Origin of the sequence: Aliarcobacter faecis (assembly GCF_013201705.1) — a bacterium.
Lineage (GTDB): Bacteria > Campylobacterota > Campylobacteria > Campylobacterales > Arcobacteraceae > Aliarcobacter > Aliarcobacter faecis.
On sequence record NZ_CP053838.1, the window covers coordinates 1 to 57,671 of the forward strand.

The 57,671-nt window shown below is 25.1% G+C and carries 54 protein-coding genes and 1 pseudogene (1 of these 55 running past the window's edge); 14 read left to right on the forward strand and 41 right to left on the reverse strand.

Going from position 1 to position 57,671, the window contains the following annotated elements:
- Positions 1–1,533 (forward strand): hypothetical protein, encoded by a 1,533-nt coding sequence (locus AFAEC_RS12190; protein WP_026806288.1) that lies wholly within the window; start codon positions 1–3, stop codon positions 1,531–1,533.
- 307 nt (positions 1,534–1,840) lie between these two features.
- Here the strand turns inward: AFAEC_RS12190 and AFAEC_RS11520 are convergent, their stop codons facing one another.
- Together AFAEC_RS11520 and AFAEC_RS11525 are read right to left on the reverse strand one after the other, a co-directional pair.
- The gene (locus tag AFAEC_RS11520) at positions 1,841–2,947 is read right to left on the reverse strand and encodes an IS1380 family transposase (RefSeq protein WP_051489031.1); all 1,107 of its coding nucleotides are present in this window, start codon (positions 2,945–2,947) and stop codon (positions 1,841–1,843) included.
- Positions 2,948–3,155: 208 nt separating this feature from the next.
- Entirely contained in the window at positions 3,156–4,364 is a 1,209-nt protein-coding gene (locus AFAEC_RS11525; protein WP_162148369.1) for a tyrosine-type recombinase/integrase, read from the reverse strand.
- A 388-nt stretch (positions 4,365–4,752) separates the two neighbouring features.
- Between AFAEC_RS11525 and AFAEC_RS11530 the strand changes: the two are divergent.
- A pseudogene (locus AFAEC_RS11530) lies at positions 4,753–5,100 on the forward strand (alpha-amylase/4-alpha-glucanotransferase domain-containing protein); the annotation flags it as partial.
- A 137-nt stretch (positions 5,101–5,237) separates the two neighbouring features.
- Here the strand turns inward: AFAEC_RS11530 and AFAEC_RS11535 are convergent.
- Together AFAEC_RS11535 and AFAEC_RS12330 are read right to left on the reverse strand one after the other, a co-directional pair.
- The gene (locus AFAEC_RS11535) at positions 5,238–5,984 is read right to left on the reverse strand and encodes a tRNA(His) guanylyltransferase Thg1 family protein (RefSeq protein WP_026806290.1); all 747 of its coding nucleotides are present in this window, start codon (positions 5,982–5,984) and stop codon (positions 5,238–5,240) included.
- A gap of 1 nt (position 5,985) precedes the next feature.
- Complete coding sequence (locus AFAEC_RS12330) at positions 5,986–6,114, reverse strand: hypothetical protein (protein WP_257119354.1); 129 nt, start codon at positions 6,112–6,114, stop codon at positions 5,986–5,988.
- An 81-nt stretch (positions 6,115–6,195) separates the two neighbouring features.
- Between AFAEC_RS12330 and AFAEC_RS11540 the strand changes: the two genes are divergently transcribed.
- Both AFAEC_RS11540 and AFAEC_RS11550 read left to right on the forward strand, forming a co-directional pair.
- Entirely contained in the window at positions 6,196–7,788 is a 1,593-nt protein-coding gene (locus AFAEC_RS11540; protein WP_026806291.1) for a hypothetical protein, read from the forward strand.
- A 661-nt stretch (positions 7,789–8,449) separates the two neighbouring features.
- On the forward strand, positions 8,450–9,061 hold the full coding sequence (locus tag AFAEC_RS11550; protein WP_026806292.1) for a recombinase family protein: 612 nt from the start codon (positions 8,450–8,452) through the stop codon (positions 9,059–9,061).
- A gap of 374 nt (positions 9,062–9,435) precedes the next feature.
- Here the strand turns inward: AFAEC_RS11550 and AFAEC_RS11555 are convergent, their stop codons facing one another.
- The 4 genes from AFAEC_RS11555 to ribA are packed head-to-tail and all read right to left on the reverse strand — an operon-like array spanning position 9,436 to position 11,574.
- Positions 9,436–10,101, reverse strand: coding sequence for a DUF1826 domain-containing protein (locus AFAEC_RS11555; protein ID WP_081754532.1), 666 nt, complete (start codon positions 10,099–10,101; stop codon positions 9,436–9,438).
- A 20-nt stretch (positions 10,102–10,121) separates the two neighbouring features.
- Entirely contained in the window at positions 10,122–10,340 is a 219-nt protein-coding gene (locus AFAEC_RS11560; protein ID WP_172658667.1) for a hypothetical protein, read from the reverse strand.
- Between the two features lie 59 nt (positions 10,341–10,399).
- The gene (locus AFAEC_RS11565) at positions 10,400–10,657 is read right to left on the reverse strand and encodes a DUF2116 family Zn-ribbon domain-containing protein (RefSeq protein WP_026806295.1); all 258 of its coding nucleotides are present in this window, start codon (positions 10,655–10,657) and stop codon (positions 10,400–10,402) included.
- Positions 10,658–10,671: 14 nt separating this feature from the next.
- Positions 10,672–11,574 carry a GTP cyclohydrolase II gene (ribA, locus tag AFAEC_RS12465; RefSeq protein WP_081754533.1) on the reverse strand — a complete coding sequence of 301 codons (903 nt, stop codon included), beginning with the start codon at positions 11,572–11,574 and terminating at the stop codon, positions 10,672–10,674.
- Between the two features lie 131 nt (positions 11,575–11,705).
- On the opposite strand from ribA, the gene pyrC reads away from it, so the two are divergent.
- Genes pyrC through AFAEC_RS11585 form a run of 3 tightly spaced genes read left to right on the forward strand, consistent with a single transcriptional unit; the run spans position 11,706 to position 13,684 of the window.
- Positions 11,706–12,719, forward strand: a complete 1,014-nt coding sequence (gene pyrC, locus AFAEC_RS11575; protein ID WP_026806297.1) for a dihydroorotase — start codon at positions 11,706–11,708, stop codon at positions 12,717–12,719.
- Complete coding sequence (locus AFAEC_RS11580) at positions 12,716–13,267, forward strand: 6-pyruvoyl trahydropterin synthase family protein (RefSeq protein ID WP_026806298.1); 552 nt, start codon at positions 12,716–12,718, stop codon at positions 13,265–13,267. The genes pyrC and AFAEC_RS11580 overlap by 4 nt, the downstream gene beginning before the upstream one ends.
- Before the next feature lie 30 nt (positions 13,268–13,297).
- A complete protein-coding gene (locus AFAEC_RS11585) occupies positions 13,298–13,684 on the forward strand; it encodes a nuclear transport factor 2 family protein (protein WP_026806299.1) in 387 nt (128 codons plus the stop codon).
- 33 nt (positions 13,685–13,717) lie between these two features.
- Here the strand turns inward: AFAEC_RS11585 and AFAEC_RS11590 are convergent, their stop codons facing one another.
- From AFAEC_RS11590 to AFAEC_RS11600, 3 genes are read right to left on the reverse strand one after another with little or no spacing between them, the layout of a single operon-like run.
- Positions 13,718–14,518 carry a metal ABC transporter permease gene (locus AFAEC_RS11590; protein ID WP_051489033.1) on the reverse strand — a complete coding sequence of 267 codons (801 nt, stop codon included), beginning with the start codon at positions 14,516–14,518 and terminating at the stop codon, positions 13,718–13,720.
- Positions 14,518–15,150, reverse strand: coding sequence for a metal ABC transporter ATP-binding protein (locus AFAEC_RS11595; RefSeq protein WP_034216634.1), 633 nt, complete (start codon positions 15,148–15,150; stop codon positions 14,518–14,520). Before AFAEC_RS11595 ends, AFAEC_RS11590 begins: the two co-directional genes overlap by 1 nt.
- A 3-nt stretch (positions 15,151–15,153) precedes the next feature.
- Complete coding sequence (locus AFAEC_RS11600) at positions 15,154–16,095, reverse strand: metal ABC transporter solute-binding protein, Zn/Mn family (protein WP_026806301.1); 942 nt, start codon at positions 16,093–16,095, stop codon at positions 15,154–15,156.
- Positions 16,096–16,251: 156 nt separating this feature from the next.
- Here AFAEC_RS11600 and AFAEC_RS11605 point away from each other — a divergent pair, with 156 nt between their 5' ends.
- The 3 genes from AFAEC_RS11605 to AFAEC_RS12470 all read left to right on the forward strand — a co-directional run bounded on the left by AFAEC_RS11605 (position 16,252) and on the right by AFAEC_RS12470 (position 20,546).
- Complete coding sequence (locus AFAEC_RS11605; protein WP_051489034.1) at positions 16,252–19,308, forward strand: Tn3 family transposase; 3,057 nt, start codon at positions 16,252–16,254, stop codon at positions 19,306–19,308.
- 195 nt (positions 19,309–19,503) lie between these two features.
- Positions 19,504–20,298: a hypothetical protein gene (locus AFAEC_RS12250; protein ID WP_051489035.1), complete on the forward strand. Its 795-nt coding sequence runs from the start codon at positions 19,504–19,506 to the stop codon at positions 20,296–20,298.
- Entirely contained in the window at positions 20,244–20,546 is a 303-nt protein-coding gene (locus AFAEC_RS12470) for a tyrosine-type recombinase/integrase (protein WP_371317635.1), read from the forward strand. The genes AFAEC_RS12250 and AFAEC_RS12470 overlap by 55 nt, the downstream gene beginning before the upstream one ends.
- 146 nt (positions 20,547–20,692) lie before the next feature.
- On the opposite strand, the gene AFAEC_RS11615 is transcribed toward AFAEC_RS12470, so the two are convergent.
- The 12 genes from AFAEC_RS11615 to AFAEC_RS11670 all read right to left on the reverse strand — a co-directional run bounded on the left by AFAEC_RS11615 (position 20,693) and on the right by AFAEC_RS11670 (position 34,862).
- The gene (locus AFAEC_RS11615; protein ID WP_026806302.1) at positions 20,693–21,082 is read right to left on the reverse strand and encodes a hypothetical protein; all 390 of its coding nucleotides are present in this window, start codon (positions 21,080–21,082) and stop codon (positions 20,693–20,695) included.
- 397 nt (positions 21,083–21,479) lie between these two features.
- Positions 21,480–22,265 carry a DUF2971 domain-containing protein gene (locus AFAEC_RS11620; RefSeq protein WP_026806303.1) on the reverse strand — a complete coding sequence of 262 codons (786 nt, stop codon included), beginning with the start codon at positions 22,263–22,265 and terminating at the stop codon, positions 21,480–21,482.
- 145 nt (positions 22,266–22,410) lie between these two features.
- Complete coding sequence (locus AFAEC_RS11625) at positions 22,411–23,163, reverse strand: DUF2971 domain-containing protein (protein ID WP_034216636.1); 753 nt, start codon at positions 23,161–23,163, stop codon at positions 22,411–22,413.
- A 49-nt stretch (positions 23,164–23,212) separates the two neighbouring features.
- Complete coding sequence (locus AFAEC_RS11630) at positions 23,213–24,007, reverse strand: hypothetical protein (RefSeq protein WP_119173167.1); 795 nt, start codon at positions 24,005–24,007, stop codon at positions 23,213–23,215.
- A 492-nt stretch (positions 24,008–24,499) separates the two neighbouring features.
- The gene (locus tag AFAEC_RS11635; protein ID WP_026806305.1) at positions 24,500–25,129 is read right to left on the reverse strand and encodes a hypothetical protein; all 630 of its coding nucleotides are present in this window, start codon (positions 25,127–25,129) and stop codon (positions 24,500–24,502) included.
- A gap of 93 nt (positions 25,130–25,222) precedes the next feature.
- The gene (locus AFAEC_RS11640) at positions 25,223–25,843 is read right to left on the reverse strand and encodes a DUF6988 family protein (RefSeq protein WP_026806306.1); all 621 of its coding nucleotides are present in this window, start codon (positions 25,841–25,843) and stop codon (positions 25,223–25,225) included.
- Between the two features lie 79 nt (positions 25,844–25,922).
- The gene (locus AFAEC_RS11645; protein ID WP_026806307.1) at positions 25,923–27,905 is read right to left on the reverse strand and encodes a DUF262 domain-containing protein; all 1,983 of its coding nucleotides are present in this window, start codon (positions 27,903–27,905) and stop codon (positions 25,923–25,925) included.
- Positions 27,905–29,572 carry a DUF262 domain-containing protein gene (locus AFAEC_RS11650; RefSeq protein ID WP_026806308.1) on the reverse strand — a complete coding sequence of 556 codons (1,668 nt, stop codon included), beginning with the start codon at positions 29,570–29,572 and terminating at the stop codon, positions 27,905–27,907. The genes AFAEC_RS11645 and AFAEC_RS11650 overlap by 1 nt, the downstream gene beginning before the upstream one ends.
- A gap of 500 nt (positions 29,573–30,072) precedes the next feature.
- Positions 30,073–30,834, reverse strand: coding sequence for an HNH endonuclease (locus AFAEC_RS11655; RefSeq protein ID WP_202805375.1), 762 nt, complete (start codon positions 30,832–30,834; stop codon positions 30,073–30,075).
- An 88-nt stretch (positions 30,835–30,922) separates the two neighbouring features.
- Entirely contained in the window at positions 30,923–32,269 is a 1,347-nt protein-coding gene (locus AFAEC_RS11660; protein ID WP_026806309.1) for a hypothetical protein, read from the reverse strand.
- Positions 32,270–32,808: 539 nt separating this feature from the next.
- Positions 32,809–33,651, reverse strand: a complete 843-nt coding sequence (locus AFAEC_RS11665) for a DUF2971 domain-containing protein (protein WP_026806310.1) — start codon at positions 33,649–33,651, stop codon at positions 32,809–32,811.
- Between the two features lie 26 nt (positions 33,652–33,677).
- A complete protein-coding gene (locus AFAEC_RS11670; protein ID WP_026806311.1) occupies positions 33,678–34,862 on the reverse strand; it encodes a hypothetical protein in 1,185 nt (394 codons plus the stop codon).
- A 156-nt stretch (positions 34,863–35,018) separates the two neighbouring features.
- On the opposite strand from AFAEC_RS11670, the gene AFAEC_RS11675 reads away from it, so the two are divergent.
- Complete coding sequence (locus AFAEC_RS11675) at positions 35,019–35,582, forward strand: recombinase family protein (RefSeq protein ID WP_026806312.1); 564 nt, start codon at positions 35,019–35,021, stop codon at positions 35,580–35,582.
- Positions 35,583–35,742: 160 nt separating this feature from the next.
- On the opposite strand, the gene AFAEC_RS11680 is transcribed toward AFAEC_RS11675, so the two are convergent.
- The 16 genes from AFAEC_RS11680 to AFAEC_RS11755 all read right to left on the reverse strand — a co-directional run bounded on the left by AFAEC_RS11680 (position 35,743) and on the right by AFAEC_RS11755 (position 51,744).
- Positions 35,743–36,081 (reverse strand): hypothetical protein, encoded by a 339-nt coding sequence (locus tag AFAEC_RS11680; RefSeq protein ID WP_026806313.1) that lies wholly within the window; start codon positions 36,079–36,081, stop codon positions 35,743–35,745.
- Positions 36,082–36,169: 88 nt separating this feature from the next.
- Positions 36,170–37,381 (reverse strand): phosphorylase family protein, encoded by a 1,212-nt coding sequence (locus AFAEC_RS11685; protein WP_026806314.1) that lies wholly within the window; start codon positions 37,379–37,381, stop codon positions 36,170–36,172.
- Positions 37,378–37,836 (reverse strand): response regulator transcription factor, encoded by a 459-nt coding sequence (locus AFAEC_RS11690; protein ID WP_026806315.1) that lies wholly within the window; start codon positions 37,834–37,836, stop codon positions 37,378–37,380. Before AFAEC_RS11690 ends, AFAEC_RS11685 begins: the two co-directional genes overlap by 4 nt.
- Before the next feature lie 2 nt (positions 37,837–37,838).
- Complete coding sequence (locus AFAEC_RS11695; RefSeq protein ID WP_026806316.1) at positions 37,839–41,237, reverse strand: hypothetical protein; 3,399 nt, start codon at positions 41,235–41,237, stop codon at positions 37,839–37,841.
- A gap of 306 nt (positions 41,238–41,543) precedes the next feature.
- A complete protein-coding gene (locus tag AFAEC_RS11700) occupies positions 41,544–41,960 on the reverse strand; it encodes a DUF6166 domain-containing protein (protein ID WP_051489036.1) in 417 nt (138 codons plus the stop codon).
- Positions 41,961–42,298: 338 nt separating this feature from the next.
- Entirely contained in the window at positions 42,299–42,553 is a 255-nt protein-coding gene (locus AFAEC_RS11705; protein WP_225442421.1) for a helix-turn-helix domain-containing protein, read from the reverse strand.
- A gap of 73 nt (positions 42,554–42,626) precedes the next feature.
- A complete protein-coding gene (locus AFAEC_RS11710; protein WP_026806319.1) occupies positions 42,627–44,213 on the reverse strand; it encodes a type II toxin-antitoxin system HipA family toxin in 1,587 nt (528 codons plus the stop codon).
- A gap of 215 nt (positions 44,214–44,428) precedes the next feature.
- On the reverse strand, positions 44,429–44,605 hold the full coding sequence (locus tag AFAEC_RS11715; RefSeq protein ID WP_154656345.1) for a hypothetical protein: 177 nt from the start codon (positions 44,603–44,605) through the stop codon (positions 44,429–44,431).
- On the reverse strand, positions 44,605–44,964 hold the full coding sequence (locus AFAEC_RS11720) for a hypothetical protein (RefSeq protein WP_026806320.1): 360 nt from the start codon (positions 44,962–44,964) through the stop codon (positions 44,605–44,607). Before AFAEC_RS11720 ends, AFAEC_RS11715 begins: the two co-directional genes overlap by 1 nt.
- Before the next feature lie 13 nt (positions 44,965–44,977).
- Positions 44,978–46,435, reverse strand: a complete 1,458-nt coding sequence (locus AFAEC_RS11725) for an alpha/beta hydrolase family protein (protein ID WP_026806321.1) — start codon at positions 46,433–46,435, stop codon at positions 44,978–44,980.
- A 3-nt stretch (positions 46,436–46,438) separates the two neighbouring features.
- Positions 46,439–47,728 (reverse strand): hypothetical protein, encoded by a 1,290-nt coding sequence (locus AFAEC_RS11730; protein WP_026806322.1) that lies wholly within the window; start codon positions 47,726–47,728, stop codon positions 46,439–46,441.
- A 192-nt stretch (positions 47,729–47,920) separates the two neighbouring features.
- Positions 47,921–48,160, reverse strand: a complete 240-nt coding sequence (locus tag AFAEC_RS11735) for a hypothetical protein (RefSeq protein ID WP_026806324.1) — start codon at positions 48,158–48,160, stop codon at positions 47,921–47,923.
- 14 nt (positions 48,161–48,174) lie between these two features.
- The gene (locus tag AFAEC_RS11740; protein ID WP_026806325.1) at positions 48,175–49,167 is read right to left on the reverse strand and encodes a hypothetical protein; all 993 of its coding nucleotides are present in this window, start codon (positions 49,165–49,167) and stop codon (positions 48,175–48,177) included.
- A gap of 482 nt (positions 49,168–49,649) precedes the next feature.
- Positions 49,650–50,297, reverse strand: coding sequence for a hypothetical protein (locus AFAEC_RS11745; RefSeq protein WP_225442422.1), 648 nt, complete (start codon positions 50,295–50,297; stop codon positions 49,650–49,652).
- A gap of 25 nt (positions 50,298–50,322) precedes the next feature.
- A complete protein-coding gene (locus AFAEC_RS11750; protein WP_026806327.1) occupies positions 50,323–51,027 on the reverse strand; it encodes a hypothetical protein in 705 nt (234 codons plus the stop codon).
- Positions 51,028–51,141: 114 nt separating this feature from the next.
- Positions 51,142–51,744 carry a hypothetical protein gene (locus AFAEC_RS11755; RefSeq protein ID WP_026806328.1) on the reverse strand — a complete coding sequence of 201 codons (603 nt, stop codon included), beginning with the start codon at positions 51,742–51,744 and terminating at the stop codon, positions 51,142–51,144.
- A 248-nt stretch (positions 51,745–51,992) separates the two neighbouring features.
- Here AFAEC_RS11755 and AFAEC_RS11760 point away from each other — a divergent pair, with 248 nt between their 5' ends.
- The 3 genes from AFAEC_RS11760 (at position 51,993) to AFAEC_RS11770 (ending at position 55,549) form a co-directional block, all read left to right on the forward strand.
- Positions 51,993–53,822 (forward strand): 7TM diverse intracellular signaling domain-containing protein, encoded by a 1,830-nt coding sequence (locus tag AFAEC_RS11760; RefSeq protein WP_148294540.1) that lies wholly within the window; start codon positions 51,993–51,995, stop codon positions 53,820–53,822.
- Positions 53,823–53,886: 64 nt separating this feature from the next.
- Positions 53,887–54,570, forward strand: a complete 684-nt coding sequence (locus AFAEC_RS11765) for a response regulator (RefSeq protein ID WP_051489038.1) — start codon at positions 53,887–53,889, stop codon at positions 54,568–54,570.
- 220 nt (positions 54,571–54,790) lie between these two features.
- Positions 54,791–55,549: an N-acyl amino acid synthase FeeM domain-containing protein gene (locus tag AFAEC_RS11770; protein ID WP_026806331.1), complete on the forward strand. Its 759-nt coding sequence runs from the start codon at positions 54,791–54,793 to the stop codon at positions 55,547–55,549.
- 62 nt (positions 55,550–55,611) lie between these two features.
- On the opposite strand, the gene dgt is transcribed toward AFAEC_RS11770, so the two are convergent.
- Positions 55,612–57,057: a dGTPase gene (gene dgt, locus AFAEC_RS11775; protein ID WP_026806332.1), complete on the reverse strand. Its 1,446-nt coding sequence runs from the start codon at positions 57,055–57,057 to the stop codon at positions 55,612–55,614.
- 134 nt (positions 57,058–57,191) lie between these two features.
- A protein-coding gene (locus tag AFAEC_RS11780; RefSeq protein ID WP_051489039.1) for a DEAD/DEAH box helicase family protein crosses the window boundary here: on the reverse strand, positions 57,192–57,671 show its final stretch. The gene runs 3,444 nt beyond the window's last position; 480 of the gene's 3,924 nt are visible here — the last part of the coding sequence; its start codon lies beyond the right edge, outside the window; the stop codon is at positions 57,192–57,194.

Consider the following 57,671-nt stretch of genomic DNA (forward strand, 5'->3'; position numbering starts at 1 on the left):
ATGAAACATCTAATTTCACTTATTAATAATTTATTAGACACTAGTCATAATATTGAAAATAATTATATTAAAAATGTAGTATTTGATTTAATTAAAATTATTCATCTGGTTAAAACTGCTAAATCTAACAATTTAAAAAGAATGCTATTTGAATCATTTTGTATTAAAATTAAGATATTGACTGATAAGTATAATCTAAGAGAAAATATATATTTTATAGAATTAAATAAACTACGAAATATTATTACACATGCTGTTATACATTTTGAAATTAATGAAAATGGAATAATTATTGCAAATAATGTTATGAAAAATGAAATTATTCATAATAAATATATTCATGATAAGGATGGTGTAATAAATTATATACAATTTACAATTTATTATATTTTATTACTTTCTAGGGAAATTAATCCTTATATAAAAGATTATAAAAAAGACATAATTTATCCTAATATGCTGGATAAAGAAACAGCAATAGGATTAGAAGTTATAAAAGAATACAATCTTGAAATCAATCAATTACATGATGAGTATATTAAAATTATACATAAAATACATAAAAGTATTGAGCCTAATATGATTGGTCTTGATAAAGAATATATAGAAGACAATTTAAAAGCTGAGATATGGTTTAAAGAAAATAACATATCAAACTATGCAGTTGACTATATGCATACACAAATTTCTTTAGGAATTAATCTAAATACAATAGATAAAGATAAATCTTTATTATATTTACAAGATTCTTTAAATATAATAGAAAAAATAAAAAAAGACTATCCTTTTGTCACATGTTATCTTTTATATATTTTTAATGGCCTATCATCAAATTATTTTTTAAGAAAAAATGGAAATAAGGCTTTAGAATATGCTGAAAAATCAATTAACATACTTGAGTCAGATTTTCATACTTCTATATCAATTTATACGAAAATAATAATAAATTTAACATTCGCAAATGCATTATCTATAAATGAACCAAAAAGAGAAAAAATACAATTAGAAAAATGTATAAAACTTTTGATTCAAGCTAAAGAAAATAAAATAAAAAATTTAGAAGAATATTCATTTAATATATTTACTAATTATTTAAAAGCTGCCAATCAATCTAATTTCAAAATCAATAATGAAATTATTAAATATATAGACTCATTTAAAGAAGAGAAAATAAAACAAGAAAATAAAAAAACAATCTATAATGAGTTATTTATATATTATGCCAAAAATTTAGATTACAATAAAGCTTATCAGATAGTAAATAGTATATTAAAAAGGAAATTATTCAATAATGAACACCAAGAATATTATAATTATGAAAAAAAAATATTAAATCTTGCAATAGATAAGAAGCTAACAATAAAATATGAAAAAGAAATACTTCAACTTTGTATTGATAACAACGTTATATTAAAAGATCAAGTCAATAATTTAATACTTGAAATTTCAAATAATAAAAAACTCCTGGATAATCACAAAAATATTCTAAAGACTAAACTAATAAATTCTAAAAATATTGAACGATACATATAGATTTATTAGATAGGGACGAAATGACCATACAGTAAATTTCTCATTGAAAGATTTACAAATGGATATTTTTACTTATTCGTTTTCTTGTTTTATTTTATATTTTAAATATTCATTACTTATTTTACAAATAATTTAGCTTAGGCAGTTGGGATTGTTTCACATTTTCAAACAAACCATCCATCCAAGCTCGTCTTTTTTGAGGAAGTGATATTTTTAGCGTCTTTATATTAGCATGTTCTGTAATCCAAGATCCTAATGCAAAGCAGTAGGATCTTAAGGTAGAAAGCATCATATTTGAATTGAGCACTTAGTGTTTGAATAGTGCCATAATGTTATATGCCATTATAATAAATCTAAAAGAGGCTTCCGTAGCATAGAAATCTTTCAAGCAGAAGTTGTCAGCACCAAAATCATACTTCAACTCTTTAATCCTATTCTCACAATCTGCTCTTGTGTTGTAGATATTGTATATTTGATCTACTGGTAATTCAATATTTGTAACAAATGCACTATATCTGTACGTAGGTTCATCAAATAAAAGTTTACCACCTGATTTAGGATATTCACTGATAAGTTTACGAACTATGATGTATCGTCTCTCCTTCCCATTGTCTGGTTTGAATCGTAAACTTGCAACTTCAATTCCTTTGGTGATACTCACCCACTTAGTAACTGAACCAATAGTATATTTGATATTTTCATAGAACTTTACTGCTACTATATAGTTTAGATTTCTATTCTCAAAGTATTCTAAAAACTTTTGAGAGTAAAATCCACTATCAGCTCTTACTAATCCAACTTTATGATCTTTTAAACACACATCAAATGTTTCATCAAGGAAGTTGGAGTAGTTATTCAGATCACTTGTATTACCACTACGCATCCATGCATTAGCCACCATCTTTGTTTGTGATATAAATGCTATTAAAGGGTGATGGGAATTCCTCCCTGGTTTCTTTGGATTATATCCTTTTGAAGCGCCTTCTTGATCTCCGTATCTTGTGATAACTGTTGAATCCAAATCAATAGTGATTGAGCCCACATCTATTTGAGAAAGAAATTTTTGCTGTAACTGTGGAAATATTTCACTATTTTTCTCCATATCAAATTTATGAAAAAATCTACTGTAGGTTGATTGTGACGGTAATCTCTTGATATCAAATATTGATTGTAAAGTTGTATCATATCTAATCCAATCTGCATGAATATATCTACTTGCTCCTGTAAATATAGCTAACCAGAATCCTTGAACTATATCTACTGGATTATAAGCTGCATTTGAATAACCTTGAGGTAGATTCACACTTTGTAGATCATCAATCACTCTTGTTTTATCCATAAAATCTTTGAGCAATTTCATACCACCAAATGGAGTTATTTTTTTATCTGAATATTCTATTTTTAGTTGACCCATTTGGTGATCCTTTGAAATAATGTTTGAACTTAGATTTTATAGTATGTTTGTTTAGATTGAAATTTTCCTATTGCATAATCCAGGTTTAATTTATCTTATTAGTAACAATTTACAGTTTTTTTAATTTTGTATTCAATCTTATTTTTTAATGTGTCATAATGGTGTATTTTAATTTGAGGCATCCACCTTTGAATAATATAAAAATTAATTAGTTTCCAATCTTTTTAAATGATTTAGCCATATCAATAATTTCTTGTTCTGTATAATGAAGATATATCATTGTAGTTCTAATATCTTCATGTCCTAACCATTTTGAGATGGATGCATTATCCATTTTGAGTGTATGCTTTAGATAACTTGCAACACTGTGTCTTAGCATATGAACACTTGATTTTTTTGTTACTTCTATTTGAGCAGCTACTAAAGTATTGTGAACTATAGTATTTATATATCTATCATTTACTTGTTTCCCTTTATTAGTTGTAAAGTAAAATCCATCTGGTGATTCAGTTCTAATCTTTTCATATTTAATCATGTGTTTTTTTATATGACTATAAGTGACATACAGTAATCTTTGTTTATTCCCTTTACCAATAATATTGAACTTAACAATATTTTTATCAATAGTTATATCATCTTTTTTTAAATATACTAATTCAGATACTCTGATACCAAGATACATCAATAATTTTAACATTAATATATTCCTCTCTCTTACTTCATCTTTATATTGTACAAGCTCTATTGCATTAAAGAATTTCTGAAAACCATCTTTTGGAGTTAATACAGATAAAACTCTTTTTTCTTTTTGAATACTTTTTGAAATTTTACTTCTTTCTATATCAAATAAGAATACTTCATTTTCTGATTCTTTATCTATATTTGAGTTCTCTATAAATTTTATAAAATTTAGTAATACAGTTAATCTGTTCACTTTACTAGCATAACTTAATTCCCAAATATTCTTAATATTTTTTGGTATATCAACTTTTATAATTTTTCCTGCAGCTAAATCTTTTTTTTGTTTTTCTTCTGTATTAGAAAAATAATTTGCTAATAGTGTAGTTGTTATATTTTTAATTGAGTAAGCTTTTCTCTCAAGCATATAGTGATAAAATGGATATATATTATTATAATACTGTTTGATAGCTTTAAATTTTAAAACCCCTAGCTCATTTACATATTTTCCTATTGCTTCAATATCTTTGCTATTAAGTATAGCTTCTTTGATACTAGTTATCTTTGGTATATTGTCTTCAGTTACAAATCTTCTTGATTGTTCATCACATTTTTGACTTAAGTACTGTGCAATCCAAAAAGCTATATTTTCTTTCCAGTCATCATAAGGTTCAAGTAAAAAAGCTCCATCATCTATAACTGAATTTTCAATTAATTCATATTGATTCTTTTTTGCCATTTCATGTTTTCTTTCCATTTAAGTTTATTGTTGTAAATTTATTTGCTATTTTACCTTGAAAAAACTTAATTTTAAGATACGGAAAATATATCATTTTCCGTATTTAATAAAATGCCCAAAAGTAGCATAAATAGGACTTTTCTATAAAACTTTAATTTAACTTAAAATGATGTTTTTTTGCTAGATTAGTTAATATTTATATGCTCTAAAAACGTTTTTAGATGATAAATTGTATTACTTCAAACTTATCGTGCGTTTTAGAGAGCGTTATTTTCCGTATTTAGAAATTTAACTTATATTTTTACTTGCTATAGTATTTTTCTTATTGGATATAAAAAAACTTTTTTATCTTTTATGTAATTAGTAAACTTTGAAAAAAACAACTCATAGAATTAAAAATCATAAAGTAATTCTTCATTCAGATCAAGGTAGCCAATATAGCTCTTATGAATACCAAACATTTTTAAAGTATCATAATATTATCCCAAGTATGAGCCGTAGAGGTAATTGTTATGATAATGCAGTAGCAGAGAGTTTTTTTAAGACATTAAAAAAAGAGTTAGTTAGAAAAACTATATTTCATACAAGAGCAGAAGCTAGAGATAAAATATTTGAATATATAGAAATGTTTTATAACTCAAAAAGAAGACATAGTTTTTTAGATTTTATAAGTCCAAATGAATTTGAGAAAAGATACAATGATAGTGTTACTCAACCCAAGGTGTTAACTGAATAAAAAAGTGTCTACTAGCTTGGGGTCATTCCACAGCAATCCACTTAACAAGTATAAAAACTTATTCTTTTTAAACTCTTATTCTCCCCCCCCCCTTATATTTTTATACTTAAACCAACGGTTATCTTTATAATATAGAATTATGTTTTATTAGAATAATTCAAATAATTCATTATTATTGTATGAATATCATTTAATAAGTATTTTTTATTTTTTTTTGGATTTTCACTAAATTTAGGGTCTTCTTTTGCATCTGTAACTAAAAACTTAAATGTACTAAGTATTTTATCAACATCTTCATTTTTATTTATTTCTTCTACTGCTTGAATTGAATTATCTATATTTTTCTTTATTTCATCTTCATATACATTATGATATTTATTCAACCTAAGTACTTTCCAATAAGCATATCTTTTAGATATTAAAAATCTATACCTTATATATTGTGAGATTTCATTTTCTTCAAGAATAAGTGGTCTTGCATCAAAAAATATATTTTTATCTTCATAGCTTTGTGTCATATGACTTCCAAAGAAGCTAGATATTAAAGTGGATACTTTCATAACTCTATTGCCATCATTATCAAGATTTTTATTTAATATTATTGAAACTTCATCATTTACAATAAAACTACAAATAATTGAAGACTGTTTATCTTTTCCAAAGTATTTTTTAAAAGATTGAAAAAATTTCTTATATGAACTATTTAAATTATTATTGAATTCTTCATTTACTAATATATCTTTTAAAAAATTCCTAGTAGCCTTAAATCCATCTATTCTAATACATAAATATTTATTTTCAGGAACTTGTACAATAGATAATGATTTATTTTCTATATCTTTAAAATAAGTGTCTAATTCTGTTAATTCATTTTGCAATAACATTTTATTTTCCTCCTTTAGCATTTGGGTTTAATTGTTTACCTCTGTTACCTTGATTTTTAGAATATGTTTTATTTACTCCATTTGTACCTTTATTTGAATTGCTTTGGTTAGCCTTATGATTATTAGCCATATTGTCTCCTTTTTAATTAATTTATTGAAATTGTGTCACAATATAAAGAATTATTCTAGGAAATGAACTGGACAACTTTTTATGTATAGTAAAATTATAAGTATTGAAGAAATCTTTGATTGGTATTTAAAAACATTAGACATAAAATTAGATAGAAAACCTATTCAAAGATATATAAAAAATGGTAATCAAGATGTTGATAAAGATAAAATTGCTTTTGATGATTTGATTAAATATATATTAAAGTCCATAGAACTTAGTGATGATGGAAAAGTACATTTTGGAAATGTATTAGAAAATTTTATTGAAGTTTATAAATGTTTTACTCTATATATGGAGGTACATAATACTTCTCAAAAACAATTAAATTTTTTATTAGCAAAAGATATGATTATTCCTTTTTTTGCTTTATTTAGTTCATATGTATTTGATAAGCATCTTATAATATTAGAGCAAATAAAACCTGATAAAAATAAAAAGTCCTTTCAAAAGTTTTTGGATTGGGCAGGAAGAAATATTTGTCAGCAAAATATAAAACACTATTTAATAAATAAATATACAGAAGAATACTACAAAGGAGATAATACAAATAATATTACTGATATAGGAAGAAGTATAACTAATTGGTTCAGTTTAGAAAATCAAACTACTCCAAAAAATGAACATTTTAATAGATTGGTTAAATATTTAAATGATTGTAATAAGGCTCCTCATCTTAATTTATATAATCTAGCACTTTTTGCAAAATTGTTTCAAGAAATTCATAAAAAATTAGAAGATTTATTTGATGAAAATCAAATTGAGCTACTTATAGAGCACTATTATCTTTTATTAAAATTTTATCAATTTAAATTAGCAACTAATGATATTGAAAAAACTGAATATAGAATTTATAATGAACTATTAAATCATATAAATCCGAATTTAATAAATAGAAACCACTATTTTGATGATTATTTTGTATGGATTGACAAAGCAGTAACTAGGGAATATTTTACTCTTTATAAATTAATTAAAAAAGTATTCAATAAAAATGGTTTGTTTTATTTATTACCGGAATTAGAATGTATGAAATATATTGAAATAAATTTTCCAGTATTGTATTTTAATAAAACAAAAACTCAAAATGAATATGTTAATTTATTTGAAGCAATGGCTTCTAGAAAAAAAGAATTAAATATATATATTAAAAATGAAAGTATAAATTTTCAAGCTGAGATTTTTTTTATACATTTAGATAATAAGAAAGAAAAAGATTACAATGATAAAATAAAATGTGATGAAATATTTAAAAAACTAGAAATTGAATTTAATAAAAATGATTCTAATCCATATATTTGTTTTTTAAAAACAAAATTCTACATTTTTGACAATAATTTAGAAAAAGGATTAGAATATTGTAAAAAATGTGTTAATTTAGGAATTGGAAAATTAGGTGAACATTTTAAAGAAGCTGTATTGATAGGTATTTTATTATCTGCAAAGCTTAACAGCAAAACAAACTATAACTTTTTTAAAAGAATAGCAATTAAATATGATAGTTTATTTTTTGGAAGATTGAAAATTCCTTCATATGGAATAAATGGAAAAATGGTTGATATTTATGAAGATAAAAGAAATTTTGAAAGATTGTCAATAGAATTTGATGATTATTTTTCTAATAAATTTTCTTAAATCAAGAACTATGTTTGATTTATATTAAACATATAATTTAGGTTAGTTCATCAGCTTTAAAGTCCTTATGTAAGTCATTTGTGATTTTAAAGCACCTAAAATAACCTTATAAAAGATAAATTATGAGGTAACATTATGAAAAGAAAAAATTCACTAAAATTAGAGAAAATATTACAGAAGTTGAGTACCAAAAGCTATTAACCTATTTAAATGAGAAAGAGGATTTAACAACTAACACTAAAAACAATCTAAGGCGAACTTTTATTCTACTATATTTTACAGGTATGAGAGTTAATGAAGTAAAACAATTAAAAATTAAAGATATAAATACAATCTATGAAAAAGAAGAACTAATTATAGTTACTCATAAAAGGGTGTAGACCTACAAAGGGATTTTTTTTCCAACAATATTTAAAAATTGCTTAAAGCTAATACTAATGTAAAATCATCAACTTTTTTTCTCTTTATTCTTTTGTAAGAATTTGAATGAGTATATAAAACTTCTTTTTAGTGTAATTTATTCAAATTCAATAATATATTTAATATGCTTTGAATAATATATTAGTTAATTTACATTTTTACGATAGAATTCATTATGGTTTTTATAATGTAAATTAAACATTCATTTAATATACATATTTTTCAAAAAGGAATTTCTAAAATGTTAATAGGATATGCAAGAGTTTCAAAATCAGATAATTCACAAGTTTTAGATTTACAAATTGATGCACTAGTAAATGCTGGAGTAAAAGAAGAAAATATTTATAGTGATAAAATTTCTGGAAGTAAAGATGAAAGACCTGGATTAGAAAATTGTCTAAAAGCTTTAAGACTAGATGATATTTTAGTTGTATATAAACTTGATAGGCTTGGAAGAAATTTGAAACATCTTATTCAAACTGTTGAAGATTTAACAAAAAGAAAAGTAGGATTTAAAGTATTAAGTGGGCAAGGTGTAAATATAGATACTACAACACCAGCTGGTAAAATGATATTTTCTATATTTGGTGCATTAGCTGAATTTGAAAGAGAACTTATTCGAGAAAGAACAATAGCAGGAATTACTGCAGCTCGTGCAAGAGGAAGAATGGGTGGAAGAAAATTTAATCTTACAAAAGCACAAGTAAGACTTGCCGAAGCTAGTATGAAAAATAGAGATACAAGTGTTACTGAACTTTGTAAAGAGTTAAAAATCACAAGAGCAACTTTATACAAATATATTTCTCCAACTGGAGAATTAAGAGATTATGCAAAAAGGGTGCTTGAAAAATAGTTTTAAGAACCCTATAAATTAAGTTATATTTAAAATTATTTGTCAAATTTTTACAAGAAAAATATGTAAAATAATTTCATTAGAGTTTTATAGGTGCTATTTCAAATAAAATAAATATTGATAATATTAGAAAAAATCGGGACTGTTAGAAATTCCGTGTCAATCTGATAAAATAATATCAAGGATCTATAAATTCTACTTCATGAACATTTTTTGGAACAAATTATATCTCTAAATAAAGGTTATAAAGCCAAAATGTGAGATTTTCTAATTTTGCTCCAAAATCTAGGAGATTGTGAACTTAACGTCTCACATTACTGTCTGAATGCATAGGATATGATTGTTAGCTTCATAAGACAAGCCACAACATTTAGCTACATAAAATCTAAAGTTAATATCAAACGCTTTTCATTGGCTATTAATCCTGGTGAACGGTGGACTAAGCCTGCATTTTCATTACCTTCCCAAAGCGTACCTTTGATTAATGCAACATCGCCACAATCCAGTTGTTGGATATCCCTTTTCCTTTGGTAAAGACCAGATTCACTGTCAGGCAAGCCGTTACAACCCCATCCCAGTTTTGTTTGATCAACCAGCTCATGAGGTAGCCATTCTGTAGCCATACCTTGATAGGTTGTCACAAGACGGCAAGGCACTTTATCCACATGAAACTTGGGGCACATCGCTTTATCTAAAACTTTCAAACGCATACCTGCTTGTTTAAGTTCAAACAAATAACAAAACATCTCCACAAGCAGAGCTATATCTTCGCTAACTTCGGTCATATTGTTATCAAAAGATTCGCTAATACGCGAAAGTGCATCTTGTGGTGTTAAGATCATTTCCTTTTGGAATGTAGGATTCAATGCTAAAAATTCTTTTACCAAAAATTGTTTCTGACGTCGCCAAATGGCTATATTGATCTCTGCCTTATAGATATCGCTCAAAACTGTTGGCTGCTTATCCTGAGCCATATGTCGGGACATATTTTCCGCTTGACCCCATTCACCAGCAAGATTGAGATTCTTTTCATTCATCATTATTTTCTCCTTTAATAGTATTAATGTTCATGTTCATCAATCATATTACTAATTTTTTTATACATATCTTTTGCATCTTTATTTGATAGTTTCTTTTCTTCAATGAGTTTTAAAATTTGACTTAATTCCTCAATAAAAGACACAACATCTTTCTTAGCTTCAATAATCTCTTTTTCTTCATTTCCATTCTTAATCTCTTCATTTAATTCATCTAAAAAAGCTTGCGATTCTGGTAGCATCACATTAAATATTATACTTTCTAATTCTACTTTTATATTTTTCACTTATTTCCTTATTTTTAGTTATTTTCATAGCCAAATTTAATTGATTCTTCCTCAATTTTCTTTTTAACAAGTTCCTGATTCCAATTATGTCTTTTGGCAAAATTCTCAATCTCTATCTCTCTTTGTTCCAAAGTACAAAATATAAATATTCTTTTTAAAAATGGTTGAGGAATTTGTATTGCAACCATTTGAAAATAGTTTTCTTTACAACTTTTAGAACAAAAAGCTTTACTCATAGGGATTTTTTTTCCACAGTAAGGACAATTTGACATTATTTTTCCTTTATTTAAAATAGATGTCCTAGTTCTTCTTTTTTTGTTTTTAAATAGTTTTCATTAAACTTATTTGTTTTTGTAATTGCTGGTATTCTTTCAACTATTTCAATACCACATTTTTCAAAAAAACTAATTTTTTTAGGATTATTGGTAATTAATCTCATTTTTGTTATGCCTAAGTCATCTAATATATAAGCAACTGCACTATAATCTCTTTCATCTTCTTTAAATCCTAGTTTTAAGTTTGCCTCAACAGTATTAAACCCTTGGTCTTGAAGATTATAAGCATTGACTTTATTTACTAAACCTATATTTCTTCCCTCTTGTCTATGATAAATAATTAATCCACCTTCTTTAGAAATAAGTTCTAAAGCTAAATTTAACTGGTTGTTACAATCACATTTTAAACTTCCAATAGTATCTCCTGTTAAACATTCACTATGAACTCTAACAAGTGGTGCTTCAATATCTTTAAAGTCTTTACTCATAATTGCAAGGTGTTCTTGGCAACCATCTTTATAAGCTTTTATTAAAAACTTTCCATATTTTGAAGGAAGATTTGCTACATTAGAAGAAACAATTGTTCTTTGATTTTCTTTTTGTAAATATGATCTATAAAAACAAGATTTAGCACCTGTATGACAAGCTGTGTTGCCAACTTGTTCTACAATTACTAAAAGTGTATCTTCATCACAATCAACTCTTAAATCAATTAATTTTTGAATATGACCACTCTCTTCACCTTTTTTCCAGATTCTGTTTTTACTTCTTGAGAAATAGTGAACAATTTTTGTTTCAATAGTTAAATTAAAAGCCTCTTTGTTCATATAACCTAACATTAATATCTCATTTGTTCCATTCTCTTGGACAATAACTGGAACTAATCCATTGGATTTTTTAAAATCAATATTCATAATTTACTCTTTTTTATTTTTTATAATTTAATTGTATTTTTGGAATCTTAGCAAAGAAGAATTAAATGCAACTTAGTTGCATTTAAAAACTCTTTAGTTACAATGCCTCAAATAAAAAAGGAAAATTTAGTATGGAAGAATTTATTATTAACTCTGCTTTAGATATGCATCTTCATTTAAGAGATGATGATATGTTAAAACTTGTAGCACCCTTAACTTCAAAAAGTTTTGTAGGTGCACTTATTATGCCAAATCTTCTTCCTCCAATTACTACAAAAGAGGCTTTATTATCTTACAAACAAAGAATAAAAGAGGCTTGTAAAGAAGATATTTTTACTCCTTATGTAACAATATTTTTTCAAGTGGATTATTCATACTCATTTTTAAAAGATATAAAAGATGAGATAATTGCTGTAAAACTTTATCCTTTTGGAGTTACAACAAATTCCCAAACTGGTGTATCTTCAATGGATGTTGAAGTTTTAAGACCAACTCTTGAATCAATGAGTAAATTAGGTATTCCTTTATGTGTTCATGGGGAAACAAAAGGTTTTGTAATGGATAGGGAAAAAGAATTTTTACCTATTTATGAATCTTTAGCTATAAATTTTCCAAATCTTAAAATAATTATGGAGCATATTTCAACAAAAGAGGCTATTACTTTACTTGACAAATATGATAATTTATATGCAACAGTTACTATTCATCATTTACTTTTAACCCTTGATGATGTGGCAGGTGGAATGTTAAATCCCCATAATTTTTGCAAACCAATTGTTAAAAGATATGAAGATAGAGATGCTTTACAAAAAATTGTATTAGAAGCTCATCCTAAAATTATGTTTGGTTCAGATTCCGCTCCACATCAAAAAGAAAATAAAGAGTGTCATCATGGAGCAGCTGGAGTATTTAACTCTCCAATTGTTTTACAACTATTAACTGAATTATTTGAAAAAAATGGGAAATTAGACAACTTAAATACATTTGTAAGTTTAAATGCACAAAGGATTTATAATCTTAAACCTATTAATAAACCTATTACATTAATTAAAAAAGATTTTATAGTTCCTAATGTTTACTCTTTTAAAAATGAAGAAGTTGTTCCAATGTTTGCGGGTGAAACTTTACTTTGGAGTCTTGAGTGATTATAAGAAAGAAGTTTAAATTTGAAGGCGCACACATAGTAAGAAACTGTTCAACAAAAAGATGTAAAACATCAATTCATGGACATTCATATAAAGTTGAAGTTTTTTTCACTTCTAATAAATTAGATAATGGATTTATGATTTTAGATTTTGGATTGACAAAAAAACATATTAAAAATATTATAGATTCATTTGATCATGCTTACTCTTTATGGGTAGAAGAATCAAATGAATTTAAGGAGTTTTTCAAAACAAATTCACAGCGTTGGATAGAAATGCCAGTATCACCAAGTGCAGAAGCATATAGTTTAATGTTTCTGAAATTTATTGATCATATCTTAAAAAATACAATATTTTCTAATGGAGAAGGAAATATTCAAGTAACATCTGTACGAGTACATGAAACAAAAACAGGCTATGCAGAAGCTTTTAGAGAAGATATGGATTTAATAGAATTAGATATAAGAAAAGTTGTCTTTTCAGATGAAGTTATTAACGAATGGAAAAATAAAGACGAATTACTAAAAATATTATCTATAGAAAAATAATTTTTATTTAAAATAATAAAGGAAAAAATAATGATAAAAAACCCAAAAGATATATTAGAACAATGGATGCAAGAAGTAAATGAAGGTGATGTTGAAAAACTACTTAGTTTATATGATAATCAAGCGGTGTTGATTCCAACATTTTCAAATAGATTGTTAAATACTCCAGAAAAATTAAGGAATTATTTTGAAAAACTTGGAAATCGTGAAGATCTTAGTATTGCACTTCATGAAAAAACATTAATAACCCAAGAATTAGGAAATCAAATTTTTTCATTAAGTGGTATTTATAATTGGCGTTTTGCAGTGGATGGAGAATTACTAAATTTTGAAGCTAGATTTAGTTATCTAATTGACCTTTCAAAACCAAATCCAATTTTACATCATCATTCATCACAAATTCCTAGAATGTTATAGTTGATATTTATTAAAAAATAAGAAGTAGAAAAATCATCTACTTCTTTTAGAAAAAATTAAAGTCAATAAGAAAATTAAAAGTAAAACTATAACTATCGTTGCACCACTAGGAATTGAAACATAAAAAGAGAAAACTAAACCTATTACTACTCCAATAATTGCAAAAAGTGTTGATAAAATCCAAGTTATTCTAAATCCTTGTCTTAAACAAATGGCACTTACAACAGGAATAATCATAATTGCTCCAATAAGTAAAGCACCAATTATTTTAATAGAAATTGCAACTAAAGTCCCAATTAATGCTGTAAATAATAGATTTATCAATCTTACATTTATACCACTTGAAATTGCTAACTCTTCATTAAAAGATATTAAAAGAAGTTTTTGATAATAAACAAGCATAAATAAAATAGTTAATATAAAAAATAAACTAATGATAAAAATATCTTCACTTGTAACAGCAACTATTGAGCCAAACAGATAATCAAATAAAGAGCTATTAAATGAATTTGATAAAGAGACGATTATTACTGACATTGCCAAGGCTGAAGATAAAAATATTGATAACATAGAATCTGAATACAATTTTTTATAACTTCGAAGATACTCAATCATAATAGAGGCAATTATAGAAATTATAATAGCAGTAAGTATAGTTGAAACTTGAAATAAAAAACCAATTGCAACACCTAATAAAGATATATGTGCAAGGGCATCTGATAACATTGCATATCTTTTTACAACAACAAATAAACTAAGAGTTGATGTCAAAATAGCTATTAAAACACCTGCAATAAAAGCATTAATCATAAATTCATATTGAAAAATTTCCATTATTTTAAAACTCCATTTATATAAAATGTTCTGGTGATATATTTTTCTATCATTCCTAAATGATGGGTTATAAATATAATAGTTGTTTTATTTTCTTTATTAATTTTATTAATATTTTCAATAAATTTTGTTTGAGAAATATTATCAAGTCCAATATCAGGCTCATCAAGAATTAGAATTTTTGGTTTGTTTACCAAAGCTCTTACAATTAAAACCCTCTGCTTTTGTCCCCCTGAAAGTTCTACAAAAAGTTTTGATTTTAAATCCAAAATTTCAAAACTTTTCATTAAAAAATTTAGGTAATTGTTTTCTTCATGGGAAATTCTTTTAAAAAAAAATGTTTTATTTACAAAAGCAGTTTTTATTATCTCTTCAACAGTCGCGGGAAAAACTCCATCTACTGTTGTGGCATTTTGTGGAACATAACCAATTTTACTTTTTATATCTTCATAAAATTTGATTTGTCCACTAGTTGGTTTTAGTATGTTTAAAAGTAATTTTATAAAAGTACTTTTTCCACCTCCATTTGGACCAATAATTGCGATGAAATTGCCTTCATAAATTTCCAATGAAATGTTTGTTAAAACATTTTCAAAGTTTAGATTACAAACTTCTATGATTTTTTTATTCATTTGTTATTTACAATCCATTGCAAATTTTAATTTTTCTAAATTTTCTTCCATTATTTGAAGGTAACCATAACCTCTTTTATTCTCTTCTTTTGAGATATTTTCACCAGGTCTTAATGTATCTATTTTTACATTTGCTGCTTTTGCAATTGTTTGTGCAACCTTCGGGCTTGCAAACTCTTCAAAAAATACAGTGTTTATTTTTTCATTTTTAACTAGATTTATTAGTTCACTTATTTGTTTTGCAGATGGTTTATCCTCAGGTGACATACCTGAAATACTATATTGTTTTACACCATAATCATCTGCAAAATAACCAAAAGCATCATGGTTTACTAATATTTTTTTGTTTGTACAAGTAGCCATACTTAAATCATATTTCTCTTTTAATGCCTTAACTTTTGTAAGATAATTATTTGAATTTTGTATATAAAAATCTTTGTTTGTACTATCTTTTTCTATAAAAAGTTTTGTGATTGTTTCAGTCATTAAAATATAGTTATTTAGACTAACCCAATAATGTGGATCCATTCCATCATGCTCGTGTTCATGTTCATGCTTATTTCCTTTTTTATCTTTTTCATCTTCTTCATCTTCATGATGTTTATCATTATCTTCTTGAAGAGTTCTAAGTTTTACATGTTCACTCATATCAAAAACTTTTTGTTCAATCTTTAATGATTTTACAATTTTATCTTTCCAAGGTTCCATAGAATCACTACTTGTAATAAATATATCACTTTTTGAAAGTTTTGCCATATCAGCTGGTGTTGGATCAAATCCATGTGCTTCAACACCAAAAGGTATTAAGTTTTGCAATTTAATTTTATCTCCACCAATCTCTTTTGCAATACTATATAGTGGGTAGATTGTAGTTGTAACTGTCATATTTGAAAAAGCAGTTGTGCTAGCTAATAAAAATGCTGAAACTAGAGTTTTTTTAATCATTTATAATCCTTTAATATTAATGCAACTTAGTTGCACTATGAAATAATACATTAATTTAATTAAATTGCGACTTAGTTGCAAATTTATTTTAAAGCTTATAAAATACAGATATTTATATTCTAATTTATACAATTTTTCATAATTTAAAGGTTCATAATGCCACTTATAAAGATTTTAACATCTATCCAAAAAAAAGAGTTTGAAGAACCTCCAATTCTTAATCAAGAGTTAAAAAATGAAATTTTTAAACTACCAATAGAATTAGAACAACAAGTTTTTTCTTTTAATAACACTAGCAATCAAATTCATTTTATATTGATGTTTGGGTATTTTAAAATAACACATCGATTTTTTGATTCAAATTTATACTATGGTGAAGATATAAAATATACAATTTCTAAATATAAATTTGATGACAATTTATATTCATCTGTTATTGCTCACAGTTCATTAGCTACATATAAAAATACAATAAAAAAACATTTTTCTTGTGTTAAATTTACTTCAAATATATATGAAATTCTTCAGAAAGAATCAGATTTATTGGTAAAAAAGCTGTTAAAAACACAAGATATTTTTTATTTATTAGTAGAAAAATCAATGGAATTAAGAATTGAAGTTCCTAGCTATACTCAAATAACAACTATCATTTCATCCTCAATAAATGCACAAAATACCTTAGTTTATAAGAAAATCAAAAAATATGAAAACCATGAAGCTTTAAAAAGTCTTGATTATCTTTTAAAAGAAGATATTACAAATCCGACCAAATATGTTCTTGGTAAATATAAAAGAATTTTACACTCTGTAAATGCTGCTAAAGTTAGACAATCTAATATTGATTTTAGATATTTAAATGATTTATCAAAACAACTTGAACCTATTTTAAAAGAACTCTCATTAGATGATAACACTATTATTCATTATGCAAAATGGGTTGAAAAATCTGATATGCATCAAATTAGTAGAAAAGTGAAGCATAAACAATATTTTGATTTGATATGTTTTGTGATACATCAAGTAAAAATAAGAAGTGACTATTTGATTGATATTTTTGTACAAGTGATGCAATCAATAAAACAAACCACATTAAGAGAACATCAAACTATATATTATGACCAAAAACATAGTAGAACAAAGAATTTTAAGGACTTAACACAATTTTTACAAACAGAAATTATTCCAAATATATTAAATTTAGAATCAATTATTAAAAATGATTTCTCAAGTGATGATAAAATTTTATTTATAGAAAATATAATTGAAGAATTAACAAAAAATGAAGAATTTCAAAAAATAAAATCTATTGATTTTAACTCATTAAATGAAGAAACTTCTTATTATGATATGCTAGAGAATAATTCTTCTAAACTACAAATAAGAATAGCTAAAATTATCCAAAATGTTGATTTTGATACAAACAATTCACAAAAATCTTTTATAAAAGCAATAGAGCATTATAAAAATAACAATGGTAAATTAACTTCAACAACACCAAAAGATTTTTTAGAGAAAAATATTCAAAGTTTACTATTTCAAAAAGATGAAAACAATACAAAATATTTTAGAAATTCATTATATAAAATACTCTTTTTTATTGAAATTTCACAAGCGATAAAATCAGGAAAATTAAACCTTCTAAATTCTTATAGATATAGAGCATTTGAATCTTATTTATTGGATATTAATAAATTCAAAAAAGAAAAAATGGATTTATTGGAACAATACAATCTTTTACATTTTACTAATTGCAAAAAAACTATTACTTATTTAAAAGAGCAACTAAATTCATCTTTTAAAGATGTTAATGAAAAGATTTCAAAAGAATTAAATCTATATTTTCATTTAAAAGGTGAAAATAGTTTTACAATAACTACACCAAAAGTTGAAAAAGATATATCATTAGACCCATTAACAAAATGGCTTCCAAAAGATAAATTTATTCCATTAATATCAATTTTGGAAGAGATTAATAGCTATATTAGTTTTACAAAAGTATTTACACATTACTCTTTAGGAAGAAATAGAAGTAACATAAAAATAGAAGCATTATTTGCATCTATTATTGGTTATGGTTGTAATATCAATATTTCAAGAATGGCAAAGATTTCAAAAGGTATTTCAGAACACGATATTGAACATGCAAGTAATTGGTATTTATCAAATGAAAATTTAATTGAAGCAAATGATAAAATTATAGCTTTTACAGAACAGTTAGATATTGTAAAACTTTTTAAAAAAGATAAAGATAAAAATCATACAGCAAGTGATGGTCAAAAATTTAATATTTCAGTAGATTCTTTAAATGCAGGATATTCATTTAAATATTTTGGATTAGGAAGAGGAGTAAGTAGATATATGTTTATTGATGAATCACATAGACTTTTTTATTCAACAGTAATTAATGCAAATGAAAGAGAAGCTGCTTATGTAATTGATGGATTAATGCATAATGATATTATTCAAAGCGATATTCATTCAACAGACACTTTTGGGTATAGTGAAGTTGTATTTGCACTGACACATCTTTTAGGTTTCTCTTTTGCACCAAGAATTAAAAATTTTAAAGAACAACAACTATATGCATTTGAAGCAAAAAAAGAGTATCACAAATTAGGATATAAAGTTTTACCAATAAAACAAATCAATATAGAACTAATAGAAGAACAATGGGAAAATATTTTAAGATTTGTTCTTACAATAAAAGAAAGAGAAACAACAGCATCACAACTTCTTAAAAGGCTTACTTCCTATCCAAAACAACATAAAACATATTTAGCTTTAAGAGAGTTTGGAAGAATAATAAAAACAAAATTTTTACTTGAATATATTGATGATGTTACTCTTCGCCAACAAATTGAAAAACAATTAAATAAAATAGAAAATGCAAATAAATTTTCAAAAGCAATATTTTTTGGAAATAATGGAGAATACATGTATGCTACAAAAGAAGAACAAGATATAGCAAGTAATTCCCTAAGACTAATTCAAAATGCTATTATTTGTTGGAATTATCTATATTTCTCTGATAAATTAGCAAAAGAAACTGATGAAAATGAAAAATCATTAATAATTCAATCAATTCAAAATGGTTCTATTGTTCATTGGCAACATATTAATTTTTATGGTGAATATGATTTTACAGGAATAGAAACAAATAAAAGAGAATTTGAATTTAATTTAGAGAAAATTATTAAAGTTGAAGATGCTTAAAAGAGATAGAAGAGCCATTTTATAGAGATTTACTTATTATATTAAGCTATTTTTAAATATTGTTGGAAAAAAAATCCCTTTGTAGGTCTATACCCAATTTAAAAAAAAGCAGATTGACTTAACAAAAAATTGCTTAAGATAGGAGCTTAATCTATCATCACTAAATAAAAAAAATTTCATACAAAGGAGAAAGAAATGAGAGGAAGTGTTTACTACCAAAGCTCACAACTAGTAAAACAAATATTTAAAGAAGGAGCAAAAAAAGAAGATAAGATAAATACAAGCCACGAGCATTATCAAATGGTTTCAAGCTATAAAACCATGGAGAGTTATCGCTCTATTTGGAACAACTTTTTTAACTATCTTTTAGAACATTGGAAGGTAAGAGATTTTGAAAAAATTAGTTCAGAACATGTTCAAGCCTATATGGATTATAAGATTGAATACTATCCAAGTAAACAGTACTTAGAAAAAATCTCAGCAGCACTTGGTAAGTTAGAAATTGCATTAAAAAATTTTGCAAAAAACATTCACAAGATAGAAAAATATTATGATTTTTCAATTAGGCAAACTATTTTAAATGAAGCAAGAGATTTAAAACTTGTAGCCAGTAATTATCATAATCGTGCATATAATAATCCAGAACTTTTAATTTCAAATTTAAAAAATCCTATGAACAAACTTGCAGCTAAAATTCAACTTGAAGGTGGAGCTAGAGTAGAGGGAGTTGCTTTAATAAAACCCGAACAACTTAGAGGAAAAAAGATTGATAAAGTTACAAAAACTAAAAAAGGAATCGTTCATACTAAAGAAAAAGGTGGAAAGCAAGGTGAAGTTTTAGTATCGCTTGAAACTTATAAAGAATTAGAAAATTATATATCTATAAAACTAGAAAAGAGAGAAAACTCTTTTTCTCAAAAGAAGCAATCAAACAAATTAAAAAACATTTTGTATTTAATGATAATTCAAAAGATGAAGATTTTATTATAACAACAAAAGGTAATCCATTAAAAACTCCAAATAGTTCAACATTTATTGCAAAGGTAAATAGTTTTATACAAGAAGTTCTAGGAAATAGATATTCTTTTCACTCTTTTAGAGCAGGAATTATTACTGATATGTCAAAATCAATTAATCCTAAATTCATTAAAGAGTTTATAGGTCATAGTGATATAAAAATTACTATGAGGTATATTAGACCTACTCATGAAGATTTGAAGAAGTGTTTGATTAGGTAAAACCAACTTTTTATTTTAAAAGCTTACTTTTTTATTCCATAACCCCTAAAGGTTTATGGAACTTTGCATTTTTTACTTTTTGAACACTTTATGGAACAAGAAATACTAATATAAGTGCTTAGTGTTCTAAAACTAGAAGAACTCGCTCAGCACTGATTTGTTAATACTTCTTTGTATTCACATGTTCTGATTCGTCTATCAATCTCGCGTTCTGCCGCACCAATAGCATAACTTTTATTTCCACCTGTTACACTCGAAACAACTTGTGAATTACAGTTTTCACAAATAAAATCCGTTTTCTTGACATTAGCATATATACTACGGCAAGAGCTGTCATCATAAACTAAGGTAGCATCACAACTTGGGCAATAACACCAAAGTTTAGTTATAGTATTTCCTGCCCAATGCCATCGCCATTTTGCACCGAATAAAAGATCTTCTGTATATGCTTTGAATTCGGGACTTTTTTTTTCTTTGATTATTAAAAAAATGACCACTATCGCAAATAATGTAAATAAAGAAATAATTAACAACACCCATCCCGGTAGGCTATATGAAACAAAGAGAGCTTTCCAACACCAAACTAAGCCAGACCATATCCATGAAAAAAAGATAATTGCATACTCACGTAATTTTGGAATAACTAAAATGATGATGCCAGCAATGGTTGATGCAATTGCTCCATTTCTAATTGTTTTATAAGAACTTTCGATTGTAATTCCTTTTTTGCATTAACGGTTGACTTGAAGGACAAGTGAACTAACGACTTGACACTTTAGTCTTTTAATTTTATCTAATCGAAACTTATAAGCTTGATTTATCAGCAGTTTTCACTTGTTCTTCTTCCAAGGATTTGTTAGACTTTCAAGTCTATTTAAAACATATAAGTTTTTTATTTCTTTATCATTAATTATGATAGTTATTCAACATATATTATTTCCATTTAGTTATTCTATTAAGATTAAGTTCATTAAAATATTTATTGTGATTTTTGGGATGATAATCAATAATATCTAATTTAAACTGATGCGAATGAATAAATGATTCTTTAACACTTATACCAAATTTTTGACATTTATTAAAGATTTCATCTTTTTCAGACTTCTCCATTTGACAACCTAATATAATAGATTTAATAATACTAGGTTCTAGCTCAAAGAAATACATTGATTTATCACTATCATATTTAGCCATATCTAGTGAAATTAATATACGTTGTTCCTCTTCATATTCCCATTCAGGAGATTTTACAAACCAAGAACTGGTATTATTCTCAAGTTCTTGTGGTTCAATATAAGAAGGTCGTTCTAGCTGATAACTTACCTTTTTTAAAATACCAATATCCTCGTAATAATCATCTTTAAATTTTCCATTAAAATGATTTGCACTTGAATCAAACTCAATACATATTCCAGAATGATTATTAGCATAATGAGCCCACATTAATAAATTATCATATTTTGTTGTAAAACAAACAACACCTGTACTTGCTCTAACACCACATTGAGCATCAAAATAGGCATCAATATAAGAAGCACCATCTTGTAAATTATTTGAACATGATATTATTTCCTCAACTTCTTCTTCTGGTATAGATGTTAAATAATTACCCATAACCATCTCAAAGGGATCATTAAATTCACCAAAACAAGATAATTTTAAATAAAAATTATCAAAAAAATCAGAACGGTAAGTTGTATATTTATAAATGGAATTCAATATTTTATCCTTTTAGTCTAAGACCGAACTGAAAAACAAGGGATTTCAAGCTCTTCGCTAACTTCTATTTATTATCTCTAAATGATACTTAGCAGATATTAAAAAACCCGCTTATCACTTGTTTTTTCCTATGTTTTGTTAGATATTACTCCATGTCAATAGGTGCTAAATTAAATTTATATAAGTCTGACTGAAATATTGGTAACTTACTTATCTTTTCAATTTGTATTTTATATTTATTATATTCTTCATCATTTAATCTTGGGTCTAAACATAAATCATCAATTAAAGTTGATGGATTTATATTTATCTTAAATAATCCTTTGTTTTTGACAACTTCTTCTTCATTATTTTCATTAACTAATATTCTTATTTCATTTTCATGACTAAATGCTTCTCTTTTAATACATAGAAGTTTTGCAAAACCATCATTTTGGCCACCTATTGCAATTGACCAAAAACTATTTTCATTTCCAAAGTTATTCAATTCATTAAGCGTTTTATATTCAACTTCTCCAATAAAATATTTTAGTGGAGCATATTTATCACTGCTATCATAAATTGCATCAAATAATTTTCTTATTGTTGTTGAAATTCTGATACCATCTTTATTATGACTATATATTCTACACATAGCATCTGTATCTTCATTTTTAGTCCAACATTGTCCATACCACATTTCTCTTAGGTTTGAAAAATCAACATTATTTCCATTATTATCTACAGCATTCCCTTTTAAGAAAAAATTTTCAAATGGGTCATCCCATTTTTCAGGATTAACTAATACTAACTCTCTATTTTTAATTAATTCTTTAAATCTAGTTATTGAAATTATTCTATATATTTTTTGGTCTAAATCTGAAATATTTAAAATATTACTTTCTTTTTGTGTTTTCATTATAATCCTTTATCTAACGTCAGTGCTGAGAAATATTTGAGCCGAAGGGTCAAATATTTCTCTCCAATGGTTTGTTAGCATTTTTAACTCGATATTCTTTATCTTCTACTTTAAAAATAACTTCATCACAGGCATTTGCAATAGCTATTCCTAAATCATATGGTTCTTGTTTATCCTCTGGCAAAAAAGATCCATATACATCTATTCCACCATAAAATCTCATATGAACAAGGTATGTTCCATAGTTGTCGGGATTTGAAAATTGATAATAAAAAACATCCTCGTTTGCTCCATATTTAGGAATATCTTTTAAATCTATTTTCGCTTGATGTTTAATAAATTGTACAAAGTTATTATTACTTTTATCTTCACTATGAAGATAACCAAGAAGAACTTTAATTTTACCCTTAAAACATTTTTTTAAATGATGATAATGAAGTCCATAGGCTATGTGCTCAAAACAGCTTATTAGTCTTGTATGGTCTGGGGTTCCCCAGATTACTTCAAGAAAACCATTGTCACTTTTTAGGTGGTAATGTTTTCTTTTTGTAAATGCTTTATCTAACAATCGATTTGAAGTTCTTCTAATAGCACGATTTACTTTTGTAAATTTATGCAAATATCCAATTGAATTATTACCAAATATTCCTGCTAAGCTAACCATTAAAAATTCATCATCTTTACTTTTATGATTGTTGTGTATTTCACAACTTGGTACAGTTATAAGATATTGTCTATAATCTTTTCCAACATCTTTCTGTTCTGGAAATAAATTTTTTGGTGGTACATGTTCACTAGAAACAGCATTTCTATCGCACATATAACATTTAAATATATTTTGCAAATTTATCCTACCTTATTGTGTAATGCTAACGTCAGTGCTGAGCGACACTCAGAGATAAGTATAAGAAAGCGGAGCTTTCGATATGCTTATTGAAGGAGTGGAAGAGAGTCTTCGCTCCTGCGACTTGTTATCCGGAGCCGGAGGCGAGCCGATAACGTTTAACTTAACCGACAATTTATTGTTCGATTCGAGGCTTTGTTAATTTTGTAACATGGCTATTTATAGACATGCATTATATACAAGATAGCCTAAAAATAAATAACATATATAAAAATATTAGGAATTACAATAGATAAAAACTGATACAAATATGAGTTTATAAAACGAGTTCAACAAACTGTACCTTTAGGAGTATGTTCTAAAATTCAACTCTATTTGGAACAGTCTTTCTGTTACTAGAACCTGTTCCAAAAGTAAGAGGTTTTGCAACTTAACGTTTGTCGTGAGCAATAATTTTCCCGCTAGGGTAAATTATTGGTCTCCTCGTAGTTGTTAGGTATAAATTTTGTCAAATTCATTTTTTAAATTATTTTGCATTTTTCCTGCTAATGAAGAAATCTCATGGACAGCTTTATGCACTTCTCCTAAATTACTTTGAGCTGCATCACTTGATGGATCTTGACTTAAGTATTGTTGTTGATAACCCCAAAACATATTCGCTTTTCCGTTAATATTATCTATATCATCTTTTAAGCTTGGAAAATATAATCTAACACTTGTTTGAATTTGATTTATTTTTTCTACTATTTCATTTGTATAATATGCATCAAACTTTTCAAGGTCTTTTAATCTAGTTAAAATAAAACTTGATGTTGGTGAACATTGAAATTTCAACTTTGATAATAAATAATAAGTTTTTTCAAGGTGTTCTGTTTTTTTATTGTTGAAACTATCAATTTTATTTTGCTGAATAGACTCTTGACGCTCTTTATATTCGATATAAAACTGCTTTTTTTGATGTTCTAAGTTTTTGTCTAATAAGATTATTTGTTGTTTAAAGCTTCTACTTGCAACAGTAATACTAATTACAGCAGCGATTGTTGCCCCAAATATTGCTGCAAGAACAGTTGCAAAACCTTTATCAAGTGATAAGCTTGATAATAATAAATTTAATTCTTCCATATATGTTCTCCTTTATATCTAACGTTTGAGTTGAGAAATATTTGAGACGCAGGGGCAAATATTTCTCTCCAATGATTTGTTATCCTTGCTTGTTTAATATTCTAAATATGCTTCTATCTCATCTTTTGTGATAAAGGCATTTTTTAATCCAATTCCCTCTAAAAAAACAATCATTGCAGTTTTTAATAAAGTTTTATTACCTTTTAATGTATCCAAAATTAGTTCATCACTAAAGTTAGATTCAATTGATGCATCTGATTCACCAAAATTTCTAGCAATTTGATTTGCTCCAGTATGAGTATAATCATTCATGATTTTATAGGCATTTTGTTTTACATTTGAATAAAAGTTAGTTTCTAATTTTTCATCTATTTTTGTTGCCATATCTCCAATACTTGGAAAATGTTTATCCCAACTATTCGCATCATAAATTGTTACTATTTTCGGATCATCCATAATGTAATACATATACTTTAGTTTTATAATATTTTCAAAAAAGATTCTTTCTAATGCAAAAGCAGAATTATATAATTTCTTTTCCATTAAATAATTGATTGATATAAAATGACTTAATACATTTCTTGAAAATCCTGCTAATAGCATGTCTCTTTTATTATCACTAATAATATCAACTTTTATCATTAATTTTTCAATTTTTTTTACTAGCTCAATATCATCAATAAGATATTTTTTTATTTCATCTTTTAAACTCATATGTTCCTCTCGTATTTATTTTGGATAACGTTTTACCTTAGTGATGCTGTAGCATTCACTACAGAGATTTATTATGTATTTACTTTACCAAATAACATCCATCTATATCTCTTGGTCTCATACTTTTTAGTAAATAACAACAAGCCTCATCTTCTGGTATTGCTATATGATTTGATTTACACATCTCATTTAACAAACTAGGTTCTTTAATTAGTCTAATTTTCCAATTTGGCATATCATTAGGTGGAGTAAAATTAGTCACAATTTCCTGTAAATTGTTATTCATTAATTTTAAAATTAGTTTTTTTATGTATATTTTATATTCTTCACTAAATCTACCATAAATATAAAACTCTAAGGAACGAAGATAGCTATCAATTAAAGACCTTTTATTAGCATTCACTACATTCCAAAATGACCACCAATATTTATAATAGTGATAGTTTCCATCGTTATCAGCAATAGTAAGTAATGCTCTTCTTAAATCATTATTGATATCTTTATCATCTTTAAAATAAGTGCTAATTACATTTTTAACTGATTCAAGCCTTTTTATATCTAATGCCATTCCAGCTTCATAATCGATGCAGTATAAAGCAAATGAAATTTTTCCTTGTAGAAGATCTGTATCTTCTGTATTGAAAATAACACTTTTATTATCAGGATTAGCGACTATTAATTTTGCTTTTAATTTTTCCTCTTCTATTTGTTCTTTTGCAAATGAGGACTTTATTTGATTAGAAGATAAGTAGGTATAAATATCTTCACAACCTGATGATAATTCATAAATTAAGTTAATAACTCCATAAAATTGACCAGGATCACGAATGATTGTGGGTCTATTTCCAGTTTTTTCAACATCACCTCTTGCAACTATATTTCTTACTACTCTCATCCAATCTTGAAACTTCTCTTGATTAAATTCGGATACTTTTATTAAGTATTCAGTTTGAGCATAAAACAATACTTTTAAAGAATAAGAAGCATTCTGTCCTTCAAAAACTATTCCTGAAAATATATTCTCAGCTGGTGCATGTTGAAATAATGGAAAATTATGCTTAACATTTAAGTTCTCATCAAAAACTTTACAATATGTATCAAAACATTCTGTTAAATAAATGAAGTCGTTTTCATCAAACATATTTGTTCTAACCATATCTGGTTTATCTTGCAATTCTTTTATTATTTGTAATCTATTATCTGTTTTATTTATCGATTGTCTGCACATAGCAATAGTAGAAATAAATCTGTTAAATGCTTCATCTATTTTATTTTCTTTTCTATGTATCCAAAATAAATCTGTCCATTTTGTATCAATTTTAAATGCAAAAGTATCCTGAAATTCTTTCTCTTTATCCCATTTATTATCATTTATGCGTTTTTGAAAACTTGCTTTAAAGTTTTCGAAAGATGACAGAAGTTTTCCTCTTGCATTCATCTTTATATATAAGTCATCTGTTAAACCTATATCTTCCAATTCAATATGATAAAAGCTTATTAAATTTGCATCCGAAGTCAATTTTTCCCATAGATTTTCTATATCAAAAAAGTATTTATGAATATCATTTAGAGTTCTTAACATGGCATCAATTGTAGGGTCTTTCTTCCAAGATAAGAAGAACCAAGCTGAATCTACTATTTGAGAACTTAAAACTATTGTTTTGGTGATTTGAATAGGATTAAGAACTAAAGTATTACAAAATTCTCTTGAACTTATTCTTGTTTCATAAGTAAACTTCTTCAACACATTCATAATATCTTTATTAAGTAATTGACTTTTTACTGCTGCATACCAGTGTAATAAAAATAATGTAGTTAACCGTTGTTGACCATCTAAAGGTTGAGAATCACCATCCTCGACACTTCCATAAATAAAATCTAGTTTAATAGGAGTATCTGTATTGATACTTTGAAACAATGCATTTAAAAAGTTATCTCTAATTTCCTCTTTATCCTTTCTTCCTTGTGCATAATCTCTTTGAATAATCGGTATTACTATGTTATGTTCTTTTAGAAGTTCCCAAAAGTTTGTAATCTTTCCTTGATATTGTACATCACTCATTAAATTTCCTTTTCAACATAATCTTTAAGAACTTTTTCTAAGTCTTTGTAATAATTTTCCCTATCTTCTAGTGTCCAAAAAGAAATTTTAGGAGGATAAGAACTAAAATATTTTAAAAAAACATTTTTAGTACAAATAGGTATAAAAATTCCTTTCTTTTCTCTGTCTATGATAGTTTTTCTTTTTAAAGGAAAAACAGCATTTTTATAACCACGATTTGTTTCAGAATCTAATAATGCTAAATTAGATATGTCATTTATATCTTCATCTTCTAAATAAGAATTAAAGTGTTTTACAATATCTTTAAATAAAACTTCAAACTCAACATCATCTTCACAATCACAAGTATCAGCTCTATTTTTTAATTTTTTTCCATCTTCTTTACTAACATCAATGAATACTTTTGCATCATTTAACCAACTATTTTTTTGCTTAGGTATAGTATCTGTAATTGAAGTGATATGTTCAATATCCCATTTCTCATTTTTATATATATCAAAAGGAAAATATGCATTATCATTTTCATTATTTAACATTGTAAGTATATTATAAAGTAACAATACCTTCTTCACTCTTTTATCTCCGTATTGAAGACTTTCTAATGTTACATTTTTTAAGTCACTTTTAATTGCTTCATCTAATAAAGTTCTAAATTCTGTTTTGCTTAAATTGATTGATTTATTGTATAAATCAGCAATAGTGACAGATTCAATCGCAATAAGATAACCTATTTTATGGTATAAATCTCTCTCTTCAAACCATTCTTGAAACCTTTGAAAATATTTTTTTATTTCTAGCCAATTATTTTCTATTGTTTTTTGATCTTTTTTTATGAATTTTTTATTAAAAAATCTAAATGTAGAGTAGTTATCAGTATAGTCTTTTTCATCATTCATAAGGTCAAAAATAAACTCTATTCTATTTGTAGTAATATTATTACCATTTAGAAAATACCAAAATCTATTATTTTGTAAAGATTGCTCAATATAATCCCACTCTGATGAAATTTCTAATTGCTTAAGTCTTATTTTATCATTTTTCTTTTTATCAAAGTTTGCACTATTTAAAAATAAAGCCTTAATAAGTTCGGCATTTGTTAATGGTATTTTTCCAATATTAATTCTTGTAAATATCTCTATTGGATCTTCTTCACTACTTTCATACCATATAACTTTTGAGTTAAATTTAAATTTTGATTCAAAGTCATTAATATTAAAATTAGGTTTATTAAACCAATCACAGACTGTTTCATAAGCATTTGATATATGGTAAAAATCTATATTTGAGTCATTGTAGGTTTCTCTAGTTAAATCTTGAAGAAATAATGTAGAGTTTTCTCTTGTTTCATAATCTAAATCAAATGTTTTTTCAGGTTCACGAAGTCTACTATTCATAAAATGTAATATTAAATATATGGTTGTCAATCTTTGCTGTCCATCTATAACTTCAAACTGTCCATTTTCTTTTTTTTTAGTAACAATAGGCTGTAAGCAATACCATGTTTTTTCATCGGTATCATCTACTAAACGAGGAGTAAACTCTGAAATATCATTTAATAAATCTTTAACTTCATTTTTACTCCACCTATATCCTCGTTGATATGATGGAATATAAAAACTAAATTGCTGAAGTTCGTTAATTGTTTTTAATTCTAAAATATTTTCCATAAAGTTATTTCCTTTTTTGATATTTCAATCTATACATAACTATTTATTGAACATACATTATATACAAGATAGCCTGAAAATGAACAAGCAACATACACAATATGTGTCGTATATCAAAATGCCTACAAACACCTTAAATAAACTATTTTTGTAGATGTTACTATAAAAAATATTGGAAATTGAGATGCTTCTTAAATAAATTTTAAGTTTATAATATGCTTTTTATGTATGTTTAATGTGGATATTTAGACGATAATAGTACATAATATATGTATATAAAAGTGACATCGTAATAAATCTGCATATATTATGAGGAGTAATGTGGACAGAAAATTGCTACAAAGATAAGTTATAAAACAAGTTCAACAACCTTTACCTTATTAAACATCCTCCAAATCTCAATTATTTTTGGCCCAAGCTTTTCCTTAGCAAAAACTGCTCCAAAAGTAAGAAGTTTAGCAACTTAACGGTTGAGTTGGGAAATATTTGAGCCGCGAGGGTCAAATATTTTTCTCCAATGATTTGTAATAAGTTGTCTGCTTAATCTTGTCATGAATTTCTTCAATACCGTATGCAGGTTTTCTTTTATGTAACATTGCATGACAATTTGGACAAACAGGTCTTAAATCTTCAATTGGGTTTATTTTATATTTGGCATCTATTTCGGATAATGGTTTTATGTGATGAACATGAATAAAATTGTGTCCAATTTCTCCATAAATATTTTCAAAATCAAAATTACAAATTACACATTTGTAACCATATTCATTAATACATTCTTGTCTTGCTTGTGAACTTCGCTCATAAGCATTAACTGTAATTTGTTTTTTTGTACCTTCAAATAAGTCATTATCTTCAATTTCATCAGGATAGATTATATCTGATTTTAAAACTCTCTCTAGTTCATTTTGTTTTTCTACATTGTCAATATAAGTAGTTCTTGTACTTACTATTTTAGTATTTAATTGAATGTTTGAGTTGATAACTTCCACATTATTAAGCTTATGTCCATAAATAAACTTTTCATGTCTATTATTATCATGTTTTATTTCTCCTAGAAATTTAGCTTTCGCAACTATATAGCCATCATAAGCAAAATATATTTTATTTCCTTTTTGGAGCTTATTTTCATTCATTCTTTTTGTATGAAAAAAATAATTTTCATCTCTCGTTGGTAAAATTTTATTAAAGAAATTTTTAGTTTTCACTTCATTCTCAAAACCTTCTACTTTATCTTTACTTAACCTAAAGAGTAAATCCATTTGTAATCCTTTGACTTATAACATTTGACTTCACCGACAGTTTACCTGTTCGGTGCTAGGTTTTGTTATTTGTTTAATTTAAATCTTTTTAGTATTTTTTCCTATTATTTTTTAAATCATTAAGTAAAGTTTCTAATTGATTAATTTGCATTGTTAAATTTAATTCTGATTCAATATTTTCTTCACTATTTGGAGGATACGGTGTACCTTCTATATTAAATTGCTCTAATATCAAAAGGTAATCATCATCATTAAGATTAAGTAAATTGTTTCCATTATTATCACTCAATCGTTCTTTATATTTCGAAATAAAAAATGACCGACAATGAGGGCATGTAAATACTCTTTCCATATTTATATCTTTATGTTCTTCTTGTTGGGTTATTTTCATTAAAGATATATTTGGATGATATAATGTTTTATACAAAACAACAGGTTCTTTAGTGCAATTAGGACAAACATATGTTGATATATAGAAATTAGACATTTTCTTAGTATAAAATGTTTGCATTCTATTTAAAGCTTCTGATTCGTCATGTGTTTGTATCAGATGAAATTTAAATTGATTATGTTCAAGATTAAATTTAATATGAGATGATACATAATTTTTTTTAGAAAGATTATAATGTGATAGATAGATAGCTTCCCAAACATAAATGATAAAATTTCTAAAAAATCTAAGTTCTATTTCAGTAATAATAAATAAATCATTTTCTATAAAATTGTCAGTTCGTAATATATTATAGTTGTTAGGAAAAAGATTTCTTTCAATAAACTCAAAATTTCTATTTATCATATCAGTTATTTTATTTTTAATTTTATCCATTTCTTTTATAAAATCATTATCAATTACTCCACTTGAATGTGTATATAAGTTTCTTATGAATGTGAAATATTTCCATATCACCGTAAAATCATTTTGTGTAAAGTTTTTATATAAATCATTAAATTTACTAATAAATTTATGATTTATACTGCAAACTTCGTCTAAAAGTTTTTTTTGAAAAACTCTCTCATCTGCATTTTTCCCTTGTGTAATTAAATAGCTTTTTATCGTATTCTCAAAGGATGAATATAAAGTAATGAGTTGTTGAATATTTGTAATATAGTTAATAAACTCTTCATAATTTCCATCAAAATATTTTCTTCTTAAATATAAATCATCATTTAAAATAGATATATTATATTCTTCTCTTTCAGTTTTTTCTCTCTTAAGTCCCATTGCTGGTAAAATTGAGTCAATTTCTTGAAGTTTATGGTTTATAGATTCTTTTATTTCTAAGCTCATTACAGGTAACTGTGACTTTACTTCATTAAATAAGTGATTTGCAAGTAAATTTTGTTTTATATTTAGGCTATAAAACATATAAAAAAGTTCATAGTTTGGACAAGTTCCTTTTTCTGGTACTATCATGCCATAAGTTTCAAATAACACTATTAACTCCTATTTATATTTCATACAACTATTTATTGAATATACATTATATATAAAACACTCTAAAAATCAACAAACAACATACACAATATGTGTCGTATATCAAAATGCCTGCAAACACCTTAAATAAGGTATTTTTGTAGATGTCACTATAAAAAACATTAGAAATTGAGATACTTCTTAAATAAATTTTAAGTTTATGACATTATATTTAATGTGGACAGAAAATTGTTACAAAGATAAGTTATAAAACAAGTTCAACAACCTGTACTTATTGAACATGCTCCAAATTTCAATTCTTTTTGGAACAATCTACTTTTTAGTAAAAACTGCTCCAAAAGTAAGAGGTTGAGAAATAGCCCATTCATAAGTTTTCCTATTCTTTATCTCAATAAATACAGTTATATCTTTTATGATATCGTTATGTCATCATAATTTTTATATCTTTTTTATTTGAAAAAAATTTTTATAATTTTGTTTTTACCACAAGCTGTTCTATATATTGAACTGTTAACTCAAAAGAAAATAAAACCACATATTTATATCTCAAAAAAATTTAATTCATATCTTTTATCATGTATAGAGGATTTATATAGTTTAATATGTTTTAAATCTTCTCTTTCTTTTAATTCAATTAACTTATTTATATCTTCATCCTTCATCCTACATCCTAAATAGACACTTTTTATTGCATCAGGACTAACTTTAAACATAAACATAGTGTTTGGATTATTGAGGAAGGAAGTATTATAGGAATTTCTTATTTCAAAAAAATTTTCATTAATTTTTTCCAATTCCTCTTTATATGAAGAAAAAACACATTCATCTTCAAATTTTTTATCACAATAATCTTTATGAATTAGAATTTTATCACTATTTGAAAGTTTTAATAACATTCTATATTCTTGTTCATATATCCAATCTGATGACTTATGAAAATATGGTTCCAATAAATAGTCAGATGAAATTAATCTTTCTTTTCTATACAATACTTTTTGAGGATTACCTAGATAATTATGTTCCTTTTCTATAAATTTTTTGGAAAAAAATGGATGTGCTAAATCAAATTCAATTACTATTCCAGTGTGATTATTAGAATAATGGCTCCACATTAATATATTATCTTTTGTCTCTGTAAAACTAATTATGCCATGATCTTTAAATAAATCAGTACCTAAATGTCTCCATGGAGAATTTAAATTCTGCATTCTTATATATGAAAAAATTTCTTCTTTTGTTTGACCAAATCTATAATGCTTTAATTCTAAAAATAAATTTGCCCACCATTCTATTGATGGTTCCATTTCAAAAGGGTCATTTAATGTATTTATGTGCGAAGCTCTTAGTAAAAAGTTTTCAAAAAAAATTTCTCTAAAAGGCATAAATTTATATAACGACTTAACCATAATTATTGTTTCTCTAAAAAATGTTTTAATTTTTTCATTATTAAGTTCTCCGAAAGATTTTCTTTATAAGTAAAGTATATTAAGGTTACTTTATTTTGCTTACATCTTAACTTTTTGATTTTATCTCTTTCTTGGGCTTTTTTTAATCCTTCAACTCCTCCAAATAATGGAACTGCTTTAAAATGCTGTGCACCTTGATATTCAACTGCAAGATTTAATTCAGGAATAAATATATCAAGCCTTTGTCTATCTAACCATTGAGGTGAAGCTTCTCTAATTACATTATATTCAGGAAATATCATATCAATATAATTAAATAAAAGTGTTTCATTTATCCATCTTTCACCAATTTTTGCAATATTCTTAATTACTCTGATTTCATTTTCTGCATCTCTTTCAGTAATTTCTTTTTCAATTTCTAATTTTTTTATATATGCACCATATCTTACTTTTACTTCTGAACCATACATTTTAGAACAGTACATCAAGTCAGAGTTTTTATTAGTACAAATATGACAAATAGATTCTTTAAAGCTATTATTTTCAAGTGCTTTTTCAATGTGTTGATGGGTATTAGATAGCTGTGAGTCTTTTTTTGATTTTTCAATAGCTTTCTTAAAACAATTACAAAAATATGTTTCCCCTGTAATCTTATTATAAAATGTTTGTCTCCATTCCCATACTCCTGAATGAGATGGTAGTAATATTTCTTCATTAAATTTTGTCAAAGAATTGAATATTTCAGATAATATTTTTTTATCAAATATTAATCCAAGTATCTCAATATCTATCTTGTTTTTTGTTTTTAGATTTGCTTTTTTTACTTTTATATATTTAATTACATCATATCCATAATCAACAGGTTGCTGCTTTATAAAAGATGGAAGTTTTAATTCATCAACATTTATAATTTCCTCTTTTGCACTATAAATAGTAAAGTTATTATAATGTAGTGTTAAAGAATTCTTGTCTATGTAATCTTGTAAAGATAAAAATTTGTCATAGTAGTTATTATTGTATTTATGTTTAATTTCTTGTATGTTGTTATTAATGGAGAAAGATGGAGTAATAAATGAGATAAAACTATAATATATATCATCAGCGATTGTATTTGTTGATAAATTAATATTTTTGCAACATTCGAATATAAACTCTTCTTTTGTAAAATTAAATTCTAATACATTCATTACTTTATGCCTTTTATTATATGAAAAATATTAACAAAAAAAAGTAATATTTTTAATTAGAATGTTCTATAACCTGTTCTATTAGGGAAATAATCACTACTTTACAATCCTTTCAATATATGAGATAAATAGTAAATTCAAAACAAAGGATTTATTATGAATGTAGGTTATGCAAGAGTTTCAACTTCAAGCCAAAATCTTGAGAATCAAATTGATCAACTCAAGAGTGCTGGTTGTAAAAAGATTTTCTCAGAAAAAAAGTCAGGGAAGAATGAGTCAAATCGGGAACAGTTTAAGATAATGATGGACTTTGTAAGAGAAGGTGATGTACTTTATATTACAAAACTTGATAGATTAGCAAGGTCTGTAATAGATCTTCATAATATTGCAAAATTTTTAGAAAACAAAGATGTAAATTTAAAAGTATTACATCAAAATATTGATACTACATCTCCAGCAGGTAGACTATTATTTACAATGTTAGGTGCTATTGCAGAATTTGAACGTGATTTAATAAATGAACGTGTTAGAGAAGGAATTGAAGCTGCAAAGAAAAAAGGTGTTCAGTTTGGTAGAAGAGCTATTCTAAGTACTAAAGAGAAGAATGTTATATACAAACAACACGAAAAAGGAAAGTCTGTTGCATTTTTATCCAAGATTTTTCATGTAGCACGTAATACTATCTATAGGGCAATTAAAGACATAGCTAAAAAGAAGTAGTCAAGTTGACTACTTCAAGATGTTCAACAATTCAACTCTTTTTGGAACAGACTATTTTTCAGTAAAAACTGTTCCAAAAGTAAGAGGTTTAGCAACTTAACGTTTAAAATGACCAATCAAAAATCCGCTCGCGGGTTTTTGATTGGTCTCCTTTTGATTGTTATACAATCTTCTTGATGAGGAAATGGTAAGTAGCGACAATTTCTGGATCTAACTCACGTTCCATGCCCTTGATTGTGAAATCGCTAATTTTTCCGATAGTTTTGCCTGCTCCAAGGGAAGAACCATCACGAACTGTGTCACCTTTGACATTCAATATAGCTTTTCCTGCTCCTTTAGATGATCCATCACGGATGATACCATCCTTTATATTTCCCAAAGAGCTTCCTGCTCCTTTAGATGATCCATTTCGAATGATTCCATCTTTGATATTTCCAAGTGCTTGACCACTACCAAGCGAATTTCCATCTCTTATAACACCATCTTTAAAATTTGCCATTTTGTCTCCTGTTCTTATGTTTGGGTTCGAGCTACAACGTTTGACTTTACTGATAGATTTATCTATTCAGTGCTAGGTTTTGTTGTATTTAAATATATCGCTTTGCATACTCATATAAAAAATTTGCACTTGTATATGCCGCATATTCTTGAAACCCATCATTCTTATCTTTATCAGCGAAGTCACATACAGACTTTATAACCAAAGGTTCAGGCTTAGGCTTTGTTGCATGTTTTGAAGCATATATAAGCCCATAAGCCTCCATTTCTATCCCAAGAAGTTTTCTAGATTGTAATTTTATTGCACTAGTAATGTTTTCATTTGCTATTACTGCCGCACCTGATGCAACTGGCCCAGTATGGACAGACAGAACATTTTTGATTTTACTGTATTTCCAATCTTCTCTTAATTTATTTAGAAATTGTGTATCATTTGATAGCTCTTTGATTTTTAAAATTATATCTCCATCAATTGTTTCTTGTTTTGGATCAATTTCAAAAAGATCTTTACCATCGTCATTGATTTTTAATTTACCAGAACCAGAATCCCAACTAGGATTAAAAACAAGAATATCACCTAATTCTACTTCACCTTTAATTCCAGCTGCTATTCCTGTCATGGTTAGATATCTTGGTCGAAACATTTCGATTGTTTGAGTGGCTAATACTGCAGTCGGTACCATTCCCATTTTATCAATGGATATAGCAATTACTTTTAATTTTTTTTGTTCAAACTCAAAAAAAGTTTCATAAAAAGACAATGATGTATTATCTTTTTTTACATTAACCCAATTTTCAGATAAGTCCTTAATAGCTTTAAATTCTGGGTTTTCAAGTGCACATATTATAGCAATATCATAATCATACTCATTTGTATCCTGTTCGCAAGAAATAAGATATTCAAGTCTATCTACCAATAATTTTTCCCATTCATTTTTAGATGAATGATAATAAATTATATGTAAAAGATTTTCATGAAAATCTTTTTTAACCCTACTTAATTCCTCTTCACATTCTGTAATACCAATAATCTCTTTTGGTTGGTGATATCTTCTATCATTTTGAAATTCTTTTAAAAAGTCTAAACCAGCCATAGATTGAATTTCCTGACTATCAGCTCTATTGGGCAATCGCATATCCAATAATAGAACATCAAACATTGTACTTCTGAGTATTTTTTTTGCATCAATTATATTAGTACATACTGTGAAATCACTTCGAACAGCGACATTAGCATTTATTAAAACTGTTATAATTTTTTCTTTTTTTAATTCATTATCTTCAATAAATAATATCTTCATTTTTTATCCCCTTGTATAAAACGAATAGTTTCTATTAAGTCATCTTGCCATTCATTTTTTGTCATATTGTAAAATATTGTTTTTTTATATCCTTGATATCCAATATCTTCTAACTGCTTAGTTAAATCATATAGGTTGATTTTTTCAGTATCTTCTCCAAAGTTTTCAAATTGTGTAATAATAATTACTGGAGTAAGTATATTTCTTCGCTTCATTTGCAACATAATTTCTTTCCCTGCAAAATGTCTAGGTCTTCCACCTTTTTCTTGTGAGGATATATCAAATGTAAGCATACTCATATCAAGTAAGATAAAGTCATACTTTGGTTTTAGGGCTTCAATCAAACCTGATTTATATGCTGTTTTTATTTCTACAGACAAGTCAAAATATTCTTGTAAAATATTTTGTAAATGTTCAGATTTATAGTTGTCATCTTCAATTATTAAACATTGCATAATTATTCCTTCCTCTTGCCAAAGTGTATTTCAACAATAAATTTGTCACCCTGATAATAAAAGTCAATGAATCTATTACCCATAACCATATCATAGGTTAATATTTTTACAATTTTATAAAAACCTGTACCACCCTCAGTTCCTACACTTTGTCCATACATTTTATTTCGTATATTATCTCTGATTTCTTCTATTTTTTGAGTATTCAACTTAATATTTAAATTTTCTTTTATTTGATTAGTGACATAAAGTCTATATTCATATTGTTTTTCATCCGATTTATCTAATAACAAATTGATTTTCTCACATTCACTATCGCTGTGTTTTATTGCATTGTCAAACAATATATACAAAATATCAACAAACCCTTTTAGAAATAATCCTTTAAATTTATCTTTGATCTTAATATCAGCATTTAATTTTATAAAATTATTAGCATGAACATTTTTAATAACTTCTTTTGTAATACTTACTGGCAATGTAAATTCAAAGTCAGCTATACTAGATATTGTCTGTCTAGTGAACCATTGTTTTAATGTTTCTAAGTTTCTTTGTAGTATCGTAGATTCATGTCTTATAACATCACGAATCTCAGATAAATTATTTTTATTTTGAATAGTTTCAATTTTTAGATTTAATTCTTTAAATATATGTTGAATTTTTGGAATAAGCTCATTCAATATTATATATCTAATATTCTCTAGATTTATTTCTGTATGACGCCATAAAACTTCTAATAATATATTTTCAAACTCTTCAAAGGATGGTTCTTCATCTAATTGATTGTATATCGCTATAGAAATTTCCTCTGTTAAGTCATATCTAAATAATCCATTTTTTGTATTCTCCTTATCAGTAACGATTTGAATATATTGATCTTTAAAACCATTAATAGATTTTTCAATATCATTGGAAAATGTAGCTAAAATTTCCATTATTTTAGCATCAATTTGGAAATTTATTTGCCAATAAGCATTATCTTGTTTTATAAATAAATTAGATTTGATTAATGAACTTGTTAAAAAGTTATATAATTTTCCATGTCTAATATTTGTACTTATAAAACCATTTAACCCATATTCATTGCTAAAAACAAAGTATTCTTTAACATCACTTAGAGCATTTTGTAATAAGGGAATAATGTCATTTTTAGGATATGGTATATTAACTCCAAATGTATTATTTATTAAAACCTTATTATTTAAATCTCTTTTTAAAGTAGTAGAATTTTTTACCAAATCAATATACCTTAAATAGTATTCAGCTAAATTAGATTGTAGTTTAGATTTAATACCTTCTTCGTTTACATATATTTTATTCTGCTCAATTACTTGTATATATTTTGATATTAAAGACTGCTCTGTTATATTCTTGATTTCTTTTAATAAGATATGGCTGGAACTTACTTTTTGTTCTACTAAAAATTGACAAATATTAATCCTTTCAGACTCCACTTCTTCAGTATTTTCAAAATATATTGATGAATCCAATATTTGACTCTTACAGTTGAACTGGAGAAAAAAATCTAATTTATTTTTATCGAATCTTTCATAGTTATTAATAAGTTCACTCGGCTTTGTATAGCCATTTTCCTCTAAAAAAATCTCATATCGAATCATTTTTTGAGAATCAAATTTATTCGAGATATATTTACTATACAGCTCATACAAAATAGATGTTTCAATATCTTTGTCAAAGTCAGTGGAATGGTATTGTTCTATATATTCTATTATCTCTTGTAAAGGTAAATTATAGATGAGAGACTTGTTAAATAAATATCCCTCCACAATAGCTTTTATACAGTTTTGAATTTCTTTATATTTAAAGTATAAATATGATAATTCAACGATTGCATAATATTTATCTAAAATATTTCCATTTTTAATAATGTCTTTGTAAATTTCTATCTGCTGTTCTTTAGGAATTGTTTCAGGGTTTATTTTTATATTATATTTTTGTAGTCGAAATGATGGAATTTTTTCATCAATATTAAAGTTTTCTTTATTTAATAATTGATACGTAATAGATTCTTGATAAGTTTTTTGCATATCAGTTATCAATATTCGATATCTAGCATCATCAATTATTGATTGTTCTCGGACATCATATAAAAATGTATGTAAGCCTCCTGTTTTAAGACTTGAATCTGCTACAGGTATATTGTAAAATGGAATATTTTTATATATAAATTGAGTTATCACAGTTGATATTGATAACGAAGAAAGTTCTAGTGCTATCTTTAAGAGCTTATTAATAGAGTTTATTAAATTTTTATCTTTTAGAATGATACTCTTGTAATATTCATATATATTAAATATGATAGAATTGTTATCAATTGATACTTCTATTAAATTGTCATCTGTCGCACATCTTATCTCTGATTTGATTAATATTTCAATAAGGTTGATATTGAATGTTAAATAATTTTCAAGTTCTTTTAAACACAAATCATAAGACTCTTTGTAATATCCCATTGTATATAAATCTAGTATTCTGATATATTTGCTATTGTCTATATCTATATCATTATAATTTAATTTTGTACTTTTTATTAATAATGGTTTTAATTCAATATCTTTGATATTATTATCTAGTTTGATTAGATATTTATTTAAAAAGTCAACGGGTAGACTGTAATAATTATTATTAGAGCAAATTGAAAATAAAGTTTTTTTCAAACTAATATATTTATCAATAGTAGGACTTTCTCTTTCAAAATATAAGAAATATACAAGATTTTCAGGGTCAGCATTTAATGAATTGGCTTTAAACTCAAAATAAGTTTTTATATTTGGATAATCTCTCCACATTTTTTTAAAGTTTTTATCATATTGTTCATATGATAATTCATTTTCAAGTTTTTGACTAAAGTGATATACTAATAAAGCAGAAGCATTTGGTAACTCTTTTCTAATTGTTTCTGCGTACTCTTTTTGTTCCCTCAATCCATTCATTTTAGATAATAATAAAAGCTTATTTTCTATATACCAATGTGACAAACCTAACTCATATTTTATTTCATTTAATATATTTGAAGCTTCTTCATACTTAGCATAAAGTAATAAATTATTGAATTGTTCTGATTTTGATATAAATAAATTTATTTTTTCAGAATGATATATAACATTAAGATAAGTCCACCATACTTCTTGTTCTAAAGTTCCTTGAGAAACCATTGCTTCAGTTTCAATATCTTTATAATCAATAGGAAATGTTGAACCTAAAATATTATTTTTTATTAAGGGGTTAGAGATAAGTTTAGAAAAATTATTTTCAACTAAGCGCATTGCTGCATCTTTTTTTAAATAATTCGTAATCCAAATTGGATTTTTCAATCGTGCAATTTTTAAGAAAAAATCTTTTTGTTCAGAATTTAGTTTTGATTTCTTTTTTTTGCTCAATTAATTTCCTTTTCTTTAATACAACTATTTAATAATCATACATTATATACAAGATAGCCTAAAAATAAATAAATAAATAATATATATAAATGATATTTTTCTAACATTAATTTTTGAGAATTAATTAAGTTAGTAACATACTCTTCATTGTCAATCTCTATTAAGTGTGTCTTTAATCTTTGTTCTAAAAAAATTCTCATTTCAGGTGACAGTTCATTTATTTTATTAATCAGATTAGTTTTAGTCATGGTAAATTCTTATATGTATATTACTTATTGTAATTTGTTCTTTCAAATATTTAATCATTTAGTATTTCTCACTTTTATCATCTTCTAATTCAGCATAATCAGCTGTAAAATGAAGATTGTCAATCCAATCTTGGATAGTAGTAAATTTCAAAAAATCATTTCTATCATATTTTAGTTTATTGATAACATCAATAGCAAACTGCTCATAATGTTTTAAAGCAAATTCATCATTCTTATAATCAGCAAGTATTGCTAGTGCAGCTTGTCTTGGACCAGCACCATTGTATCCCCAAAGAACACCCATTGAAATATTTTTTAAATCTATTCTTGAGTCTATCACTTTATTCTCTTTAAATATATGATGTCTAGAATCTTCAGATCCTTTTTTATTAAATTCTAAAAAATATCCATTTTTTGGTTTTTCTTTTTTTAAATTAAAAATAAAAGAGAATAAATTTATTGATGGTAATTCCATTGTTTTCCTTTTTTTCAAATTTGATTTTATAGCAGAATCACTTAACATCAAGAAGCATAATTAAAAAACTCTAATTTTTTCAGAATAAGGTCTATCTCTAGAGCCATTATTTATTGTTTGGAGTGGTAATATAAAAATTTAAAAGTATCTAAGTTAAAATGACAAGTTCAACAACCTGTACCTTTTGTAGTATCTTCAAAATTTAACCCTTTATAAAACGGTCTTTTTATTACTAAAATTCAAGATAAAATTAGAATTAGTGATCTGTTAGATAACCCTGTTTATGTGTTATTAAATTTATATATTCTTTTTATAAATTAATTTGAAGATATAAAAATCTAAATACTCTCAAAAAAGTCTTTAATATTCACCTCTAATACATCAGCAATTTTGATTAATTGTTCAATGTTGAAATGTTTATTTTGTAGGCATAATTCACAGTTAGAAATAACTCCAACTGATTTATGTCCTATTGCCATAGCAAGATTAAGTTGGCTTATACCTTTTTCTTCTCTAATTCTTTTTACATTTTTACCTATAGTTTTATAAATCTTTTGAATATCATCTTTGGAGAATTCGCTGTTTTTAATCAATATAAATACCTATTTTTTCATAATATGTTATCACACTTACTTTTTAAAAGTATTAACAATTTATAAAAAATTGTTAAATAATCCAACCATGTTCTTTTAAATGCTCTACTCTCATTTTATGAAACTTACTTAATACTTCATGAAACTCAATTGGTTCTTTTGATACTTTCAAATATGTACCCTCACCTATTTTTGTTTTTTGAATTTTTCTATAAAAAGGAATTGATCCTAAAGATTTAATCTCTTCTATATAACTAGGTAACTCCCTTTCATATAATTCTGCAATTGTATGAGCTTCTTTTTTAAATTCTTTAAAATTTACTTTTAATCTTTCGCATAATGGTTTAAAATCATTTGGTCTAATATTTGATTGTTTTCCATTTATAGTTAAATGTGAATCATAACCTTTTGATGTATCATAGAATCCTGTACACGCTACATCATATAAAGGAGCAAAAAAAACTAACTCTCTGTCATATATCAATGATAAATTTTTTGTATGCATATCTTCATGTTGAATAATTACAGAATAAACATAATGTTTCAAAAGCTCCATTCTTTCGTAAGGATTTATTATCTCTTTTGCTATTCTTTCAAAAAGTTTTTCGCTAGTTGTATCATACTTGTTATCACTTCTTAATCCCAAAAAAACTGCGAATGTAGATTTAGCATATCTATACAATCCAAGTCTATCAAATCTTTTTACAATATAGTGGTACTCTTCATCATTTTCATTTTTTACAATTGCACTATATGGAACTCTAAAACCTAATGTATTTTTAGCAAATGACATAAACAAATGTTCATTTAAAGATATATGAGGAAAATAGTTTTCATTATCTTTATTTGCTTTTGGCTTACTATATGGTTTTAGTATATATGCGTGTGCAGAATCATCTAGCACTATCTTTTTATTATCTGTATCTATATTAACCAATTTTTTATACTGAAATCCAGATATACCGTGAGCTTTTTTTATTTCTAATTTTGAGATATCATAACCATCAGGAAATAGTATCTCATCTTCAATATCCACTACTAAATCTTTTAAAACATTAATTTTTGGATTAGAACCTAAAATTTCATTTAAAGATGATAAATAAGGTGGATTTGAGCTTTTATTCTTTACTATTTCTCTTGTTTTAGTAAAAGACAAATCACCTATGTTATCTTCCAACATTGTTAATATTTGGAATTCATCAGCCACTCTTGAAGTTGTTTCTAATATTTCTCTATTAATCCCTTCTGGTATATTTTCTTCAAACACTGCAGGGATATTATTAAAATCAAATGGTAATATTTGTAAGTCTAGGCTAGGAATAGGCTTCGATTTGTTTATCAAAAATTCATTATCGTAATAAAACCTATATCTATCACTTAATTTAAATAAAATACCTGCAATTTCATTATCTTTAACAACATAAATAAATTCAAATCTTCTGTAGTTTGAGATAACATCATTAATTGCATACTCAGTTGTAGATGCACTACCTTGAGTTATTACTCTATTACACTCTATTAGCTCTTTTAAAATACTTTGTAATGTTCTTGGACTAGGTTTATATTTATCTAATTTATTAATTAAAAATTTTAAGCTAACAAATTTATTTTCCATATGTAATTCTTCAAGAATAGCTGTAATTATTGGTTTTAACTTCATATTTTTCCTTTAAGCATATTGCGAATATGTTTTATATTATTTTAAGATTATACATTTATTTTAGAAAAAAAACAATATTGTATTAATTTATTCTTAATAAGTTTCGTAATATGCTTAAATGATTTTCTATCTGATTATTTTTATAAATTATTGTATTAATTGACTTAATTCGCTAATTAACTTTGAATCTAAGCAGAAACTAAATCTTAAATCAATCAACTATGAGTATTGATTGTCAATACACTTCCTTGTGTAAATTGGTAATCTCTATATCCAGATACTCTAGCTAGAAAATCACCAAAAGAAATAGGTGCTTTAATAGCTGTATCATAAATACCTTCAAAAAAATCATTAACATGTTCAATCGCAGTTTTTTTATCAATTTGTGACATCAATTATTCCTTGTATTATTTACTGTTCTTTTTAGAGATATTACTAACATTATTATAAACTCAACTAAGCTCAATACAATAAACGTATATATCCAAACCTCTGCTCCTAATTTTAAATTAAAAATATTTTCAAGAAAATCCCAAAATATTGGTACAGTTATAATAAAAACCAAAAAAGAAGCTCCACTCCAAGTATAGAAGGAACCAAAAAATGAAATACTTTTATATGTTTTATATTTTAAATTACAATTTGGGCATTTTATATTTACTCCAGTTTTTAATAAATAAATATTCCATATACTTTGTAATTTTCTAATTTTTGTTCCACACACTTCACATTCTTTAGTTAATAAACTCATATTAAACTCCTGTTTATGCTACATTCTTAAATATTTTATTATTTTTATAATCTATATTATTTATAGATATTAAAGAAGCAAAAAGTTCTGATACAGCTTGTGAACCATAATATCCAAGTGTATAGCTTACTGTGAAATCAACTAAGCCTCCAATAAATGTTCCATCCATTCCTAAAATATCTGATAGAGTATCATTTTTAGCAAAGAATGATGAAAGAGCAAAGGATACCACTGCTCCTTGAAGTGTATTTTTGAAATCTGCTCCTATATCATCAAATGCTCCACTACCATTCCCATTTTTACTATCCCAAAATATATATTCACCTACATTTTGCCCTACTACTGTTGTTGAAGTTGAAATAGCAATTTTCTCTATATTAGGAAAATCATTATTCCCAATAATAACACTTCCTATACTTCCACCTATAGATGTACCTAATTGAGTCGATAAAGCATTACCTTCTTGAGTTTCTAAAACAATTACTTTTTGTATCTCATTCGGTGCATTTTTAAAACTATTTTCATCTTGAATATATTTAAGTAAATTATCATTTCCTTTTTTTTCTAAAATACTTTTAAATTCTGAAATAGCTTTTGGAGAATTGGATACCCATTTTATAACTTCACCAAAATCTTGACTTCCATTATTAAAATCTTTTACAGCATTAACTGCTTTTTGATTATTATATTCTATCTCTAACTTTCTAATTAGTTCTGGATTATTTTCTATTAATTTTTTATAAAACTCAGCTTTTTTCTCTGTTATATAAACAATAGAATTTTCAGAATCTTTAAATACAACACTTTTTATATCTGGCTCTAAGTTATTTATACCTTTTACATCAAGATTGCTTATAAAAGGTCTTTCTTCCAAAGTATTAATCATATTATCCATAGAGTGTGCAGCTAAAGGACCAGATGTATTACCAAGAGTTATATGATTAGTTGTAATTATACCTCCACCAATTCCTGTAACAGGGTCATTTGCATCAGATATTGAAATAAGATTTGGTAAAAATTTATCACTAGAAATACCTGGTGAATTAAAAACTACTCCTGCTATATTTTCGGAGTTTATTGGAGGATTATCCATTACTTGTTGAACTAGGTATCCACCTAAAGAGTGCCCAGTAATAGTAACATTAATATTATTTGAATTAACTCCTAAATTTTCAGTAACATTATTAAAAGCTCTACTTAAAAAATCTTTAGCATTATCTGTTTGACCAATAGCAAGATTGAGTCCTATTCCTAAATCAGCTTTTAAATCTTTTATACTAGTAAAATCTGTACCAGCATAAGCTACAACTAACTCATTTGTTTTAGAATTAAAATAAGCAGAACCTTGAAAGCCATTTGAACCATCATACTTTACATCCAGTTTTTTAAAGTCTATACTAGGTAGATTTAATTTAGATTCAACTTCATAAGCATCATTTGCAAAATTTGCAATATCAATAATTTTTGCCATAATTTACTCTCCTTGTACTATATCAAATAGATGTAATTCATTAGGCATGATTGTATAAAAAGCAACTCTTTTAAAATCTCTACTTACTGCAAATTTCTTTGCTCCATTAAACTCTTGAACTATTTTCATATCTTTTTTATCAAAAATATGATATTTTGAATAATCTCTCCACATTATATACCTATCGTTTAAGTTATAAATACCCTCAGTTAAATAACATTTTCCTCCACTCTCCCCACAATCAGAAAAAATCTTTTTTTCATTTGTAACTAGATTTAGAATACTTAAATGCTTTTTAGAATACAAAGTATTTCCAATTTCAGTGAAATCTGTACTATATGTAAAAATTAAATTATCTTTGTCTATAAATGCTCTTCCAGTCATCCATAAGGTAGTATCAAAATTATGAATGACTCTATTGTTTTTTAAATCATATACTGAATATTGACTATTTTTAAACTTTTCATTATTATCACGAAAGTCTTTTTTAAAAAGTATATATTGTCCATCTTCACTTACAACTTCTATTCTAAATTCTGTATCTAATTTATCATCTAAAGTAATAAGCTTTTTTGGTTTAAAACTATTTTTATCATATATAGCAATACCTTTACTAGTTTTATTTTGCTTTTTATTGCCAGAATAAAAATAAGTTGTATTAATTGGTGAATTAAGAGATACATCGCAATAAGATTCTATTTCATTATTATTTAACTCTTTAGGTATAAGTTCATCACAATTGTAGCTATAGTAAGGAGATAGTTGCCCTGTCTCTAAATCTAAAATGGTAAATTTATCTTTTATAAGTTCTGTTACAAGTCTATCTTCACATTTTTTTTCAAAAGTAGTTTTTTCAGGTGTCTCATAAACTGTAATATTTTTTTGACATATATTTTTAAGAACTTTTTCATAAATCTTCATTAAATAAAGTTTTTTACCATCATCTGAATATTTAATAAACTCTACATCATAAGTATCTTTAGTTTTGTCAAGTTTTATATCTTTTTTTAACTTTCCATTTTTTAAATCTATAACCATAAAATGGTCAGTTCGATATGACCCATATTCTATTTTATCTATTGATACTATAGTTAATTCATCTTTATTTGTTGGAGAGAATTGGATATTACCTATATATCCTTTTGTAGGTAAATTAATAGTTTTGTCATAAACTAATACTTGTTTTTCTGAATATGTTTCTTTAATGTCATATTTTGATAACTTTGTAGCACTACACCCACAAAAAACAGATACTATTAAAAGTGATAAAAATACTTTAATATAAGGTTTCATTTTATATTTTCCTTACCTAAGATATTATATTGAACTTTATTATTTAAAAAATTATAATAATTTATTAAATTTGCAAAACATTTGATTATTTTTAAATTTTGTAGTTTATTTATAAAAATCATATTAGCTAGATAGCAAAAGGTACTTAATACCTCTGTAAGTTTAAATTTAGTAAAAATCCCCATTTTTATCTTATTCCCTTGTATAAATATTATTCTTATCCCAAAATATATACTCACCTACATTTTGTCCTACAACTGTTGTTGAAGTTGAAATAGCTATCTTCTCTATATTTGAAAAATCATTATTCCCAATAACAACACTTCCTATAGTAGAAGCATAATCTAAATTTTTACAAAGATAATCAAATGCTGCTAATTCTTCTTTAGACAAACCTATTATTAACTCTTCAAATTGTGTATCAGTTGACATTTTATACTCCTTACTTACTCTTTATTTAAAATTTTAAGAACTTGTGATACTTCTTCTTTTAAACTATCACAATTGCTTAATGATTTCACTAAATTTTTTAACCATGAAGTTTGATTAAATATATATGATAATAAAGGTTTATCATATTCTATTTTTAAATTTATACGAAAATTTTCAATCTCTCTTATATTTTTAAATAATTCTTTATATTTTAGATTTTGACAATCTACTTTCAAAGTTTGATACTTATCTATATTTAATAAATATGATAATATCCTTATCTCAAAATATTTATTATCAATTAGTCGTTTATCATCATTATTTATTAAATAATGTTTATACAAATTATAAACACTGTTTATATCATCTAAATATTTTTTTTCTAATATTAAATTAGATTTTTTCTCTATCAAATAATCATATGTAAATCTATTAACTAAATCTAAATATTCCGTAAGAAGCATATTCATCATTCTTAACTTATTATCTCTTATAAGAGGTGCATCATATTCAAAATCAAGTGTTCCTAATCTTGTAATTTTATTTAAGATATCTTCATAATATTTTGTATAGTCTTCTTCTGTTTTAAAGTCTTTATCATAGCGAAGAGAGTTATCATTATTTGATGTCATAGCCCCTATTCCATATATTTTTCTATAAAGTAGCATATACCAAAATACATCTTCTGCAGAAGTTTCTGGAAGCAATGATTTTCCTTTTTCATAATCTTTATTCATTTTATATAACAATGGTTTCATCAAAAAACTATCATAATTCACAAAATTATGTAATCTTTCAATATAAGATGCTACTCCCATAGCATCCATAAAATGTTCTGTTGCTTCTGGATTTGAAGATAATTGTGGTTGAAACATTTCTTTTATTATTTTTGTTTGAATTTCATATTGAAAAATAGCTAATGAACCTAAAACAAGAGTTACTAATATAAAAATTCTTAATTTTAAATTTTTTATTTGAAATATTTTTCTAACTAACTGTTTAACCATTTTGCTTATAACCTTACTTCTTTTAGTTCCAAATATAAAATATTTTTTAAAGAATTATCATAATTTATTGAATTTGCAAAATATTTGATGATTTTTAAATTTTGTAGTTTATTTATAGAAATTATATTAGCCATATAACTAAAAATAGTTAGTATACTGATAAGTTTAAATTTAGTAAAAATCCCCATTTTTATATTATTCCCTTGTATAAATATTATTTTTATGCCTTGTGAAAATTCTATCACTAAATTGTCACATTTTTGTTACAGTTTTATATTATTTACTACTTAACTCTTTTTTAAATTAAAATTACTTTTTATCATATATTTTTTAATACTTTATTCTATATATTTATCTTTCAAAGATTTTTCATTTATCTCATTTTTTATATATGAATATGTTACAGATAGACAACTAATAACTAAAACTGTAATAAATACATTTAAAAATACATATAAAATTGAAAGATGAGCAGATACAACTCAAGTTAAAAATCCTATAATTAAACCATAAACCAATGCAATTAAAATAGCTATAATTGTTGGAAAGATAGTAACCATAAATAAAGATAAGAGTTTATAATTTTTTGTAAAAGCCAAAGCATCTAAAATACTCATCTTTTCATCTATTGCAGTAGCTGGAAGAACCATAGAAAATCTACTAAAAGCTATCATTGTTAATAAAGCAGATAAAAAGTAAGAAATAACTCCTACTAAAAATTTATTTTGAGTAAACTGCTCTGTTACTATACTTATTAAAAGAAAAATAGCAATTAAAATCCCAAAAATCAATCCAGTTAAAAGTCCAATCCACACTGATTTTAGGAAAAATTTGAGTAATGTTTGTGTTGGCATAATTGCCTCTAAAGATGAAATATCATCTTTTATTAAAATAATTCTATGAACAGAAACTGCCATAACAATATTTAAAATTATAGATAATATAATAAAAGAAATGAATATAAATTTATTATCTTCAAAATTGATTTTTTCTCCGTTACTTAAAAAACTACTAGGAAGAAATATATCTATACCAACTAAAACTAAAGTAGGAATAAGTAGAGCTTTAAATAGAGCATTTTTATTATCAATTATAGATTTTAAGGCTTCATTCATTAATTTACCATACATATTATCAACCTTTTTTTATTAATTTTTAATTTTTTATTGCTAATATCTGGCTTTCATTATTTAATAGCTCATTAAACTTTTGTAAAAACTTAGCAAAATTTAGTCTTATAGCTCCAGTATATGAAGTGTTTAGTCGAATGTTAGCATCGTAAGCTGTCAAAACAACAGTATCATCTTCTGCATAAGCTGTCTTTTCTAAACTATCATATTTAAGATGTGTATTATTTTGTTCCCCAATATAAGGTACTCCAGTAAAAACTTGTATCATAGCTGCTCCCATTATTTTCCCAAAAGTAGCAGTATCTTCCGCTACATAAGTTGAAACTATATTTATAGGTTTTATGACTTGATTAGTATCAGAAACATTATATGTTGCATTTATTGTTGTTGATATACCTTCTTTTTTAAGTTCTCTTTTAAAATCCATATCTATATCTATTTTATAAAACTTTTGATTTAAAGGATTGTTTATATAAAACTTATTTATATTAGTTAATAAATGAGTTTTAATCTCTTCTTCATCAATCAAAACAAAATACATATATTTATTATTTAAAGCATCTCCAGTTAATTTTACATTTGATACTTGTATATTTATATCTTTTTGTTTAATGTCTTGAACTGTTTCTTTATGTAAAGAAAAATTCTTTGGTGGTAATTTACCAGAACATCCGCTAAATAAATATATTGTAGTTAATGCAACAACAATTATTTTAACTATTTTAATCATCTATGTTTTCCCCTTGTGTTTTTTATGAAACTAATTATTAGTTACTTAAAAAACTATATCAAAAAGATGTCACATTTTCGTCACATTTATTGATTTTATAAAATTATTTAATATCTATTTCTTTAGAGGAAATTTCATACTATTTTCTAAATCTTCAATTAAAACTTTAAAAAACTTATTAATATCCCTTTTTTCATCTTTATAAAAAGTTTTAAAAGAGTTTGAATTAGAGTAACTATCTAAAACAAATAAGTTTTGATAAATAAGATTTCTATCTTCAAATAAAGAAGCTTGTAGATAAATAATATTATTAGTACAGTTATACTCTTTTATAGTTATAGTTAATTTTTTTGTTGCTTGATTGTTATTGACTATTATATTTTTATCTTCAAATAGTTGTATTAGATTTGGTAGTTTATTTTTAATCTTATTAAAATAGATTTTATTTAAAGATTTACAACTTTCATTAGAGATTAAAGGTTCACTAAATGTAAACACTGGTGACATTCCTATTCCATTTCCCCAATTTACATAGTGTACATTTGTTCTTTGTGCATTTATGATTTTAGTATCAGTTTGTTCAATAACAACAGATAACTCATTTAAAGTTTTATAACTCTCTTTTTGTGATGTATTATCTATTTTATATTTATGATAACAACCAGTTAAAAGAGAAGTTATAAATAAAAAAAATATTTTTATTATAAAATTATTCATTTTATGTTTTCCCATTGTGTAGCGTAGTTATATAGTAAACATATAAAACTAACGAAACAATTGTATCGAGAATTAGTCACATTTTTGTTACAATTTATCTATATCTTAATCTTTTCATTCTATCGTTGTATTACTTATTATTTCAATATTTATTTAGTAAATAAACTAAAAATATATTGATAAATTATAATTTATATCATTTAAGGCATAATTAGAAAATACAAATAAAACAGACAAATAGAGGAATATTGAAAAAAACACTACTGATTTTTATGCTATTTTTATCCTATTTAAGTGCCACTAATATTGATATTGATAAATCTTCAAATATAGATATTTTAAGCTCTTCAGAGATATTTATTGACTATTCAAAAAAATTAACAATTGATAAAATAATAGAAAATAAAGTTAGTTTTTCAAAAATAGACTCCTCAACTAAAAAATTTGGTTATTCACCAGATTTTAAAGTATGGATTAAATTTACACTTCACAATATAGAAAATGAAGCTATTTTAAAAATAATAGAGTTTGATAATCCTTTAGTAACAAATATTAACTTTTATGAAAACAATAATTTAAAAGAGAGCGAAGGATTACTAAATAAAAGTATAGAAAGAAAATCTGTAAACCCAGTTTTTCATATAAAATTAGAAAAAGATGAGACAAAAACTTACTATATTGAAGCTTCATCAAAAAAAACCTCTTTATCTTTAAAATTAAATCTTTATTCTTATGAAGCTTTTTACAAACAAGAGATAATTCAACAAATAATTCTAAGCCTCTTTTTTGGTGGAATGATAGTATTAGCACTATATAATTTATCAATATATTTTATGATAAAAGATATTAGTTATTTTTATTATGTTGGATATATTATCACTTTAGTATTCCATCATTTGCTTTATGTTGGATTTGCAAATTTATATCTATTTGACTCAGCTTTTATGGAATATGTTGTTAGATATGCAGCAATTTTTATAGCACTTCCAGTTTTATTTTTAGCACTTTTTTCAAAATCATTTCTTCAAATAAATCAATATCCAAAAATTAATTTCATATTAAATATATTAATTGCGCTATTAGTTTCATCTGTTATATTGTTTATATTTACAAACTACCTTGAACCATATAGAAATGTTATATCTATATTGGTTATGCTGTATCTATTTTTTATAACTTTTTATGCTTTTTTAAAGAGAAATGAACAAGCAAAATTAATATTATTTGGTTGGACAGCAATACTTTTTGCTGGTTCTTTAATGTATTTATCAAGCTCTGGAATAATAGAAGATGATTTATCATCTTATTATATTATTGAAATAGCTTTTATATTAGAAGCTTTAGTATTCTCTATTGCTTTAGCAAATAGAATAAAAAGATTACAAGATGAAAAAGAAAAAATGCAGCTAAGTTTGATTACTGAACAAAAAGAGAATGAAGCTAGATTAAATAAAATAGTTAGTAATAAAACAAATAACTTAATAATAGCACTCGAAGAAAAAGAGATTTTACTAAAAGAGCTAAACCATAGAGTAAAAAATAATATGCAAACTATAATATCTTTAATTAGATTGCAAAATGACGAAATTAATGATTCTAAAATAAATATACTTTTAACAACAATTCAAAATAGAATTAGTGCAATGAGTCATTTACATGAGCTTCTTTATCAAAAAGATACTATTACCTTTGTTGATGCTAATGAATATTTTGAGAAGATAATATCTGAAATAAAACAAAGCTTTGAGCATGATATTGATGTTGTATATGATATAAATTGTAATTTAAGCTCTGAATCAGCTATTTACTGTGGATTAATATTAAATGAGTTATTAACAAATAGTTTTAAACATGCTTTTGATGAAAATAAATCAGGCATTGTAAATATATCTTTTTTTGGTAAAAACAAAGAATATAAACTTGTTTATAGTGATAATGGAAAAGGATATAATCCAAATATTAAAAAAAGTTCTTTAGGGCTTACTTTAATTGAAACTCTAGCAAAAAAACAACTTAAAGCAGAAATGAATATTAGTACCAATGAAGGTGTAAAAGTAAAATTAAGATGGAAAGAGTAGCTTTTGTGACAAAAATGTGATTAAATTATTATATGATAATATTTAAAATTAAAAGATGAGAAATATGATAAAAATTTTAATTGTTGAAGATGAGACAATTGTTGCACTTGATACACAAAGTACTTTAATAAAATTGGGTTATGAAGTTACAGATATTGTAACTTCTTATGAAGAAGCCTTATTATCTTTTTCAAAAAATAAGCCAGATATTATATTAATGGATATTTTTCTAAAAAATAGCCTTAATGGTATTGATATTGCAAAAAAGATAATTGAAAATAGTAACACTGCTATTATATTTATGAGTGCATATTGTGATGATGAAACTCTTGATAAAGCTGCGAAAATTGAACCATTTGCTTATTTAGTAAAACCATTTAATCGCAATGACTTAAAAAGCAGTATGAATATTGCTACTTATAAATTACAAAAAAGAAGTGAAAAAATAGATGAAAATGGAAAATATAAATTATCGCACGAATATTATTACTCTCTTGAACCATATTTAAAAGTTTATTTTAAAAATCAAGAAATTGATTTAACAAAAAATGAGAGGCTTTTTTTAGAAATATTAATCAAAGCAAAGGGTGAAGTAGTAAGATTTTCTGAGATAGAAAACTTTATTTGGTTTGATAAACAAATATCTGATAGTACATTAAGAACTTTAATGCATAGAACAACCAGTAAATTTAATCATAAGATAATTAAATCTGTTAGTTCAATAGGCTACAAAATAAATTTTAGTTAGATATTTTATATTCTACTGCACTTTATTCTTCAATCTATTAAAATAATTTTTTTTAATCATTAATTTATATAAATTAACTAATTATAAATAAATCTATTACTTCATAATAAATCTCTAATTCCTAATCCTAAATATATAAAATTAAAATTTTTACTTTTTTGTGACAAAAATGTGACAATTTTATGAGAAATTTACCTTTAAATTAATTTAAAGGATAAATATGACAAACATAAACAAAAATCTGGCTTTACAAGAACTTCAAAAGTTACTTGTTTTAAATTTTAGTAAAACTCTAAGCTATATGTCTGATGATTTTAACAATAATCAAAAATATATAATTGAATTGCTTACGAAAAGGGTGTTTCTTGAAGAGATTGTTGAAGAAACAATATCATTTAATAAGAAAATAAATTGGGATTCTTCTTTAAAAAATTTAAGTATTGTAACAAATGCTGAAGATTTAATTAAAGTATTTGAACTAAGAAGTGATGTTTATCAAAATATAAATTATCAAAAAGAGTTTCCTGATTTAATTGATGGTCTAAACCTTGATATTTATGATAAAAACTCTGCTATCATCTTTTATAAAAATGATCAAAATATAAGTGGAACCACTAGATTAATTTTTGATTCAGAAAATAAATTACCATCAGATAAAATCTTTAGTTTTGATAATATTAGAAAACAATATAACAAAATAGGAGAGCTATCAAGATTAATAGTTAAACATGAAAAAAAAGGATTAAATCTTGAATTTAAATATCTTATGAAAGGAGCTTATTTATTATTTATTTTAAATGATATTGACATGACTTTTTTAGGCATCAAGAAAGATCATTATAAACTTTATGAAAGATTTGGTGGAAGTAATATTATTCAAGAACTTGATAATTATGGTAATTTAGACTTAGATGCATTAATTTTAAGTTGGAATCCTAGGGAAGCTTCGGATTTTTTTAAAAAAACTTTTTTAAAATAATTATTAACCCTTATGTTATAGATATATTACATAAGGGTTAAAATTTTAAATATAATTAAATTCTATTTTATTGCATGTAATATTTTATACTCTTCAAGGGCAAAATCATCTGTCATTCCACTAATATAATCAATTATTAATCTAACTCTATAATAGAATTCTAAAATATTATATTCTTCAATATTATCAGTATTTAATTTTTTAATATCATTTTTATAAGCAACTATTTGTTTAGAAGAGATTCTTTTTATTAATCGCTTTGATATAAAACAATCGATTTTTTCATCTTTTAAAAGTTTTGAAAAATCATTAGTAGTTAATTCTAGAATTGGTTTATACACATCAAATAAACCATTTAAAATAGTATAAGCTTGAAGCTCCAAAGTTTGAACTTCTTTATTTTGATAAATATATTTAGTTGAGATATCTTTTAAAACTTTTAGAGCTTTATAATATTTACTTGTTTTATCATACTCTAAAAGTGCATGGTTGAAACTTCCTTCAAATATTACTTGATGATTTTCTATAAATACATTAGAAACATGTTTTACAAAATTTGTGACAAGAGTAACTCTTAAAAAAGTAAAAAACATATTAAATTGATATGGTTCATCATTCTTCTTTGCCTTTTCATACTGCTTATTAATAATTTCTAATAAAAATTCTTCATTTTGTTTTGTACATTCACTTGTAATAATATTATATACTTCATCTAAAGATAAAATTCCTTTTTCAACAGAATCTTCCAGGTCAGCTGTTAAATATGAGATATCATCAGCTGCTTCCATAATATAAGTTATTGGAAATCTATGCCCTGCTTTTATATTTAATGTAGTTTGTATTTTTTCAACTAAATCTTTCTCACTATAATAAAATCCTGGTTTCTTTTTAAGATAATTTAATGAATCTGAATTATCTGGTTTATTTTCAAAAGCTCCTCTTGTATATTTTAAAACAGCAATTATTTGAAAATATGATAAATTTAGTCTTTGAAGTTTTGTTATTATTCTTATTGCTTGAGCGTTACCATCATAATTACAAATATCACTTTTTAAGATACTTTTTAAATCTTCTATCTCTTTTGTACTAGACTTAAAACTTTCTAGTTTTGGTAAAATATTTATTTTAAGCCATTTATTTATTGTTTCTTCAGCAAAATGACCAAAAGGAGGATTACCAATATCATGAATCAAACTTGTCATTTCAGAGGTAGAAATAAATGCATTTTCCATATCTTCTAAACCATAAGTTTCTAATCTATCTTTTTTTAACTCTTCTAAAATTGTTTTAGCAATATATCTTGCATTTTGTGAAACTTCTAAAGAGTGAGTAAGTCGTGAACGAATTGAAGCATTTAATTCCAAAGCAAAAACTTGAGTTCTTTTTTGCAGTCTTCTAAAAGCTGCAGATGAAAATATTCTTCCTCGATCACTTTCTACACTTATATCAATATCACTATATGAATTAAGTTCTCTGTCGGTTGTTAATCTTTCTTTATAATTAATCATTGAATATCCTTTAATTTCTCTAAAATCTTCATCATTCCAAAAACATCAAGTTTTTACTAAGATTTGTATAAATATTCATAGCTTGACCTCCATTTTGTACACTATTTATCTTTAATATATAATAGAAATAAGTTTTACAATCCACCTATTTTATATTTATCAATATGTTTGAGCATGATCCCAGAATATGTTTCTTGATCAATTAGAACATTTCTATTCCCAAACAATACAAATACCTCTTTTGCTCTTGTAACTGCTACATTAATCATATCTGGATCTTCTCGATTAAAAAATAAATTTTGTGCTTTACCTGAGCTTTCTATATTATATACTGATGAAAAAATAATTATTTCTCTTTCTGAGCCTTGATACTTATGTACTGTACCAACCTTAATTATTGGTTCTTTTTTATTTTTATGCGAACATCCTATTTCATTAATAACCATATCTCTTAATAAATATTCTTGATTTACAAAAGGTGTTATAATTCCTATAGAGTTATAATAATCTTCATCTGTAACTTCTGGTACTACCCCATCTTTTTCTTTAATTATTTGTAAAAACCTTATATAATATGCTTTATTCTCTTGAATATATTCAATGATTTTTTTAGC

Excerpts from the sequence above, each read along its gene's own strand:
- AFAEC_RS12190 (WP_026806288.1), top strand. The coding sequence starts at position 1 with ATGAAACATCTAATTTCACTTATTAATAATTTATTAGACACTAGTCAT.
- AFAEC_RS11520 (WP_051489031.1), bottom strand. The coding sequence starts at position 2,947 with ATGGGTCAACTAAAAATAGAATATTCAGATAAAAAAATAACTCCATTT.
- AFAEC_RS11525 (WP_162148369.1), bottom strand. The coding sequence starts at position 4,364 with ATGGCAAAAAAGAATCAATATGAATTAATTGAAAATTCAGTTATAGAT.
- AFAEC_RS11535 (WP_026806290.1), bottom strand. The coding sequence starts at position 5,984 with ATGTTATTGCAAAATGAATTAACAGAATTAGACACTTATTTTAAAGAT.
- AFAEC_RS12330 (WP_257119354.1), bottom strand. The coding sequence starts at position 6,114 with ATGGCTAATAATCATAAGGCTAACCAAAGCAATTCAAATAAAGGTACA.
- AFAEC_RS11540 (WP_026806291.1), top strand. The coding sequence starts at position 6,196 with ATGTATAGTAAAATTATAAGTATTGAAGAAATCTTTGATTGGTATTTA.
- AFAEC_RS11550 (WP_026806292.1), top strand. The coding sequence starts at position 8,450 with ATGTTAATAGGATATGCAAGAGTTTCAAAATCAGATAATTCACAAGTT.
- AFAEC_RS11555 (WP_081754532.1), bottom strand. The coding sequence starts at position 10,101 with ATGATGAATGAAAAGAATCTCAATCTTGCTGGTGAATGGGGTCAAGCG.
- AFAEC_RS11560 (WP_172658667.1), bottom strand. The coding sequence starts at position 10,340 with ATGCTACCAGAATCGCAAGCTTTTTTAGATGAATTAAATGAAGAGATT.
- AFAEC_RS11565 (WP_026806295.1), bottom strand. The coding sequence starts at position 10,657 with ATGTCAAATTGTCCTTACTGTGGAAAAAAAATCCCTATGAGTAAAGCT.
- ribA (WP_081754533.1), bottom strand. The coding sequence starts at position 11,574 with ATGAATATTGATTTTAAAAAATCCAATGGATTAGTTCCAGTTATTGTC.
- pyrC (WP_026806297.1), top strand. The coding sequence starts at position 11,706 with ATGGAAGAATTTATTATTAACTCTGCTTTAGATATGCATCTTCATTTA.
- AFAEC_RS11585 (WP_026806299.1), top strand. The coding sequence starts at position 13,298 with ATGATAAAAAACCCAAAAGATATATTAGAACAATGGATGCAAGAAGTA.
- AFAEC_RS11590 (WP_051489033.1), bottom strand. The coding sequence starts at position 14,518 with ATGGAAATTTTTCAATATGAATTTATGATTAATGCTTTTATTGCAGGT.
- AFAEC_RS11595 (WP_034216634.1), bottom strand. The coding sequence starts at position 15,150 with ATGAATAAAAAAATCATAGAAGTTTGTAATCTAAACTTTGAAAATGTT.
- AFAEC_RS11600 (WP_026806301.1), bottom strand. The coding sequence starts at position 16,095 with ATGATTAAAAAAACTCTAGTTTCAGCATTTTTATTAGCTAGCACAACT.
- AFAEC_RS11605 (WP_051489034.1), top strand. The coding sequence starts at position 16,252 with ATGCCACTTATAAAGATTTTAACATCTATCCAAAAAAAAGAGTTTGAA.
- AFAEC_RS12250 (WP_051489035.1), top strand. The coding sequence starts at position 19,504 with ATGAGAGGAAGTGTTTACTACCAAAGCTCACAACTAGTAAAACAAATA.
- AFAEC_RS11625 (WP_034216636.1), bottom strand. The coding sequence starts at position 23,163 with ATGAAAACACAAAAAGAAAGTAATATTTTAAATATTTCAGATTTAGAC.
- AFAEC_RS11635 (WP_026806305.1), bottom strand. The coding sequence starts at position 25,129 with ATGGAAGAATTAAATTTATTATTATCAAGCTTATCACTTGATAAAGGT.
- AFAEC_RS11640 (WP_026806306.1), bottom strand. The coding sequence starts at position 25,843 with ATGAGTTTAAAAGATGAAATAAAAAAATATCTTATTGATGATATTGAG.
- AFAEC_RS11645 (WP_026806307.1), bottom strand. The coding sequence starts at position 27,905 with ATGAGTGATGTACAATATCAAGGAAAGATTACAAACTTTTGGGAACTT.
- AFAEC_RS11650 (WP_026806308.1), bottom strand. The coding sequence starts at position 29,572 with ATGGAAAATATTTTAGAATTAAAAACAATTAACGAACTTCAGCAATTT.
- AFAEC_RS11655 (WP_202805375.1), bottom strand. The coding sequence starts at position 30,834 with ATGGATTTACTCTTTAGGTTAAGTAAAGATAAAGTAGAAGGTTTTGAG.
- AFAEC_RS11665 (WP_026806310.1), bottom strand. The coding sequence starts at position 33,651 with ATGCCTTTTAGAGAAATTTTTTTTGAAAACTTTTTACTAAGAGCTTCG.
- AFAEC_RS11670 (WP_026806311.1), bottom strand. The coding sequence starts at position 34,862 with ATGAATGTATTAGAATTTAATTTTACAAAAGAAGAGTTTATATTCGAA.
- AFAEC_RS11675 (WP_026806312.1), top strand. The coding sequence starts at position 35,019 with ATGAATGTAGGTTATGCAAGAGTTTCAACTTCAAGCCAAAATCTTGAG.
- AFAEC_RS11680 (WP_026806313.1), bottom strand. The coding sequence starts at position 36,081 with ATGGCAAATTTTAAAGATGGTGTTATAAGAGATGGAAATTCGCTTGGT.
- AFAEC_RS11685 (WP_026806314.1), bottom strand. The coding sequence starts at position 37,381 with ATGAAGATATTATTTATTGAAGATAATGAATTAAAAAAAGAAAAAATT.
- AFAEC_RS11690 (WP_026806315.1), bottom strand. The coding sequence starts at position 37,836 with ATGCAATGTTTAATAATTGAAGATGACAACTATAAATCTGAACATTTA.
- AFAEC_RS11700 (WP_051489036.1), bottom strand. The coding sequence starts at position 41,960 with ATGGAATTACCATCAATAAATTTATTCTCTTTTATTTTTAATTTAAAA.
- AFAEC_RS11710 (WP_026806319.1), bottom strand. The coding sequence starts at position 44,213 with ATGAAGTTAAAACCAATAATTACAGCTATTCTTGAAGAATTACATATG.
- AFAEC_RS11715 (WP_154656345.1), bottom strand. The coding sequence starts at position 44,605 with ATGTCACAAATTGATAAAAAAACTGCGATTGAACATGTTAATGATTTT.
- AFAEC_RS11720 (WP_026806320.1), bottom strand. The coding sequence starts at position 44,964 with ATGAGTTTATTAACTAAAGAATGTGAAGTGTGTGGAACAAAAATTAGA.
- AFAEC_RS11725 (WP_026806321.1), bottom strand. The coding sequence starts at position 46,435 with ATGGCAAAAATTATTGATATTGCAAATTTTGCAAATGATGCTTATGAA.
- AFAEC_RS11730 (WP_026806322.1), bottom strand. The coding sequence starts at position 47,728 with ATGAAACCTTATATTAAAGTATTTTTATCACTTTTAATAGTATCTGTT.
- AFAEC_RS11735 (WP_026806324.1), bottom strand. The coding sequence starts at position 48,160 with ATGTCAACTGATACACAATTTGAAGAGTTAATAATAGGTTTGTCTAAA.
- AFAEC_RS11740 (WP_026806325.1), bottom strand. The coding sequence starts at position 49,167 with ATGGTTAAACAGTTAGTTAGAAAAATATTTCAAATAAAAAATTTAAAA.
- AFAEC_RS11745 (WP_225442422.1), bottom strand. The coding sequence starts at position 50,297 with ATGTATGGTAAATTAATGAATGAAGCCTTAAAATCTATAATTGATAAT.
- AFAEC_RS11750 (WP_026806327.1), bottom strand. The coding sequence starts at position 51,027 with ATGATTAAAATAGTTAAAATAATTGTTGTTGCATTAACTACAATATAT.
- AFAEC_RS11755 (WP_026806328.1), bottom strand. The coding sequence starts at position 51,744 with ATGAATAATTTTATAATAAAAATATTTTTTTTATTTATAACTTCTCTT.
- AFAEC_RS11765 (WP_051489038.1), top strand. The coding sequence starts at position 53,887 with ATGATAAAAATTTTAATTGTTGAAGATGAGACAATTGTTGCACTTGAT.
- AFAEC_RS11770 (WP_026806331.1), top strand. The coding sequence starts at position 54,791 with ATGACAAACATAAACAAAAATCTGGCTTTACAAGAACTTCAAAAGTTA.
- dgt (WP_026806332.1), bottom strand. The coding sequence starts at position 57,057 with ATGATTAATTATAAAGAAAGATTAACAACCGACAGAGAACTTAATTCA.